The following is a 48,035-nucleotide window of genomic DNA, read 5'->3' as shown; positions in this document are numbered from 1 at the left end:
GCCATCGCCACCGGCCTGGCCGCCTCCCGCCGCGACCTGTCCGTGTGGGTGGTCACCGGTGACGGCGACGCGCTGTCGATCGGCGGCAACCATCTGATCCACGCGCTGCGCCGCAACGTCAACCTGAAGATCCTGCTGTTCAACAACCGGATCTACGGGCTGACCAAGGGGCAGTACTCGCCGACGTCCGAGGTCGGGAAGGTCACCAAGTCGACGCCGATGGGGTCGCTGGACGCCCCGTTCAACCCCGTCAGTCTCGCCCTGGGCGCGGAGGCGTCCTTCGTGGCCCGCACCATCGACTCCGACCGCCGGCACCTCACCGACGTCCTGCGCCGGGCTGCCGCGCACCCGGGCACCGCGCTGGTCGAGATCTACCAGAACTGCAACATCTTCAACGACGGCGCCTTCGACACCCTCAAGGACAAACAGACCGCGGAGGAGGCGGTGATCCGCCTGGAACACGGACAGCCCGTCGTGTTCGGTCCCGGCGGGTCCAGGGGAGTCGTCCGGGACGCCGGGACCGGTGAGTTGGCCGTCGTGGCCGTCACCGAGAGGAACCGGTCGCGGATCGTGGTCCACGACGCGCACTCCGCGTCGCCCGTCACGGCGTTCGCGCTGTCCCGGCTGGCCGGTCCCGACACCCTGCGCCACACGCCCGTCGGTGTCTTCCGTGATGTCGAACGGCCGGTCTACGACGTGCAGTTGTCCGGGCAGCTGGATGCCGCGGTGGAACGGCACGGCGAGGGCGACCTGGCGGCGCTGCTGGCCGGCGGGGACACCTGGACGGTGGGGCGGCGGTGAGGGGTGCCGTTGTGCGTGTGGGACGGGCCGGTGTCCGGCACCCCCCCGGGGGGGTGCCGGACACCGGCCCGTTTCGCGGCCGGCCGCCGGTCTCAGCCGGCGGCCGCGGTCTGCTTGCCGTCCGCGGGGGCGGCGGCGGTCGGTGCGGGGCGGGGCCGCAGCAGCAGGCAGACGAGGGCTCCGGCGATCAGTACGGCGACCGGCAGGATCACGGTGGTGTGCAGGGTCGCGGTGAAGGCGGCCGCGTAGGTCTTGCCGGTGGCGATCTCCGCCGCGAGGCGGCTCTCCAGCAGGGCGCCGACGGCGGCGGCGCCGACCACCGAACCGATCTGCCGGACCGTGTTGTTGATGCCGGAGGCGGCACCGGCGAGGTGGCGCGGCACGAACCGCATCGCCTCGGTGGACATCGGGGCGATGATGCAGCCGACGCCGAGGCCGGTGAGCAGGGTCGCCGGGACGAAGGCGTACCAGGCGCTGGCGGGGGAGGCGATGACGGCGATCGTGATGATGCCGGCGGTGTAGCAGGTGAGTCCGAAGAGCAGGAGGGACTTGCCGCCGATCCGGTCGGCGAGCCGGCCGGCGAAGGGGCCGACGGTCATCGACACGAGGGACGACGGGGCGAGGACCAGACCGGCCTTCATGGCGCTGAGGTGGAGCACGGACTGGAGGTAGAGGTTGAACGGCAGGACCAGGCCGAGCATGGCGACGGAGACCAGGCCGACCAGGGCCGTCATCGCGGTGAAGTTGCGGTCGTGGAACAGGGCGAAGGGGACGAGCGGTTCGCCGGCCTGGCGGCGGCGCTGGTGGAGCAGGAAGCCGGCGGCGAGCGCGGCGCCGGCGGCGAGCAGCGCCCGGATCCCGGCGCCCCAGTGGTAGCTCTCGCCCTCCTGGAGGCCGAAGGCGATGCAGAACAGGGCGCCGGTGGACAGCAGCACGCCGGGCAGGTCGAAGCGGTGGGCGCGGCCGGGCCGGATGTCGGGGACCACCAGGAAGGTCAGGACCAGCGCGGCGACGCCGATCGGCAGGTTGACCAGGAAGATCCAGCGCCAGTCGAGGGCGGAGACCAGGAATCCGCCCAGGGTCGGCCCGGACAGCGTGGCGAGCCCGGCGACCATGCCCCAGATGCCCATGGCGGTGCCGCGGCGTTCGGCGGGGAACACGGCGACGATCAGGGTCATCGTCTGCGGGGTCAGCAGTGCCGCGCCGAGGCCCTGCACGACCCGGGCCGCGATCAGGGCGGTCGGGGTGGGGGCCAGGCCGCAGGCGAGGCTGGCGAGGGTGAAGACCGCGAGGCCCACCGCGAACAGGTTCCGCGGACCGCGCAGGTCGCCGAGCCGGCTGGCGGTGATGATCAGGGCCGAGAGCGTCAGGGCGTATCCGCTGACCGTCCAGAGGGTCTGGCCGAGCGAGGCGCCTAACCCGTCCATCATGTCGGGGATCGCGATGTTCACGATGGTGAGGTCCAGCAGGGTCATGAAGAACCCGAGTGACAGGGTCACCAGGACGGCCCACGGGTTCGCTCGCCACTTGCGCATGGTTCTGTGCTCCTCTTCTTCCCCCGGCGGTCCCCGGGTGCCTGACACGAAGGTAACCCATCTCTTTAGATGTATCAAGTTCGATGCATCTCTCTTGATGTAATCTGGTGCCATGAACGGAGTCGAACTGTTCCTGCTGGGACGCACCCTGATGAAGATCGGTGAAGCCGCGATGCCCGAGCCCGAGGGCGGCAGCACCCGGTACGGCGGCAGCACCCGGGCGGTGCTCATCGTCGCCAGCGACCTGAGCGGCCATCCCGACAGCGCGGTGGGGGAGATCGCCGCCCGCACCGGCCTGCCGCAGAGCCAGGTCTCCACCGCCGTCGCCCGCCTCAAGGAGGCCGGCGCCGTCGTCACCGCCCCCGACCCCGCCGACCGCCGCCGCCTGCTGGTCCGTCAGGCGCCGCACCTCTCCGCCCGGGTGGCCGAGGTCAGGTCGAGCACCATCGAGGACGCCCTCGCCACCGCCCTGGGCACCCCCGCCCCCGGACAGCTCAAGGAGGTGACCGACGCACTCGACGTACTGGCCCGGCACCTCCAACCGCACTCCCCGGCCCGGCTGGGCCCCTGACCCCGACCCGGCCCGGCTGGGCCCCTGACCCTGTCCCGGGCCCTGCCCCAGCCCCCGCGCAAACCCGCCGCAAGGCCCGGCGAGGAGGATCCCGGCACGCCCGACGCCCCAGACGCCAGAACGGAGACCCCGCCTTCATGCGAGCCATCGGCATCCCCCGCTTCGGCACGCCCGACGTGCTCACCGTCGTCGACCGGCCGCTGCCCCGGCCCGGTCCGGGCGAGATCCGGGTCAAGGTGACGGCCGCCGCCGTCAACCCGAGCGACCTCGCCCTGCGCGCCGGCCTGTTCGCCGCCTTCCTCACCGATGTGCCGGCACCGTACACACCCGGCATGGACGCCGCCGGCACCGTCGACGCCGCCGGCCCCGGTTCCCGCTTCACCGCCGGCGAGACGGTGATGGCCTTCGTCGACCCGCTGCGCCCCGAGGGCGGCGCCCAGGCCGAGTACGTGGTCGTGCCCGACGCACACGCCACCGGCCTGCCCGCGGAACTCGGCCCGCAGGCCGCCGCCGCACTGCCCATGAACGGCCTGACCGCCCATCAGGCCCTGAACCTGCTGGGACTGTCCGCGGGCGCCACTGTCGCCGTCACCGGCGCGACCGGCGCACTCGGCGGCTATGTCGTCCAGCTCGCCGTGCACCGCGGCCTGCGGGTCATCGCCGGTGCCGCGCCCGAGGACCACGCGCTGCTGCGCGAACTGGAGGCCATGCCCGTCGGACGGACCGCCGAGAGCTACCTCGAAGCCGTCCCCGAAGGGGTCGACGCCCTGATCGACGCCGCCGCCGTCGGACAGCCCCTGCTCCCCGTCATCCGGCCGGAAGGCGACTACGTCCAGTGCCGCCCCGGCCCGGTCGACCTCGTCCCCGGCACCACCCTGCACCGGCTCAACGTCACCGCCTGCCCGGACAAGGCGGCGGTCCTGGCCGAGCTCGCCGCCCTCGCCGCCAAGGGCGTCCTGACCCCCCGCGTCGCCGACCGGCTCACTCCCGACCGGGCGGCGCAGGCCCACCGCCGCCTCGAGGCCGGCGGCCTGCGCGGCCGCCAGCTCATCGTCTTCTGAGACCGGGTGCGGGAGCCGGGGGAGCGCCGGTGTCCGCTCCGCTCGTGGGCTCACGGGCGCCGTCCGGCTCGGGTGCTCCCGGGGGCTGCTGCGCCTTCAGCCGCCGCGCCGAGGGCAGCGCGGCCATCAGTTCCTCACCGGCCCCGACGACCACCGGATGCCCGACCTCCGCCAGCATGGGAAGGTCGGATATGTGATCCCCGTATGCGTAGCAGTCCGCGGGATCGACACGGGGGTTGTCGCGCAGCAGGGCACGTACCGCCGCGAGTTTGCCCGCCCCGAGCATCGGCTGGCCGACGAGCTCTCCGGTCAGCACGCCGCCGCGCTCCTCGGGGACGGTGCACAGGACCTGAGCGGCGCCCACGTCGTGCGCGATGGGCCCGAGCACCGCCGCGAAGGCCCCGGAGACCAGCACGAGCGCCGCCCCCTGCGCCCGGTGCTCCGCGAGCGCCGCACGCGTCTCGGGAACGTAGAAGCCGCTGTCCGCCGAGCGCTCCCGGTGCCACCGCGTCCCCTCACGGGTGACGTCGGACACCGGTTCCCCGGCCCAGGCCCGGTAGTACGTCCGGCTGGCCGTCTCCCGGCGGACGCCCGCGGCGGCCCGGGCGGCCAGGTCCTCCCGGAGAGCCGCCGCCCTGCGGGCCCCCTCGGGGCCGTAGCGCCGGGTGAGGTAGAAGGAGAGGAAGTCGAACATGCTCTTGCGGCTGATCAGCGTCTCGTCGACGTCGCTGAAGACGTAACGGCGCGGAGAGGTGTCCACTGAGCCCACGGACCGTCCTTCGGCAGCGTCGGATCCCCTGGCGCCGCTCGGCCCGAGCAACGCCTCAAGTAGCTGCCCGCTTCACGGCGCAAGCGCACACGGCCCCCGGGCCGCAGACGGTTTTCGGACGCCGTGACCTGCCGTGACCTGCCGGGGCCGGAGCCGGGGCCGGGGGCTGGATCCGGATCCGGCAGGTCACGGCGTCCGCCGGCCGTACGTCGCTTGGCCCTGCGCGGTCGTGACACCGGGTCAGAGCTGGTTCGGGCGCAGGGTCGTCTCCAGCACCTCGTGGATGCGCTCCGGGAGGTCCTTGCGGTCGTGCAGCACCCACGAGATGTGCTGGACACCGAAGAACGCCGAGGTCAGCACGCGGCCGAGGGCATCCGGAACGCAGTCGGGGCGCAGCTGGCCCGCCTCGTGCGCCTCGGTGAGCACCTCGGTGAGGACGCTGGTGAACTTGACGTAGGGGACGGGCAGCGCGGCCTCGATGAACGCCTGTTCCACCTGCAGCCGGGCACCGGCCTGGATGATCTTGTCGTCCCGGAAGGCGGTGGCCGTTCGCGTCAGGATGCCGCGCACGGCCTCCAGCGGGGACCCGCTGCCCTGGCGTGCGGAGTCGACCAGTTCGGCGAGCCGCTCGTAGAACTCGTCGGCCAGCGCGAGGGCGACGGCCTCCTTGTTGGCGAAGTGGAAGTAGACGGCGCCCTTGGTCATTTCGGCGAGCTCGGCGATGTCGAGGATGGTGACGCCGGGGAAACCCTTGTCGGCGAATGCCTCGGCGGCGGCGTCCAGCAGCAGACGGCGCGTGCGCAGCGCGCGCTCCTGCTTGAATGCCTGGCCCTTGGCGTTGGCGGTGCGGCTGGGCCGCGGACTTGCCGGGACGGAATCGGATGGCACGGACTCTCCTGGTGCTGTTGGGTGCTGCCGGCGTGCTGTGGGGCAGGCGGGGTTCGGGACCCCACTAAACATACCTTTAATCAGGTATGTTTAAAGGCCGCGTCGCCCCCGAGTGCGCCCGCGGCGGACGAGAAGCGCCACGGCCTGCTCGGGTCTGCCCGGTGCCGCCCGGCGGCGCCTCACGAATTTCCCGGCCGTCGCCCCCGCGGACAGGCGCCTGGAGAACCGGACCCGGGCCGCCCTCGGGGGCAGTTCGGCGGGCGGTCTGCATGAGGGGCGGGTTCCCGGCACGCCGATGGCGTGGTCGCGCAGGGCCGCCACCGCCCGTGGTGCGGTCGCGGTGCGGGCGGTGGCGGCGTCCTCGGCGAAGGGTGACGTCCCCGGGGCGGCGGGAGGAGTTCTCCGCCGCCGGCTGACCTGGAAGGCCGTCACGGTTCGCGCGGGTCAGGTCTTGAGGTCGGTCTTGTAGAAGACGGTCGACCGGAACTGGGCGGGGTTCTCGCTGTCGTACTTGCTGGAGAAGCCGAACGCGAGCTGGGGCCCGACCGAAGAACGGTAGACCGCGATTCCCTGCGGCTCGCGGCCGGGCAGCAGGGTGTCACCGGCGTGGGTCTGGAAGACCTCCTTGACCGACGTCCCGACGGCGTTCATGTCGAGCGTGACCAGGTAGGACGGCACGGCCGGGTCCGTGGTCTTCTCCGGATGGCCGCCGTAGAGGAGGTAGGCGTACTGGCCGTAGGCGGTCACGCCCTGGAACGCGTCCTCGGCGGTGAGGCCGATCTCGCTGTTGCTCGGGAGTGCCCGGGCGGCGAGGCGGGTCGGTTTGTCGTCGACGAAGCCGTTGCTGAGGACGCTGGGGAGGTCGAAGAGCGCGAGGCGCCACCGGGTGGCGGATTCCATGTACCGCAGGAGGATCCGGTTGTTGTAGGGATCGATGGCCGGTCTCGGGCAGTCGTAGAAGTCGGAGAGGTGGATCGGGAATTTCCTGACCGCAGAGTTGGAGTAGGTGAGGTCGCCCCCGTCGGCGTATTTGAAACGGGCGATGGTGTGGCTGTTGGGCTTGCTGTCGGGGTCCTCGGGATGCAGATCTCTCCAGTCGCCCGGGACCCACATGTACGGGGATCCGTACGTGTCCGGCTCGATGGCTATGTTCGAGCCGTGGTCGAACCCGTGGATCGCCATGGCGCCCAGGACCTGACCGGTCATGTCGGTCCTGGTGACCCAGAGATCCCCGTTCTCGCTGCCGACCTTCGTCTGCACGTAGTAGATGTGGCCGTAGACGTGGTCGAAGGCGAAGGACTGCATCGCCCAGTAGGGCTGGTGGAGCGGGATGTTCACGAAGAACTTCCCGCCGTTCCCGCCGAGATCGAAGCGCTGCGACGTGCCCACGACAGCGGACGCCGGCTGGGCCGCGAACACGGAAAGGCCGCCGCTGACGGCGGCGGCCGCCATGCCTGTACCCGTTCGGAGAAGAGTGCGACGACTGACGGCGGATGCCCCGCTGTCCTCGGTTCCCTCGCGCAACTGCATCATCCTCTACTGATCGTTCAGCTGATGTGATGGTTCGCGATCACGCTAACCCGCGCAACGAGAAGGTGTCCACGGCGTTAACTCCCGGGCGGACAAGGGAACTTCGGGCATGGAAAAGCCGTCGCCGGGGCCAGTCCCAGAGCTCCGCCGGGGTGCCGGGCCGCCGCCGCGCGGGTGGCCCGCCGGGGTGCCGGCAGGCGCTGGAGGCCGGCCCTCGGGGGGGTGTCCGGACGCGGAACGGCGGTGGGCGTCAGGCGGCGGGGACCGGCTCGGGACCCTGGGCCGCTTCGGTTCCTGACCGCCGTCGGCCGGGGCGCCTGGCCATGACGGCCGGACCGGGCCCGCTGTACTCCTGCGGGGGAGACGGAGTTCGGCGACCGGGTCCAGGCCGGCCTGCTCGGTCAGGCCGGCGAGCCGTTCCGGCCGCCGCTTGTGTGCCGTCCAGCGGACGGGTACGCCCCCGCAGGCCTCGGTGCGCACCGCGTCCTCGTCGCCGACGTGCGCCGCGGTGACGACGTGCCCGCCCGGCTCCAACGCGCGCGCGGACACGGCGAGGACCTGGGGGAGGACGTCCCGGGGGAGGTTGAACAGCGACCACCGCCCGAGCACGCCGCCCAGGGACGCTTCACCGGGGTCGAGCCCGGTGGCGGAGGCGGCCGCGAAACGGCGGCGCGGATGGAGCCGGCGCGCGTTCTCGGCCATGCGGGGGGAGAGATCCGCCCCGGATACGGCGAGTCCGCGTCCGGCGGGGCGGGCGGTCACCGTTCCGGGCCCGCAGCCGACGTCGGGGACGGGCCCGAGCCCGCGCACGGTGCCGGCGGACGCGTCGGTCGACGCCTTGAGCCGTGGACGCCTGCGGATGTCGCCGGTTCCCGTCGTCACGACCGTGCGGGCGTAGTTGTCGGCCACCGGTCGCAGACTCACGTACGACGCCGGGATCGGCCGGACGGTCAATGAGGTGGGCGCGCATCAGCCGACGACAGGACCGCACAAGGGACTTGGGGCCGGGAAAGCGGCTGGCGCCGGGCCGTTTTGCACGGCCCGGCCGGCCCCGTGAGGGCGCTGTGCCTCGTCTTCGTGGTGCCGGGCCGGCCGGCGTCCGGGACCCCGGCCGGCCCGGCTGTGTTCAGTTCGCCACGCGCAGCCGGTGCGCGCCGCGGGTGTCGGCGGGGTGGATGAACCGCATGGAGGCGGCCTTGTTGACGGCGTCCAGGCGGCTGACCGCGTCGAGCTTGGCGAAGATGTTGCTGAGATGCCGTTTGACGGTGCCCTCCGCGATACCGAGCCGGACGGCGATCTGACGGTTGCTCAGGGCCGCCGCCGCGTGGGTGAGGATCTCCACCTCGCGTGCCGACAGCTCCGATGCGCAGGACGCACCGGTGCCGACCGCGTGCAGGGCGCCCCGGTGCAGCGGCAGCGTCACCGTCTGGTGCGAGCGGGTCTCCCGCTGCGCGCGCACGGCGTCGATGAGGGCGCCGTAGCCGATGCTCTTGTGCAGATAGCCGTGGATGCCCAGGTCCAGCAGGGACTGCACCAGGCGCGGTTGGTCCAGCATGGACAGCACGAGCACATGGCAGGCCGGCACGCCGTGCAGGAGGCGGCTGACGAGGGACTCCCGGCTGCCGGCGGGGGCCATGCGGACGTCGAGGACCACGAGGTCGGGACGGGTCCGGGCGACCAGGGGGAGCAGTTCGTCCGCATGGCCCGTCTGGCCCACGATCTCGACGCCGGGCTCTGTGTCCAGCAGCGCGCACAGGGACTCGCGCAGCAGGCTCTGCTCGTCCGCGATCACAACACGTATGGGTGTAGGGGGCATGGCAGGCGGTACTCCTGTTTCCGGGCCGAGTGAGGGGTCGGCGCGCCTGGGTGGACACAGTCGGAACCGAGGTGACGGTCCGTCATCCGGCGTTGAGCAGCTTGAGGGCGATGTCCGTGACTTCCTGTACGTCACAGGGGTGGGGGCGCAGTTCCTCGGGAGCGACCGCGCCGGCGCCGGCGCAGGCGAGCGTCAGCAGACACCCGGCGATGAGATGCGGTGGGTGGTCCGCGGCCACCGCTCCTTCCTGCTGGGCGGCCCGCACGGTCTCGGTGGTGCGCTGGAGCAGGTCGGACAGGACCGTGGGCGGGTGCAGGGCGGGGTGCGACGCCCGCAGCCGCAGCGCCGCGCGCAGCCGGATGTCCGACCGCAGCCGCGTGCCGAGCTCACCGACGAGCCGGCGCAGCGTGTCCACCGGGTCGGGCGCCCCGCTGTCGGGGCGCAGCGCGGACAGCGCCAGGGCGCCGTACGCCTCGAGCGTGGCCGCCACCGCCTGCTTGGACGTGAAGTGCCCGTACACCGCGCCTTTGGTCATGCCGACCCGGTCGGCCACCGCCTGCAGCGTCGCGCCTTCGTGGCCGTGCGTCGCGAACTCCTCGGCAGCGGCGTCCAGGATGCGCTCGCGGGTCCGCTGAGCTCTGTCCTGCATTCCGCCTCCTCAATAAAAACCTTTGCGAACGAATCATATCGGGGGAGGCAGGTCACCGCAACGACGGTGCAGGGCCGGATGTGTCTTTCAGTGCGGCGGTGTGTGACGGAAGTCGTAGCAGCGTCGGCCCGGGCGGTTCTGTGACCTAGGTTCCTGGCGCAGAGGCCCCGCACCGGCCCGCCACCGCCCCGGCGGCCTGACGGCGCGGCGTCACCACCCGTTGCCACAAACAGCTCGGTGAAGTCCGTGGACGTTTTTCCGCATGCCCTTGGCGGGAAGCGAGGAGGAGGCACGACGTGGAGGAAGCACCGGCCGCGAAACTCACCTGCCGGGAGTCGGACGTGGTCCGCCTGCTGGCCTGGGGGCTGAGCAACCGGCTCATCGCCCGGCGGCTCGACATATCCGAGAAGACCGTGAAGAACCATCTCAGCAGCATCTACTTCAAGACCGGTGCCACCGGCCGCACCCAGGCCGCCCTCTACGCCCGGCACGCCGGCCTGACCGGCCCCGGGCAGGCGGCTCCGTCCGCTCCGGCGCCCGCCGGCCCCGCCCTCACCGCACGCGAGCGGGGCGTGCTCCGCCTGCTGGCCTGGGGGCTGAGCAACCGGCTCATCGCCCGGCGGCTCGACATATCCGAGAAGACCGTGAAGAACCATCTCAGCAGCATCTACTTCAAGACCGGCGCCGCCGACCGCACCCAGGCCGCCCTCTACGCCCAGCACGCCGGCCTCCTCGCCTCCTGACCGGCCCGCGGACGAGACCCCCGCGCGAAGGCCTCCTCCCGCACGGGGGAGCCGGAGCACCACCGCGTGGTGGAGGGGATTCCCACACCGCTCCGGCCCGCTCCGGCGCACCCGCCCGCCCGCCGCGCCCCACTCCGCGCTGCCGCCGCCCCGGCCCCGGAGGGCAGCGGCGTCTGCGCGGGGGCGGCCCGCACACGCTGAGCCGGCGATGGGCGATAACGGTCTGGGCCGGGGCCGGGGCCGGGGCCGGGAGCCGGTCAGCCGTAGGTGGTGCACTGGTCGCGCGCGTACCTGGCCGCCGGTCGGGGGGTGTCGCCGCAGGCCCGGAAGTGCCAGCCCCGGCGGAGCGGATGGGCGGGGGTGGTGCGGGAGGGCGTGGTGGCGGTGAACGGACCGCACTGCGTCCAGGTCTCGCCGTCGTCGTCGGTCCAGTCCATCCAGACGCGGTCCCCGAAGCGGGCCCCCGCGATCTCGGCCCATGCCATCCGGCGGCCGTTCACGGTGCCGACCTCCAGACGGACCGTGGGCCTGTGGTCGGCGCCGTGGACCTCGGCCGGCGCGACCTCGACCTGTCCCTCGACGCCGGACGGCGGCCATGCCCAGCTGTTGCAGGTGGCGTCCTGCGATGCGGCCAGGCCTGCGCGCGCCGGCCGGCCGGGGGCGAGTTCGAGGCCCAGCCACACCCCGAGCCCCCCGGACACCAGGGCGGTGACCAGCACCAGCATGCCGACGAACACCGCGGGGTGACGCCGGATCCGTGCGGGCAGGCCGGCCCGCGACCCCTGGTGCCCAGGGTGTGCGCCGGGGACCGGAGGCACTTCTGAGGCCGCCGCCGCGGCCGGGGTGCCCGCGGCGGGCGGCGGGTACTCCAGGACGGGCGTGCACCGGCCGTTGCGATGGTCGTCCCGCTGCAGGTGAGCCCACAGGGGCCGCAGCGCCGCCGGGTCCTCGCGCGCCGCCTCGCCGAGCCGCTGCACCACGCTCCACGGCGGCACCGTGCGGCCGGACAGATAGCGGGACAGCGACGAGTCGCTGGCATGTACCGAGCCCTGCAGCTCCCTGAGACTTCTTCCGGTCCGCTCCCGCATCCCCCGTAATCGCTCCGCCAGGAGATCACCGGCTGCGCAACGCGGCTCCGCGCCCGTGGTGCCGTCCCGTCCCATGCGTCCCATCCCGCTTGCACCCGTCCCGGGCGCTCAGCGTAGGCCCAGCTCGACGCCGGGCGCAGGGGCGGACAGGTCCCGGACTCGTCCCACCGGACAGTGCAGGCCATCCGGCATCGCGATAGTTGCCCTGCCGGCAGACCGCACGCATGGACGGGGGACGGATGCTACGCGTTCACTTCACCGACGCGGACCTCGCGCGCGTCGAGGTCGCCACCGCCCCGGATCCGTTGTGGGAGACCGTTCTCGCCAGCCAGCAGCTGACGGCGGCCGGGCGCGTCCCGCCCGTCTTCCGCGCCTGGCGGCGGCGGACGGGCGCGGTCCTGGCGGACCGGCAGTTGTCCGGAACACTGGGCCTGTTACGGGCGCTGGCGCCGGCCGCCAGCTACTTCCCCGACTTCCTCACCCCCGCCGCGGGCGCCGAGGGACTGCGGTCCGCGCTGGAGGCCGTGCGGGCGACGCCGCCCGGCCGGCTCGGGCAGGAACTGCGGCTGCTGGCCCGGCTGCGCTACCCCCACGGGGCGCCCTCCTGGCTCCGCGACCTGGCCTCGGGCGACCGCGACCGGCTGGCGGAGGTCGTCGAGGCCCTCCGTACCCTGCACCATGCCGTGATCGCCCCCGAGTGGACCGACGTGGCCGCGACCGTGGCGGCCGACCGGGCCGTACGGGTGCGAGCCGTGCGGGACGGCGGCGGACACCGGCTGCTGAGCACCCTGGGGCCGCGGATGCGCTGGCGGCCTCCCGTGCTGTACACCGACTATCCCGTCGACCGCGATCTGCACCTGGACGGCCGCGGCCTGCGCCTGATCCCCTCGTACTTCTGCCGGCGCACCCCCGTGACCCTGGCCGACGCGAGTCTGCGGCCGGTGCTGGTCTGCCCCGCGGAACAGGAGGCCGCCTGGGCCGCCGCGCTGCGGCACGAGCGCCGCCCGGACGCCCTCGCCGCCGTTCTCGGCCGTACCCGCGCCCGCATCCTGGAGGCGCTCGACGAGGCCGCCACCACGGGCGAACTCGCGCGCCGGCTGGGCGTCTCCGCCGCCGGTGCCAGCCAGCACGCCCACGCCCTGGCCGGCGCCGGCCTCGTCCGCAGCCGCCGGACGGGCAGCCACGTCCTGCACACCCTGACCCCTCTGGGCCGGGCCCTGCTGCATGGCGAACTGCCCGTCGACTGAGCCGGTGTACGCCGCTGACCGGCGGATTTCAGGCCACGGTGAAAGCCGTCGACGGCAACACGGCGTTGCCACGACGCTGGGGTGCGTCCCCGCGAGGGACCGACGCGGCACCGATCCCCGCCACCGCCACCGCCACCGCCGTTGCCACGGCCACCGGCACCGGGCACCCACGCCACGTACTCGTCACACGTACTCGTCACACGCGCTTGCCGCACGTGCTCGTCACACGTTTTCGTCGCGCCGCCGCCGCCGCCGCCGCCGTCGCTGCTGCTGCTCGAACGTCTGCAACGTCTTTGAGGAGGCTCCCCGATGCCCGGCACCCCGGTCCTGTTCCTGTCCGCCCGCCCATGCTGAGGCTTCGGACGGTGCCGGCCGTGGTCGCGTTGTGCCTGGCGTCCGCGGCCTGCTCCCATTCCGCGGCGCCGTCCTCCGCCGGACCCGCGCCGCGCGCGCTGACCGCCGTCGAGACGACCCTGCTGTACGACGCCGAACAGCGGCTCGTGCAGCGGTGCATGGCCGCCCAGGGCTTCCGCGTCTGGCCGGTGGCCCGGCACCCGGTACCCGACGACCGCAGCTTCCCGTACGCGGTGGACGACGTGGCCTGGGCCCGGCGGCACGGGTACGGCAGCGACATCCGCGAGGCCGTCGAACGTGTGCGTACGACCGATCCCAACCGCCGCTACCTCGCCGGCCTCAGTGCCCGGCGCAGGGCCGCCGCGCTGACCGCGCTGGACGGGCCCGACCGCGAGGGCCCCAAGGTCACCCTGCCCAGCGGGGCGGTGACCGGCCGCAGCAGCCGGGGCTGCACCTCGGCCGCGGAAAACCGGCTGTACGGCGACCTGGACGACTGGTTCCGCGCCGAGAACGTCACCGACGACCTCACCGCGGTACGCGTTCAACGGGTCCTGTCCGACCCCGCGTACCGCACGGCGGTGCCCCGTTGGGCGGCCTGCATGCACCGCCGCGGCCACCCCTACGCCACCCCGGCCGCCGGCCGTGCCGCCTTCACCGAAGCGGCCGCTGCGGGGACCCGCGAGGAAGAGAAGGCCACCGCGGTCGCCGAGGCCCGCTGCGCCACCGCCACCGGCCTGTCGGCCACCGCCCACCGCCTCGACGGGCACTACGGCGCCGTTCTGCGCAGGCAGTACCACGCCGTGTTCGAGGACCGGCTGCGCATGGAGCACGAGGCACTGCCCCGCGCCCGGTCCCTGCTCCGCACCACCCCGTCACCCACCGAGTGAGGAGAAACGCATGACCAAGAGGAAGATCCGCGCGAGCCTGGCCGCCGCCGCGGTGGCCACGGCCCTGACCGCCGTCGCGGTCCCGTCCACCGCCCACGCGTCCACGGCCGCCCCGCGCACCTCTGCCGCCGCGGACGGCTACCTCTACGCCTGGACGAACCTCAACCGGGGCGGCTCCTACTGCCGCTGGTACGGCGATGACGACGACTGGAGCACCTGCAGCCCCGGCGGCTACATGCAGGACCAGGCCTCCTCGGTGGAGAACCGCGGCTACGCCGGGGCCTACGGCGACGTCAAGCTCTTCAAGAACATCGGCTACGACGCCAGCGCGGGCTACTCCTGCCTCGACAACGGCCAGTACCTCAACAACCTGGCGAACTACTACTGGAGCAACGGCACCGGCATGAACGACTCCATCACCTCCCACTACTGGGTCACCGGCTGTGTCTGACCGGCCCGCTGCCCCAGGACACCGGTGATGCCGTCGGCCGGTTCGCCCCGCCGGGTTCGTGCCCGGCGGGGCGGAGTGCTGCCGGACGGGAGAGGTGCGGGTGCGGACTCGTGGCCTGTTGGCGGTCCAGCCGTCCAGGCGGGCTGGGACGATTGCGGTTGCGGGCCATGACGCGAAGCCGTCACCAGCAGACGTTCTCGCCGCGCGATGCGCCGAAGTTCCTCATGAGACGCGTTGCATGCGAGCGCGAACGCAGCATGCGCTTCCTGTCTCTGGGACACGTCGCGTGCCTGCCGGTCGCGTCGGGGACGCAGATACGCAGATACTCCGGCCATGATGTGCCGGCCAACGTCGTAAGAGCACCCGGCACTGTGCCTGCGAGCGTCGCCCACTCCATCTGTTCCCCTCGTCCGGCCGTACCCCATCAGGGCACCAGGCCTCCTGTCTTCACAGGTTTCCCTGTCTCGGGGCTACCGTCAGAGGACTCATGGCACCACGCGCCGCCCCGCGCCCCGGGTGCCCGTTCGAAGGACGTAGATGACCGAACACGACCGGCCGGCCCGGGCCTTCGCCCGCGCCAAGGACGGCACCGCCCTGGCCTACCAGCACCGCGGACAGGGGCCGCCGCTGGTGCTGCTCGCCGGGCAGGCGAACAGTCACCACTGGTGGGACGGCGTGCGCGAGGACTTCCACACCGTGCGCTCCACCGTCACCCTGGACATGCGCGGCACGGGCGACAGCGACAAGCCCGAAGGGCCTTACTCCATCGGGCAGTTCGCGGACGACGTCGTCGCGGTCCTGGACGCGCTCGCCATCGAGCGCGCCGACGTGTACGGGACCTCGATGGGCGGCCGGGTCGCGCAGTCGCTCGCGATCCGCTACCCGCAGCGGGTCCGCCGGCTGGTCATGGGCTGCACCTCCCCGGGCGGTCCGCACGCCGTGGAACGCGACGCGTCGGTACGGCGGTCCCTCGCGCAGCCGGACCCGGAGGCCGTGCGCCGGGTGCTGGCCGACCTGATGTACTCACCCGCCTGGCGGGCCGCGCACCCCGGCCCCTACCGCACGCTCGGCGACCCGCGGATGCCCGCCCACGCGCGCCGCGGCCATCTTCTCGCCAGCAACGGGCACGACGCCTGGAGCGAACTGCCGCGCGTCACGGCACCCACCCTGGTCCTCCACGGCGGCGATGACCGGCTGACCCCGCCGGACAACCTCCCGCTGCTGGCCTCCCGGATCCCCGGTTCCCGCGCCCACCTCTTCCCGGGCGCCCGGCACGCCTACTTCGAGGAGTGCCGGGACGAGGCGGGCACGCTGGTGCGGAGGTTCCTCACCGAGGAGGGATGACGGCGAGCGGCAGCACCCCTCCGCGCCGGCCGGCGCGTGCACCGCGGCGGGGCGGGCGGTGCCGCTCGTCCCGCACCGCAGCGACGCGGCCGGTGAGGGCGCGCTGCCCGGCGGCTGCCGCGGGATCCCGGCGGTCGTGCGGGAGGGCGGCGGGCCGGTGCGGGCCAGGGCGGCCGGCGAGCGGCCGAACCCTGTGTGACGTGGATCACGGCATCGGGAAAACCTGTCGCCCGGGCCGGGCGTCTAGCAGGTGTGAGATCAGCCAGAGCAGCGCTGCACGAGGTGGACGAGGAACGTCTCGTCCGGCTGGTGGCGAAGGGCGACCGTGCCGCGTTCGAGGAGTTGTACCGGCGTACGTCGCCGTGGATGGCGGTGCGGCTGCGCCGCCGGTGTGCGGACGAGCAGATCGTCGCGGAGGTCATGCAGGAGACCTACCTGGCGGTCTGGCGCGCGGCGGGTGCGTTCGCCGGGACCGCGGCCGGGGGGACGGCCACCGGCTGGCTGTGGACGATCGCGGCGCGCCGCCTCGTCGACGCGTTCCGGCGCAGGGCGCACCACGCGGAGCCGCCGCCGGCCGCAGCCGTGCCCGAAGCGGTCCCCGCCGCCGAGGAGTTGGCGCTCGCGAGAACCGCCGACGGTGATGTCGGGGACGCACTGAGGTGCCTCGCACCGGAGTTGAGACAGGTACTGCAGGCCATGGTGCTCGACGGGCTGTCCGTCCGTGAGACCGCGGTGCTGCTCGGGCTGCCCGAGGGCACGGTCAAGACCCGTGCCCGCCGGGCCCGTACCGAGATGCGGAGGGCGCTGGCATGAGTGTCGAACACGCGTCGAAGCGGATCATCGAGGGGTATGCGCGCGGCGGCGCGGGCCTGTGCGCCGACGAGGTGTGGGCCGTGGAGGCGCATCTGGAGCTGTGCCGGGTGTGCCGTGACCGGTTGTCCGCCGCTGTCCGTGCCGGGGTGCCCGCCGCGGCGTCGCTGGTCGACACCGTGTGGTCCGGCCTGGAACCCCGGCTCGCGGTCACGGCCACGATGCCGCGCCGGCGGCGCCGGCCGGCGCCGCTGTCGAGGTGGATGACGCCGGCGATGGTGCCGTGGCTGGCCATGGTCGTGGTCGTGACGCTGCTGGCCCTGCTGCTCGATCTGTCCGGCACGGGCTCCGGCAAGGTGTCGTGGGTGCTGTTGTTCGCGCCGGTCCTGCCCGTGCTCGGCGTCGCCGCGTCCTGGTCGCGCGGCCTGGACCCCGCGTACGAACTGACGGCCTCGGTGCCCAGGGCCGGGCTCCATCTGGTGCTGCGGCGCACCGCGTCCGTGCTTGCCGTGGTCGTCCCCGTGCTGCTGGTGGGCGGCTGGGCGACGGGGGTGATGGTGGCCCAGTGGCTGTTGCCCTGTCTGGCCTTCACCTCCACGACCCTGGCGCTCGGCGGTGTCGTCGGTGTGACCCGCGCGGCCGTCGTGCTGGCCGCTGTCTGGGCCGCCGTGGTCGTGGCGCCGACCCTGGCCACCAGCCGTACGGCCTTCGCTCTGCAGACGGGCGGTCTGCCCGCGTGGGGGCTTCTCCTCGCGATCGGTACCGGTGTCGTGATCGCCCGCAGAGGCGCCTACACCGTGCTGGGAGCCCATCGATGACCATCGGGAAGAACCTGGGAAAGGAACACCGCATGACGTCCGCCGTGAGCGCGGCCGACATCGCACCGACGGCCTACGCCTGGGAGATCCGGGCGACCGGGCTGAAGGTCAGGGTCGGCAGGAAACGGATGGCCGTAGACGCCCTGGACCTGTCGCTGGGCACCGGCGTCCACGGACTCCTCGGCCCGAACGGGGCGGGCAAGACCACCCTCATCCGGACGCTGGCCACCGTACTGCGCCCCACCGAGGGCAGCCTGGAACTGCTCGGCGAGGCCGTGGGCGGCATGGGCGAGCACCGTGCGCTGCGCCGCCGGATCGGTTACCTGCCGCAGGAGTTCGGCTACTACAAGCGCTTCACGGTGCGCGAGTTCGTCGAGTACATGGCGTGGCTGAAGGAGGTGCCCAAGGCGGACATCCCCGCCGCGGTGCAGCGCGCCGTGGAGCGGGTGGGTCTGGCGGACCGCGCCGACGAGAGGATGAAGGCCCTGTCCGGCGGCATGGTGCGCAGGGCCGGTATCGCCCAGGCCATCGTCAACGATCCGGCGATCCTGCTGCTCGACGAGCCGACGGCCGGCCTGGACCCGGCGCAGCGGCTGCGCTTGCGCGAGCTGCTGCAGGAGCTGGGCACGGACGCCTGCGTGCTGGTCTCGACTCATCTGGTCGAGGACGTCGCCGCCGCCTGCACCGACGTGGTGCTCTTCGCCGAGGGCCGGCTGGTCTTCCAGGGCACCGTGGACGAGCTGGCCTCGGCGGGCGGCCCCGGACACGTGGGGGACAGCCCGCTGGAGCGCGGCTACTCGGCCCTGCTGCAGGACCCCGGGCAGGAAAGGGGCACCTGGTGAACGCCCGCGTCCTGCGTATCGAGTTGAGGCGTTCGGTCGCCCCGTGGGCCGGCGTCGTGGTCCTGGTACCGGCGCTGGCGTTCCTGTACCTGGTGAACGGCGCCTGGTGGAGCGGCACCACGGCGTGGACGGCCCAGTGGACACCACTGGCCCTGTGGACCCGCTCCCTGCTGTTCTACCTGTGGCCGCTCGCCGTGGGGCTCGGGGCGCTGCAGGGACTGCGCGATCACCGCTCGAAGATGTCCGAACTGCTGACGAGCACGCCACGGCCCGCCCGGCACCGCGCGGCCGTCCTGGCGGGCGCGACGGCGATCACGCTGGCCTCGGCCTTCGCGTTCCTCGTCCTCGTGGGCGGGGTCCAGGTCCTCGCCCACACCGGGTACACGCACTTCGGGTGGCTGCCGGTCTCGCTGGTGGGGGCACTCTTCCTCGTCGCGGGGGCCGTGCTGGGCATGGGGGCCGCAAGGACCCTGCCGTCCCCGCTCACCCCGCCCGCGCTGGCCATGGGCGCCTTCGTGTTCACCGCCCTCATGCACATGTCGCTGGGCCGGACGCAGACGGACACGGCGGACGGGTTCCCGAGCACGGAGCCGAACCGGCTCTCGCTGCTGTCACCCACGGTGGACGACGTGCGCGAGGCGTTCGTCACGCTCTCCGCCTCCGTGCACGTCGGGCAGACCGTCTGGCTGCTCGGCATGGCCGCAACCGGCTTCGCGCTGCTCGCCGCCGCGACCCCGCGCGCCCGGCTGGCCGCCCTGACGCCCGTCCTGGCGGGTGCGGCGATCGCCCTGCCCGTCCTCCCCTCCGACGCGCACCGGATGTACGTCGTCGACGAGGCCGCCGCGCAGCCGGTGTGCGACGGCCCGGTGTGCGTGACGAAGACGCAGCAGGCACGGCTCGCGGACCTCGCGGGTCCCGGCAAGGAGGCGCTGCGGCTGCTGCACGGTGCCCTGGGTGCCCAGGCGCCGGTCTCGGTCCGGGAGAACACCGCCGTACTGCCGCAGGGCTCCACGCCGCGGTGGTCCCGCACGACCGTGCTCCTCGACTTCGACGACGACACCGTCGCCGCCGCGAAGGGCAGGGAGCTCACCCGGGCCCTGATCGCCAAGGCCATGGTGCCAGGGTGCACCCCTGTCGGCTGGAGCGGCTTCGGGGACGATGAATACGCGCAGACCGTCGCGGCGGCCTGGGTCCTCGGGGACCTCGAGCCGCTCCCCGGCACGCCGGCACGTATGCGCCGCGAGGTCGAGTCCGAGACCCGCCCGGTGTGGCAGAGACTCAAGGCGCTTCCCCGGTCCGAGCAGCTCTCGCGGATCAACGCGATGCGCGCCGCCGCGCTCTCCTGCGACGGCGACCCGTTCAAGGTGCTGTCGCTGTCCGGCGGTGCGTCAAGGTGAGATGGCTGACGCTGTACGCACGCTCGCGTCAGGTACCCGCGTCGCTCGCCGCGCTGGTGGTCGGCATGGTGACGGTGTGGGCACTGGCCCGGGACGAGGGCGCGGGCCCCGGCGATCCACGGCTGCCCGTGCTCGTCCTCGCCACGGGGGCGATGGCCTTCTCGGCCGGGCTCGGCGGGCAGGACCCCGCGCTGGACCGGACGGCCGCGATCCGCTGGGTGCCCCGCAGAACGGCGCACGTGCTGCTCGCCGCCGCGGCCGTCGCCGCGGCGCTGCTGACAGTGCAGACCATGGGCGCGCCCATGGCCACCACCGCGTTCGTCGTCCGGGACAGCGCGGGCCTGACGGGACTGGCCGCCCTGGGCGCGGCGCTCGCGGGCGGCCCGTACGCGTGGACGCTGCCGTTCGCCTGGCTCTCGTTCTCGTTCCTCGCCCCGCCCCCGACGAGTGCGCCGATGGAGGCGGCGACGTGGATGCTGCTGCCTCCCGGCACGGCAGCGGGCACCTGGACGGCCCTGGTCCTCACCGTCGTCGGCAGCGCGGCCTACGCCGTCGCGGGACCGAGGCGGTAGCCGCAGGGGGAGCGCGGCACGGACGCTCCCGGTGCCCTGCCCGCGGGGGACCGGCCGCCCGCCGGCACCGCCCGCGGTCTCGACGGTGAGGGAGAACTCCGGCCCGCCGCCCCCGAGTCCGGGCACTCCGCCGCGGCCCCGCGGCCCTGGCCGATGCCGCACAGGAACCCGGCGCCTTCGGTGCCTTCGGCCCCGCCGTCACCGGGGAGTGCCGGAGCGCCGGAGTGCCGGAGCGCCGCCTCACGGCTCGGGCACCCGCCTCACGGCTCAGGGAACCGGCTGCCGCGACCGGGCCGCCTCGATGTCCGGGACATGCTCCTCGGCCCAGAGCCGTACGGCGCGCAGCGGGATGAGCAGGGAGCGGCCCAGCGGTGTCAGGGCGTACTCGACGCGGGGCGGGTTCTCGTCGTGGTCGTGGCGGCTGATCAGGCCGTCGGCCTCCAGGGAACGCAGGGTCTCGGTCAGGGCCTTGGGGGTGATGCCCCGGATGTGTCCCTTCAGTTCGGTGAACCGGCGGGGTCCGTCGGCGAGGGCGTTGACGACGAACACGGTCCAGCGGGCGCCGATGCGGTGCAGCACCGTGCGGCTCGGGCAGGTCGCTGCCATCACGTTGTACGCCTTGCTCATTGCGCTGCTCCCAGTTTCGTTGAAGATACCGGTATCAAAACCATACCGTGGTGCTCGGTCCTAGGAAAGGGAGTCGAGACACATGGAACGGGTCTTGGTCATCGGGGGTGCGCGGGCGCTCGGCGCGGCCGTCGCGAGGCGCGCGGCGAAGGACGGCTACGACGTTGTCGTCGGCGCCCGCGACCTGGCCGCGGCCGACGCGCTGGCGGGCGGGATCGGCGCCACGGCGGTGCGGGTCGATCTGCAGGACGAGTCGACGCTCGCGGCCGCGGCGCGGCGGCTGAAGGACGGGATCGACCACATCGTGACGACCGGTTCGGCGCCGCACGACGTCCGCGTCACCGAACTGGACCGCGACAGGCTGCTGGCCGCGTTCACGGCCAAGGTGGTCGGACCGATGCTGGTGGCCAAGCACTTCGCGCCGGTCCTGCGGCCGGCCGGGTCGATGGTGCTGTTCTCCGGTGTGGTCGGCTGGCGCCCCCGGCCGGGATCACTGGTCAAGGGCGTCACGAACGGTGCGGTCGAGTACGCCGTCCGCCACCTGGCGGCGGATCTGGCGCCGGTACGGGTCAACGCCGTCTCGCCCGGCGTCGTGGACTCGGGCGCGTGGGACCGCCTCGGTGACAGGAAGACCGCCCTGCTGAGCAACAGCGCGGACCAGACCTTCGTCGGACGCCACGGCGAGGCCGACGACGTCGTCGACACGGTGATGTGGCTCCTGCGGGCCGGCTTCGTCTCCGGCGAGACGATCCACATCGAGGGCGGCGCCCGCCACAAGTCCGCCTGACCGGCAGCGGGGTCCGTCGAGCCGCGCGAGGCAGCGCCCGCGCACCCGGAAGCCGCCGGAGGCCGCCGGAGGCCGCCGGAAGCCGCCGGAAGAACCCGGAAGAACCCGGAAGCACGCGAAGTACCCGGAAGCGCTCGCCGGCCAGGCGGCGTGAACGGCGTGGACGGCGTGCCCGGCATGAGGACACCCGCGCACACGCCATCACCCAGAAACGGAGGACAGCCAGGTGGACACCAGGATTCAGCCCCCGCAGAGCGCACCGACGCAGGCGGCGGCCGGGAACGGCACCGCAGGAGGGTTGCCGGCCTGGCTGGTGGCCCGCGGCCTCATCCCCGAGACGAGCCCCAAACGCGCCTTCGCCGCCGCGACGTTCATCAACCAGATCGGCAAGGGCCTCTTCATCTCCGGGGCCGCGCTGTTCTTCACCCGCTCCGTGGGCCTCCCGGTCGCCCGGGTCGGATTCGCCCTGGGCACCGCCGCCCTGATCGGACTCGCGGCCGGCGTCCCCGTCGGCCGCCTGGCCGACCGGCGCGGCCCGCGCGAGGTCTTCCGGCTCGCGGTCGTCGTGCAGGCTCTCGCCGTGGCGGGCCTGGTGTTCGTGCGCACCGTTCCCCCGCTGATCGCGTTCCTGTGCGTGGCCGAGCTCGCCGTCTCGGCCGGCACCGCCGCCCGCGGCCCGCTGACCCGCGCCCTGGGCGCCCCGAACCCCACCCGCTACCGCTCCTACCTGCGCGCCCTCAACAACATCGCGCTCGGCTGCGGTGCGCTTGCAGCCGGCGTCGTCGTCCAACTGGACACCAGGACCGCGTACGTGAGCCTCATCCTCGGCACCGCCGTCGCGTTCCTCCTCTCCGCGGCCCTCACCTCCCGCGTTCCGTCCGTGCCAACGGTCAAGGCCCCGGCGGAGGGCGGCCGCTGGCCGGCCCTGAAGGACAGGCCGTACGTGGTCCTCACCGTCCTGGACGGCCTCATGTCCATCCAGACCCAGGTGCTGATCTTCGCCCTGCCGCTGTGGATCATCGGGCACACCCAGGCCCCGCGGTGGTTCGTGGGCGCGAGCGTGGCGGTCAACACCGCCCTCGTGGTCTGCCTGCAGGTGCGGGTCAGCCGCGGCGTCGACAACAACGCGGCGGCCGGCCGCACGGTGCGCCGTGCGGGAGCGGCGTTCCTCCTGGCCACCGCGCTCATCGCGGCGGCGGGCGGTGCGCCCGGATGGGTCGCCATGGCCGTCGTCGTGCTCGGCGTGGTCGCCCACACGGTGGGCGAACTGTGGCACACCGCCGGCTCGTTCGAGCTGTCCTTCGGTCTCGCCCCGGAGCACGCACAGGGCCAGTACTCGGGGCTGTTCGCCATCGGCCAGGGCCTGTCCAACGCGGTCGGGCCGCCGCTGCTCGGCCTGGTCTGCATCGGCTGGGGCGGGCCGGGCTGGCTGGTCATGGGAGCCCTCTTCCTCGCCGTCGGCCAGGCCGTGCCGCTCGTCGTGAACTGGTCCGACCGCCTGCGCGCGCACAGCCCGGGCCGGCCCTGACGTTCACCGCCCCCGGCGCCGCACGCCGTCACCGCACGGGCCGGGACCTAGGTCCTATTCTGACCGGGCCGCTGGCGTGCGAGGCTGGGACAGCGCGAACAACATGTTCGGGAAACCACCCGGGTATTCGCCAGGACGGATTTTGTTCACTGGCCGGCTGATTCTCGCGTACTGCGGCCCGGGCGTCGGATTTTCAGCGATCGGAAGGTGAAGTCTTGGACGCCAGCGGCTTTTCAGGCCAACCGCAGTCGGATTCGAACGAGCTGAGAGTGCACTGGAACTCGCCGCTCAGCGGGCAGCAGAAGGCGTCGGGGAAGTACAGGGTCGGCCAGCTCGATTTCGACGGGATCGTCGAATTCGCGCAGGAGGCGGACGAGCTGGGCGTGGACTCGCTCCTCATGGGGATCGGCGCGCACATGCCCGATCCGCTCCCGATGCTCGGCGCCCTGGTCCGCGAGACCCGGCGCGTCAAGTTCCTCCTCGCCTACCGCCCCGGACTGCTCTCACCGACGCTCTTCGCCCAGGTGGTCAACACGGTCTCCTGGATGTCGGACGGGCGGATATCCCTCAACCTGGTCGCCGGTGCTTCCCCGGTCGAGCAGGCGTATTACGGTGACTTTCTCGCCCACGACGAGCGCTATGCCCGCTCCAACGAGTTCCTGGACATTCTCCACGGACTCTGGCGCGGTGAGACCCCGTTGTCCTACAAGGGCGAGCACTATCGCATCGAGGATGCGGAGATCGGCCTGGGATACAAGGGCGGAGGCCGTCCCGAGATATACATCAGCGGGGCGTCGGAGGTGGCACAGCAGACCGCCGTGGACCACGGCGACTGCTGGCTGCGCTACGGCGACACGCCCGAGGGAATGGCCGCGGCGGCGAAGTCCGTCCTGACCCGGGGCGGCCGGGTGGGAACGCGCATGCATGTGCTGGCGAGGGAGACCCGCGCGCAGGCGCTGGCGGATCTCGCGGCGATGATGGGCGATCCCGACGAGGAACACCGCAAGCGGATCGCGGCGGCCGTGGCCTCCTCCGATTCCGTGGCGGTGAAGACCTCCTTCCAGCTGGCCCAGACCGCGGAGTCCGACTGGCTCTCTCCCATGCTGTTCTCCGGCGCCGTGGCATATCGCGGCGGGCCGGCGCTCTGCGTGGTGGGCAGCTACGAGGAGGTCGCCGCGTATCTCTACGAGTACAAGGCGGCCGGGATCAGCGAGTTCATCTTCTCCGGCTGGCCGACCCGTGACGAGATGCGGATCTTCTACACCCGGGTGCTGCCGCTGCTGCGCCGGCTCGAACGCGCCGGGCAGAAGGCGGCCTGAGCACTGTCCGGCCCGGCCTTCCCGGGGGTGACCGCGCCGGCACCGGCGCCCGCCGCCGCGGGGGCCGGGCCTGCCGTGGACCGCTCGCCCCGACCGCACCGGCGCCGTGGCCGAGGACCGCGGCGTGGTGTCCGCCCTCGGAGACGGACTCGCCGGTACCGGCAAGACCCTGATCGGCACCGGCAGGGGCGGAGACAGCGACGAGGCCGCCAGGCGCAACCCGCGCGCGGCGATCCCGTTCACGCGCGCCGGCTGCGGGCGGCGCGGCGCACGGACCGTCCTCGTCGCCGTCGCGCCGGTCACGCACGGCGAGCGGGACCGGCGGGGCTTTGTCCCCGCACGGATCAGGTTCGCACGCGCATCCGGAGTCTTCCGCTGCGTGGAAGACGAGACGGAGCCGACCGAGGGCCGGCCGCCCATGTGCTCGACGTCGGGGACCTGTTCGCCCTCCCGCTCGGCAAGGCACCCTCAGGGGCGGCCCGCCGCGCGGCGGCAGAAACCGGCGTACCCGTGCGCGCCGTCGCCGAGTCCGTCGCACGCCGCCCGGACATCCCCGCCCGGGGCACCGGCCCGGGCGAAGCCGCCGAGCACCTCCCGGCTCTCCCCTTCGCCGCGACCGGCCTCACGATGTCCTGCGGGGCCACCCGCCGGATGCCGGGCCGGCAGCCGAGCGGTCAGCCGGCGGCCGGTCGGAGACGGATGGCCGGTCACCTGCGGTATCACCGGAGCGTGACCTCGCTCGAACCGTTGGACGGTGCCGGCGAAAGCACCGTCCTCGGTGTCCGCAGCCCCTCGTTCTCGGCGGACGGCTTTTGCGCCGCATCCAAGGGAACGCCGTCGCACACCACCAGCGAGGCCCGGTCGTACAGCTCGCGGACCGCGTCCGTCATCAGTGTGTTGCCGCCCGCTCCCGCCCCCATCGGCCCCTCCTCCGGGGAGTGCAGTCCGAAGGTCTTCGGGTCCGCCTCGCCCGTCCGGATGGCCTGCCCCGCGTTGCCCGCGGCCAGAAAGCGGCCGCGCGGCACGTCCATCGGGTCGAAGTCCGCCTTCCGCGCGTCGGTGACCGCCGGGTTCGCCAGCTGCGGATCGGCGAACAGCCAGCCCCGCTCCGTGTCCCAGTACCGGGTGACCACGTGGCCGGCGTGGAATCCGTCCGAGCCGAGGTGGTCGGCGAAGCCGGACCGCAGGCGCGCCGGTATGCCCGCGTGGCGCAGGAACGAGCAGTGCAGCAGCGCGAAGTCCCTGCAGACCCCGACGAAGCGGTCACCGGCCTCGCGTCGCTGTGCCAGCGGGGCGTCGTTCCGCTCGGTGATGATCTCCAGGATGCCGTCGGTGTAACGCGTCTCGGCGTCGTTGTGCAGGCGGTCCTGCGGGATGACACGGCGCAACGGCCCGCCTTCCAGACGGTGAATCACCTGATCCCGGGCTGTGCGGGCGAGTCGGGCCGGGTCGTCCGGTAAGTCGGCGTAGAGCGGGGCGAGATTTCCGGGGCCGGAGAAAGCGCTCTGCGCGGCATGGAAGGCTGCGGCGTCTGGTGCGAGGCGGGCGGATGGCATGGCCGGACCCCTGGACAGCATCAGCCGCACGTTCGATTACCGGGCCGGTGCGCCTCACCGTGTCAAAATCTGCCCGCAATTGTCCAGACGTCCTGAGCCGACGGCCGAGGCCCCAGGCACGCCGCCCGCGCCAGGGGACCCAACCGGCTTTCCGGCACCGGCCGCAGGCGGAACACGACAGCCGCAGCGAGAACAGGCGAAGCCGTGTCGTCTCACCGGCGAGGATTGCGCTGACTTCACCTGGTGTCTTGCGAGGAGGCCCCGGCGTTCACACCGGGGAGGAATCGCATCCCGTGACAGCGACGCTCCGCGTCGCTGTCACGGGCCCGTGGGCGCGGAGCGTCACCGCGCTCGCCCGGCGGAGCCGCGCGATGGCGAACGTGTGTGCCTGCGTTCGCTGATGGGGGTGGTCGTGGCGGGAGTTGTATGTAGGTGTGCGAATCTCGCTCATATGCTCGTGTGAGGGCAGGGCAGGGCAGGGCAGGGCAGGGCAGGGCAGGGCAGGGCGGGTGATGGGAACGAGAGTGGGGGTGTTGGAGTGACTGAAGTGGCGGGGACTGGCGGCGTGGGTCATGCCCGGTACACTTACCGGTTGCGCGTGTCGTCTGCCGCTCGCAGTGCCCTGTCGGCGGAGTGGGACCGGTGTCGCTGGGTGTGGAACGAGTGTGTCGCCAAGTCCAGGGCCGTGCACCTGCACAACAAGGCAACCGAGGAGAAGCAGACGTGTGGTCCGGCGCAGCTCGATCGGATGCTGACCGGGGCCCGTGCTCGTACGCCGTGGCTGCGTGAGGGTTCGTCGGTTCCCCAGCAGCAGGTCATCCGTGACTTCGGACGCTCCCGTGCCAAGGTGCGCAAGGACGTCCGGGGGCGGCTGCCGATGACGCGCCGGGCCGGTATGCCGCGGCACAAGAAGAAGCGCGAGGCGCGGGCGAGCCTGAACTACACCCGGCGTGGCTTCCGGCTGCATCACGGCAGGCTGCATCTGGCGGGCGGCATCGTCGTGACGGTGGTGTGGTCGAGGGAGTTGCCGGCCGGGCCGTCCTCGGTGCGCGTGTACCAGGACAGCCTCGGGCACTGGTATGCCTCGTTCGTCGTCCCCGCCCAGGAGCAGTTGCTGCCGGAGACCGGCCGGGTGGCCGGCGTGGACTGGGGTGTGAAGGAGACCGCCACCACCACGTCCGATGACCACGACCTCCCCCACGCTGGGCACGGCAGGAAGGCTCAGGCGAAGCTGTGCCGGTACGACCGGATGATGGCCCGCCGCAGACCGGACAAGGGAGAGCCGGGATCGAAGGGCTATGGCGAGGCGAGGCGGCTGCGCGCGAAGGCGTACAAGAAGGTCGCCCGGCAGCGGGAGGACACCGGCCGTAAGTGGGCCAAGAAGGTGGTCCGTGACCACGATGCTGTCGCCGTCGAGGACTTCAAGCCGAGGTTCCTGGCCAGGACCACCATGGCGCGTAAAGCCGCTGACGCCGCCATCGGCGCCACCAAGGCGGCTCTGGTCGAGATGGGTCGCAAGCACGGGCGGGACATCCGCCTTGTCCACCCCGCGTACACCACGATGGACTGCGCGCACTGCGGAGCGAGAGCCAAGCACGCACTGCCGCTGGGTGAGCGCACCTACACCTGCAGCGCATGCCGGACCGTGTCCCCCAGGGACAAGAACTCCGCACGCGTGATGCTCGTCCGGGCTGGTCTCGACCCGGCTGGTGCCGATGGCGCAAGACCTCCTGGAGCGCTGCTCCAGGAGGCGGCCTGAGCCAGAAATCCCCTCCCTTCAGGGAGGGGAGGATTCAATTCGTCTCCTGGAGCGTGGCGTACCCGGTGGCGGCCGCGGCCGTGGTCTTGCCGGCGCCCTCCTGCAGCTGGAAGAGCGAGCCGAAGGGGCGCTCGGCGAGCGGGAGCCGCCAGGCCCCGGCTTCCACCCGTGCGGTGTCCGACACGCTGCCGCGCAGCAGTTTCACCCCGGCCTCGTTGTGGCCGGCGTGCGGGCCGAAGTGGACCGGGTAGGCGTCGGCGGCCCGGTAGGCGGGCAGGAAGGCGCGGCGGTAGCGGTCGGAGCGGTTGGGGGAGGAGTAGTGCAGGAGCAGGCAGTGGATGAAGACCACGCTGCCGGCGGGCGCCTCGATGGGAACGGCGAGCGCGGGGTCGGGGGCGCCGGCGCCGCTGATCTTGCCGCGGAAGTAGCCGTCGACGTAGTGGTCGGCGAGGCCGTGGCGGTGGGAGCCGGGGACGGTCTGCAGGGCGGAGTTCTCGGTGGTGGTGTCGTCGAGGTAGACCAGGGCGGTGACCAGGTCGGTGTTGGTGTGGGGGTAGTAGGCGAAGTCCTGGTGCCAGTCGACGACGCTGCCCACGTGCGGGGCCTTGAGGTGCAGCTTGCTGTAGTGGAAGAGGATGTCGGGGCCGATGAGCGCCTCGACGTGGTCGAGGAGGCGGGGGTGGGCGGCGGCCCGCTCGAACGCGGTGTGCTGTTTGGTGGGTGACCAGATCCGGCGGGCCATGCCCTGGTCGCCCGGCTCCACCTCGGCGACGGAGCCGATGTCGGGGACGTCCAGGATCTGGGTGATGGCGGCGTTCAGTTCGGCCACTTCGCTGGGGTCGAAGAGACGCTCGGCGACCGCGAAGCCGTTCTCGCGGTACTCCTTGACGAACGTGTCGGTGGGCGTGGACATGCGCGGGGTTCCTTTCTGGCGGGGCGGCAGGGCCTCAGGACGGCGGGGCCTCAGGACGGCGGGGGCGGCGAGGGCGGCGGGGGAGCGGGCCGTGCGGGGGTCCGCCGGACGGCGGCAGCCCGCCGGACCCGTCAGGGCCCGAAGGCGCCGCCGGCCGGCCCCGCGGCCGGGCCCCGCACACCGGCCGGCGGCCGGTGCGGGCCCGGGACATGCCGGTCACACGGCGCTCTGCGCGTGCCGGCACGCGCCCGCCGTGCGACCGGCACACGGCGGGCCGGGCGTGCCGGGCGCGCGCGGGTCACACGGCGCTCTGCGCCTGCAGGGCGACGGTGTCCTCGTAGATCTCCCGGAAGAACATCGCGAGGATCTCCTGGACGTCGTCGATGTACTTGAACACCTTCTGGAAGTCCTCCTCGCTGAAGATCAGCTGGTGGAGGATGTCCCACATCTCCTGGGAGTGGTCCTCGGTGGTGTCGACGTGGAGGTGGGCGGCCTGCCCCTTGACGCTCTCCTTGCCGAGCTGCTCCTGGAGGTTGTCCACGATGGCCGGCTGGAGCTTGACCTGCGTGTACTCCACCAGGTAGTTGGAGACGACCGGCGCGAGGGCCGACTCGTGCTCCAGGGCGTAGTAGAAGAAGCCCTCGAACAGGCGGGTGGACAGGTAGGGCTCGGTGGCGAGGATCTCCTCCTCGGTGACCCCGGCGGCCGCGGCGTCACCGATGTACAGCCGGTCGTGGAGCATCTCGTCGGCCTGGTACTGCGCGTAGTCCCGGGCGGCCCGGGGCGAGACCTGGGCGATCTTGGCGATGGCCTTGGACTGGCTGACCCGGGACAGGCGGATCCGCCACACGTGCTCGATGAGGGTACGGCGGTAGTACGCCTGGTGGAGGGAGGGTTCACTCAGGTGGGACGCGAAGGGGACGGTGGCCTTCCACTCGGCCATCTTCTTGTCCAGGTAGCGGTCGAGCTCGGCCTTCTTCAGACGGCTCTGCTCCGCGTCGTAGAACGGCTTGGGGTGGGTGATCCCGGTGTTCCGTACGCGGTTCATCGCGTTCTCCTTCTCGGCAAGAGGTGTGTGCGGGGGTGTTCACGAAAAATTGCGGTCAGCGGTAGCGGACGTGGAAGTGCTCGTCCGCGTGCCGCTCCAGGAAGGCGGTCTCGGCCTCGAGGTCGTCGGCCGACACGTCCCACAGGGCGTCCATCAGGCAGATCGCCCGGTCGGAGGAGGCGAGTTCGGTTCCCTCGCCCACGTGGACGCGCAGGATCCGGGGCGGCCGGGTGGGCGGGTCGAAGCGGATCGAGTCGACGGTGCGCCCCTTCTGGCCGTACTTGCTGAGGAACACCGTCGCCGGGGTGGGCGTGTCGGTGCGCAGCGCCTCCAGCTGGGAGGCGCGGGTGAGCCGCTCGTGGAAGGCGTCCTGGGGGCCGTCGGGCAGGAGCAGGGCCTCGGTCCACAGGTCGAAGAAGGAGAGCCCGGTGACGGTGCGGACGCTGGGGTCGATGAGACTGCCGCCCATCCGCGGGTTGATCTCGATGATCTCCCAGCGCTTCTTCGCCTCCCAGTACTTGGCCTCGATGTGGAAGGCGCCGGCGCTCAGCCCGTGCTCTTCCAGGGCCTTGAGGCAGCGGGTGACGAAGTCGGCTCCCTCAAGGACGAGTTCACGGCCGAGGCTGACGGGCGGGCTGACCGACATCCCCTCCAGGGTGGTGCGTTCCAGGCGCTCCACGCGGGCCTTCTCGTGGACGCACAGGTGGTGGACGTGCCCGTCCAGGACGAACGTCTCGAAGCTGAACTCCGGGCCCTCGACGTACTCCTCGGCGAGGAAGTCGTAGCGGTCCATGAAGATCGCCTTCATGGAGCCGTCGGCGCGCATCTGCGCCTGGATCGCGGGCAGGTCGGCCAGGTCGTCGGTGCTCTCCAGGATGAACGCCGCGAAGGACGCGGCACCGCGCACCGGCTTGACGAACCAGCGGGAGGCGGGGTCGAGTTCGGGGACCGCCCCGGGGGCGAGCCGGTGCACGCGGACTTCGCTGAGCCCCTCGGCGAACAGGTGGCGGCGCAGTGCGTACTTGTCCAGGCACAGGCGCAGCGCGGGCTCCGCGCAGTCGCGCGCGCCGAGCTGCTGGTTGATCTCGGCCATCAGGAGCCGGTAGCCCTCGAAGCTGGCGAGGGCGGCCTCGACGCGGTAGCCGCGGTCGGCGAGTTCACGGACGGCCTTCTCGACGTCACCGAAGTGCAGTTCGCTCTCCTCGGTGACCACGCAGTCCGCCAGGTGGCGCAGGGTCTCCTCGAGGACCTCCGGCGTCCTGGGCCGGGAGGTGACGGCGACCAGGGACAGGCCGAGCCGGGAGGCGGCCGCGGCGGCCTCCTCGGTGTAGGACTTGCCCTGGTGCATGAGGAGCAGGACCGCTCTGTTCATCTGTGCATCTCCTCGCAATGGTCCGGGCCCGGCCCCGGTGTTCAGCTGAGGCGGGCCGGCTGCTGGTGGGCGGTCTCGAGCTGGTGGGCGCGCAGGATGTCCACGAGCCGGGCGGCGCTGCCCTCACGGATCGGGTCGACGACGGGCAGCCCGGTGTCGGCCTCCAGCTTCTCGGCCTCGCGCCGGTAGTCCTCGTCGCTGAAGCCGACGCTGTTGACGCTGATGGCGGCGACCCTGGCGGGCCGCAGGACACCGCTGAGCTCCTCGTTCATGCGGATGATCTCGGCGATCGGGGGGATGGGCGTCTCCCAGACCTTGGTGCGCTCGGCGCCCAGGCGGTGGCAGAACACCAGGGCGTGCGGCAGGGCGCTGTGCAGGATGGTCAGGGCGACACCGCTGCCCTGGATGTGGTTGAGGCCGGCCTGGCCCTCCACGACGACCCACTCGTTGCCGGCGGCGGCCTGGATGACGACCTGCTCCACGGCGCCGCCCATGAAGTCGCCGGGCACCGCGTCGACCGCGACACCGTGGCCGGAGATCAGGATGCCGCTCTGGCCGGTGGCGGCGAACCCGGTGGGGATGCCGCGCCGGTTGGCCTCGTTCCAGATCTCCAGGCCGGTGGTCTTCTTGCCGATGTTGCAGTCGCTGCCGCACGTGTGGACGATCCAGGCGTCCAGATCCAGGACCCGCGCCTTGTTCAGCGGCACCTTCGGGGCGTCCTTGGTCTCCCAGACGGTGATCCCCTTGTCCCGGACCACCCGGGCGATGTCCGCGTCGTCCGTGAGCCGGTAGTGGATCGAGTTGATGATGTGCAGGCCGCTCTGGACGGCCGCCAGCAGATGCGGCTTCCAGCCGGAGGGCAGCTCGGCGGAGTGCAGACCCTTCCCGATGATCATGACCTCGGGCTGCAGGTGCAGCGCCTGCTCGACGCGGCTGACGATCGGGATCGGACCGCCGTAGCCGAGGACGTCCTGCACGGTCTGGCCGGCCTTGCGGCTGTCGATCACGGCGACACAGCGGTCCCCGCGATAACGCAGCAGCGAAGCGCCGATCTTGCTCGTGAAGAGCCCGAAGCACCCCTCGGCGAACAGCACGAACTTCTTGTCGACCAGCTCCGCATGGTTCAACTGAGCCATGTCTTCCTCCACAGACTCGTCGGTTCGGTTGCGGATGGCACACGATGGGGGGCGGGGGAGCGGCAGGCGCTCTAGGCGACCGGCTCCGCCGTCAGGCGGTACTGCGCCCGCGCCTGGCGCACGGCCGCCTCGATCTGCTCCTGGCTGCCGCCCCGGAACAGGAACCGGCCGCCCTGGATCGTGGCGTACGACCCGGGACGCGGCACCAGGACCTCACCCGCCCTGGGCACCAGCTCCCGGTACACGTAGGGAACCTCGCCCAGCAGCGGGGTGGCGCCGGTGACCTTCTGGGGCAGCGGCCTGGGACCCGGGACCATCAGCCAGCCGCCGCTCAGCTCCGGATCGAAGACGGGCAGCTCCACCGGGTGCCCGAGCAGCACGTCGACCCACAGCCGGAACATGTTCACGCCGTGCACGTCGTGGATGACGTACGACACGTCGGCCCCCGGCACCCGGGCACCGACCTCCAGGAACACCAGCTCCTGCCCGGTGTCGAAGAGTTCGAGATGAAAGGCGGAGCTCCGCAGCCCGAGCGCGGTCAGACAGCGCACCGCGAAGTCCTCGCAGCGCTCGCGGACCGCGGGATCGGTCTGGAAGACGGAACCCAGCGGTTCGCCCAGCACCTCGAAGTCCAGGCAGGTGGCGACATAGCGCGAGGTGCACAGGAACAGCGGCTTGCCCGCGGCGTCCAGGACACCGTCGACATGCAGGATCTCCCCCTGCACGAACTCCTCGATCTCCAGGCCGTGCAGGCTCTGTCCGGCACACAGGGCCCGCAGCTCGCCCACCGAGGCGATCTTGTGCACGCCCTGGCTGGCCGCCCCCCGCACCGGCTTGACGATCACCGGGTAGCCGAACTCCTCGGCAGCCGCCACCACCTGCTCCTCGGAGCGGCACGGCGCCCACCGCGGCACCCGCAGGCCGGCCCGCGCCAGCGTCTCCTTCATGACGGTCTTGTCGCGGAACCGGGCGGTCTCCCCGGCACCCGGGCCGGGGATGCCGTAGCGCTCGCGCAGCGTCGCCGCCAGGTCCAGGAGGAACTCGGAGAACCCGATGACGTGCTCGAACGGGCCTTCCTCGGCCACGACGGCGTCCACGACCCGCAGAACGCCGTCCAGGTCGGCGAAGTCCGCCACGACATGGACCCGTTCGGCGCCGGCGGGCACCGAACTGAGGCCGCCCTCGTCACAGACGTACGTGACACGGTCCGTCTCCGGACTGAAGATGATCTCGGGAGCGGCAAGCCGGTTCTCCCAGCGCCGCTCGTCCTCGTACAGGGGCCAGCGGTTCAGGTACAGGATTGCGCCGGACATGGCTGACGTCCTCACGGTTCACCAATGGATGGACAGGCCCGGCCGGACGGCCGGTTCACGGCGACGCCGGCGGGCCTTTTCGGAAACCGAAAGAACGAAACCGGAACTGAAATCCCGGCCACGGTCCCCGACACGTCGAACGCGCTCACTCAGCCTCGCACGGCAGCGGCCCGGCCAGAATAGGACCTAAGTCCCGGCCACCCCGGCCCGGACCCCGCACGCCCCGCGCACCGGCTCTCCCCGCCGTGCGCCACAGCACCCTTCCCGGGGAACGGACCGCCCCCTGCCGGCAATTCCATGGGCAGATGGGCCTATTGCCCGCCCGCCGCACGGAACACAGAATTCATATCGTGCCCCCACCGACCGGAACGGGCCGCCGTGCGCACCGGGAAACCGAACGGGAACCGCCTTCCTGCCGCCCGGCACCGAAACCCCGGGCGGATGGACGGCACGTTCGTCCCCGCCCCGCGGACGCCACTGCGGCCCGCACACAGCGGGGACACGGCCCCTTGTGCATCCGGGCCCCGAAACCGGACCGAATTCTCGCGGGACAGGTGGTGGCAGGCCATGACGGAGGCGACGCAGACGGTACGGCGCGCGAGCTCCGAGGACTTCCGGGCGGCGATGGCCCGGTTCGCGGCCGGGGTCGTGGTGGTGACGACCCTGGGCGGCGACGGAGTGCCGCGCGGCTTCACGGCGAGTTCGTTCTGCTCGGTGTCCGCACACCCGCCGCTGATCCTGGTGTGCCTGGCCAACTCGGCCGACTCCTATACGGCGTTCGCCTCCTGCGACCGCTTCGCGGTGAGCGTGCTGAGCCCCGAACACCAGCCGCTGGCCCAGCGGTTCGCGACCAAGGGCGCCGACAAGTTCGCCTCCGGCGGCCTGTCCCGCACCCTGGGCGGACTGCCGGCCGTGACGGGCGCGCTCGCCGAGCTGGACTGCGAGACGCACGCCCGCCACCCCGCCGGCGACCACACCGTCCTCATCGGCCGGGTGGCGGCCACCCGCCTGGGCGAGAACACCCGCACCCCCATGGTCTATTACGACAGGTCCTTCCGCCTCCTGGCCTGAACACCGAAGCCGCGAACCCCCGGCGGCACAGAGGGGCCCCGGACCGCCCCGGACCGCAATTCCATGGGCAGATCGGCCTATTGCCCGCCCGCCGCACGGGACACACAATTCCTCATGCGCCCCACCCCCGAGGAACGGCGCCGTGCGCCGGCAAACGGCCCGCACACCGCCCCCCGCCCGGCACAAAAAATCCCGGGCAGCGGGCCACACCATCTCGCTCCACGAATATCGCCGGCCCGGACGGCCGAGCGACATCGTATCCACAGGTATCACACGGCGAATGACGGGAAACGGGAGATACGACGATGCTGCTGAAGGTCGCTCCGATCAATTCATTCTCTGGAACGTTCCGCATCCCCTCCTCGAAACCGGAGACACAACGGGCCATTCTGACCGCCACCCTGGCCGAGGGCACATCACGCATATTCAACGACCTGCGCTGCGACGAGACGCAGACCATGAAGAACGCCTGCCGCGCCCTCGGCGCCACGATCACCGAGCACGACGGACACCTGGAGATCCAGGGCATCGCGGGAACCTTCCCCCCCATCGGACGCGTCATCCAGTCCCGCGGCTCGGGCCTGGTCTTCCGCATCGTCACCGCCCTGGCCTCCGTACAGCCCTCACCGGTCGTGGTCACCGGCGACGCCACCCTGCGCAACCGCGTCATGGAACCCCTGCTGCAGGCACTGCGCGAACTCGGCGCGGACATCGAGTCCATCGTCAGCGAGAACAAGGCCCCGGTCGTCAACTGGGGACGCGGCCTCAAGGGCGGCACCTGCCACCTGCCCGGCGACATCAGCTCCCAGTTCATCACCGCCGTCCTGTTCGCCGCACCGCTGGCCCAGGGCCCGGTGGAGATCGAGGTGAGCGGCGAGGTCTACTCCAAGTCCTACATCCGCCAGACCCTCGCCAGCCTGACCGACGCCGGCATCAAGGTCTCCGCCTCCGACGACATGCGCCACTACCAGGTGGAACCCTCCGCCTACCAGGCCCAGGACATCACCATCCACGAGGACTACACCTCCGCCTCCTACCTGCTGGCCGCCGCCGCCCTCTTCCCCGGCCGCACCGTCCTCACCAACGCCTACGGCGACAGCATGCAGGGCGAGTTCGCGATCGTCCCCATCCTCCAGCAGCTCGGCGTCAGCGTCACCTTCGACCGCGACGCCTCCCTGCTGACCGTCGACAACCCGCCCGGCAGCCTGCGCGGCAACTTCGAGGTGGACGTACGCGACTGCCCCAACATCGTGCCCACCCTCGCCGCCCTCGGCGCCTACGTACAGGGCAGCCTGCGGGTGACCGGAGGACGCCTCACCCGCTTCCACAAGGCCTCACGCATCGAGGCCATGGCCGCCGAACTGACCCGCGCCGGCGTGGACATCGACGTCCTGTACGACAACGGCATCTGCGACGGCTTCGAGGTCCGCGGCGCACGCACCTACCCCGGCGGGGTGACCCTGTCCAGCTGGGGCGACCACCGCATCTTCATGTCGCTGTTCCTGGCGGGCCTGCGGATGCGGTCCGCCAACCGGTTCTCCGGCTTCGAGGACGTCCGGCTGTCCTTCCCCACCTTCCTGGAGGACTTCACCACCGCCGGAGTACGCACCGCGGCCGTCCAGGAGGAGAACGAACCCGCCCAGGCCCTCGGCTGACCACGACGAACCCACCGGTGCGCGGGCCGGACCCCGGCCCGCGCACCCGTACGGCACACCCCCGCCCCCGCCCCCTGCACGGACCGTCCGCCCCTCCCGGTCAGGAAGTCCCCGATGCCCCCTGCACCAGCCCCCCGGCTACGCGCCGACATCTCCGGCCTGCCCCGCTACGTCCCCGGCCGCCCCGCCCCCAGCGACCTGGTCGACAAACTCTCCTCGAACGAGAACCCCTACCCCCCGCTCCCGTCGGTCATCGCCGCCCTGCGCGAGGAACTCGGCCGCGTCAACCGCTACCCCGACCCCACCAGCAGCGAACTCGTCACCGAACTGTCCACAGCCCTCACGGTCCCCGCGCACCACCTCGTCCCCGGCACCGGATCCCTCGGCGTCACCCGCGACCTGCTGCGCGCCGCGGCCGGCGAAGGCGACGAAGTACTCTTCGCCTGGCGCTCGTTCGAGGCATACCCGCAGCTCATCTGGGCCACCGGGGCAACCCCCGTACCGATCCCCCTGCACGACGAACGCCACGACCTCAAGGCCATGGCCGACGCCGTCACCGACCGCACCCGCCTGATCCTCATCTGCAACCCCAACAACCCCACCGGCACCGCCGTACACCGCGCCGAACTCGACCGCTTCCTCGACCGGGTACCCGCCCACGTCCTGGTGGTCCTCGACGAGGCCTACCGCGAGTTCGTCGACGACACCGACGTACCCGACGGCATCACCTGCTACCGCGACCGCCCCAACGTCGCCGTCCTGCGCACCTTCTCCAAGGCCTACGGCCTGGCACGGCTGCGCGTCGGCTACGCGGTCGCCCACCCGCCGGTCGCCGCCGCACTGCGCGCCTGCACCGTGCCCTTCGGCGTCAGCGGACCCGCCCAGGCCGCCGCACGCGCCTCCCTGAACGCCCGGCCCGAACTCCTCGAGCGCGTACGCACCCTGGTGACCGAACGCACCCGCCTCACCTGCGCACTGCGGATTGCCGGCTGGACCGTCCCCGACAGCCAGGCCAACTTCGTCTGGCTGCGCCTGGGCACCCGCACACCCGCCTTCGCCGCCGCATGCGAGGCGGCAGGAGTCATGGTGCGCCCCTTCGCCGACGAGGGAGCACGCATCACCGTCGGCACCCCCGAACAGAACGACCGCCTGCTGAAGATCGCGGCCGACTGGCCGACGTGAAGACCCCGCCCCACCCGCATGAAGACAGGGCCACCGGGCAGACCCGGACACGGCCCACTGCTCGCCGTACCACGTCTCGTTGGCGGCCCCGCCGCTCCAGTGCCACGCGAGGACGCCGTGGTGCGCGCTCCCGCCGCTGCAGTCCTGGTGCAGGCACTGCGTGCTCGCGGCGTTCACCCAGTAGTACAGTCCGTCCACCACGCTGGCCGACACGTCACCGTGCCCGACCAGGGTGAACCCCGACGGAGCCGACGAGGCGGCGCTCGCGCCCGGCGTCACGAAGAGCACCGCCGCGGCCGCCATGGCACTCGCCATCGCGAAGACACGTCTGAATACGGGCATGGACATCTGCTTCTCCTTCGATCTCGGTTGAGGAAGACCGGGTGCCGAAGACAGGCACCGGTGGTCAGGCCGGGCAGACGGCGCGCCGGCGCCCGCCGACGTAGGCGGACCGCTCCCGTGCCGTGAAGTCCCGGTGCACGGCGGAGCAGATCCTGGCGGCCGCCTGCCGCGGACCGAGCAGCGTGAGGTGCCACAGCCGCACGGTCCCGTCGTCGCTGCCGGTCGCGAGGGTGCGGCCGTCACGGCCGAAAGCCACCGACCTCAGCGGCTCGGCGGGACCGGTCACCGTGGTCCGCAGCTGCCCCGTGGCCGCGTCCCACAGCCGCACGGCGCGGTCGTCGCCGCCGCTGGCCACGGTGTCGCCGTCAGCGCTGAAGGCCACCGCCCGCACCTGATCGCCGTGGCCGGTCAGCACCGTCCGCTGCCTCCCGGTGCCGGTGTCCCACAGCCGTACGGTGCGGTCCTCGCCGCCGCTGGCGAGGCTCCGCCCGTCAGGGCTGAAGGCGAGGGCGCGGACCGTGCCGGTGTGGCCGGTGAGGGTGGCCCGGACGGCTCCCGTCGCCAGGTCCCCGAGCTCGACCGTCCTGTCGTACGAGCCGGTCGCGAGGGTGCGGCCGTCGGGGCTGACGGCGAGGGACGACACCGGCCGGGTGCGGCGGGTGGCCAGGACACGCGCCGTGCCGGCGCAGGTGTCCCACCGCCGCAGCGTGCCGTCCTTGTAGAAGGCGACCAGACCGCGGCCGCCGGGGACGAAGACGGCCCCCACGACGACGGACCGGTACGCCACAACCAGCCGCGACACCGCCGTGCGCGTGTCCCACAGCCGCGCCGTGCCGTCGTCGCTGCCGGTGGCCAGCATCCGCCCGTCCGGGCCGAACGCTACCGCGTTCACCTCGTCCGTGTGCCCCGTGACGACGACCCGGCTCCCGGCCGCGGCCACACCGGTCAGCCGCAGCGCCCTGTCCGCCCCCACACTGGCCAGCGTGCGGCTGTCCGGGCTGAACGCCACCGACCGCGCCGGGCCGGTGCGGTCGGTGACCAGGACACGGCCCGCACCGCTGCCGCCCCCGTGCGGCAGGGCGATGGACCGGACCGGCCAGGTCCGCACGGCGTACCCGACACTCCCGGCGAGGGTCTGCCCGTCGGGGCTGAAGGGCAGTGACCACACCTGGGCGCCGCTGCCGGGCAGGAGCGTCCTGCGCCTCCCCGTCACCGTGTCCCGCACCTGCAGACCCGGCAGGACCGCCTTCTGCCTGCCGGTCGCCGTGTTCCACAGCCGCAGGGTGCCGTCCTCGCCGCCGCTGGCCGGCAGACGACCGTCAGGGGCGAACGCCACCGACCAGACGGCCCCGGTGCGGCCCTTGAGCGCGGCACGCCACCTGCCCGAGGCCACGTCCCACAGCCCCACCGCCGTGCCCGAGGCCGCCGCGACCCCAGCGCCGCCGGGACTGAACGCCACCGCGGATCTCCGGCACTCCCTGCACACCGGCCACGCAACCACGGGCCGGCCTCACCGCCACAACGAGTTCACCCGGCCCCGAAGTTGATGGGCAGCCCCTTCCCCAGCACCAATCAACGGGAACCGGCCCGGGGAAAGAACGAGCCGGACAGACAGCCGCATCGCCCGCCGCCCGGCACGCCCCACCGCCCGAACGCGACCGCACCGCCGAACGCGACCGTCAGCGGCGGCAGGGACGACATGCTCGTCGGGCGGCCTTCCGAATCCACGGTCTGCGGGACGTGCACCCCCGTGACGCCGACGCAAAGCCATGCGCTTTGACTAAACTTCATGCATAAAATGCATAGATCTTCTAGGGTGGCCCCATGAAGATGACGCTCGGCGAGCGCGTACGGGCAGCCGCAGCCGCGCTCATGCAGATCACGGGGGAGTCCCAGGCGGACCTCGCCGCCGCCCTGGGCGTCAGCCAGACGCAGATCAGCCGCCGCCAGTCCGGCAGCGCGGCATGGAGCCTGAGCGACTGCGAAGCCCTTGCCGCGCACTACGGGATCGACGCCCTGGACCTGTTCGCCGGCCCCACCCGGGCCTGCGACACCCTGCCCCCTCACCGCCGACGCCCCCCGCACCCCGCCCCCCAGGGAACACCACGATGACCGACTTCGACGCGATCGACGCACTCCTGGCCGCCGCCCGCCAACCGGCCGCCCTGCCCCCCGCCGAGCAGCGGCGCGCCCTGCGCCAGGCGCTGAACCTCTCGCGCACCCAGCTGGCCCAGGCACTGGGAGTGAGCCCCTCCACGATCGGCGGCTGGGAACAGGGACGCGACCCCAGCGGCGAAATCCGCGAGAAGTACGCCTACTTCCTCACCGGCGCCCAGAAAAGACTGCACACCCCCACCGAAACACCACCCCACCCCACCACCGACCCCACAGACCGGCACAGCACCACCGCAGCGGACGAAGACGAACCCCTGCCCACCCCCCAGCCCTGCGTCCTGTGCGGAGCACCCGCCACCGACCAGGTCGAGGGCTACCCACAGCACCTCCACCCCGCCGACTGCACCCCCCAGGCCCCGAACCCGCCCGACACCCCCCACCCCGAAGCCCCCGCCCCCGCCACACCACCGCCCCGGCACCCGCAGCCACCCGCCCGCCACCGCACCCCCCAGAACCAGGGCCGCACCCCCGAACTGATCACACAAGCCGTCCACGAAGCCCTCGACACACACGCCGGCGACCTGGGGGCAGCCACCGCCGAACTGCAGCGCCGCGCGATCCCCGACGCCATGGCCCTGCTCGACGCCTGCCGCACCGGCGCCCGCTACGACATCGTCGGCCACCCGCCGCTGCCCGACATCCTCCGCAAGAAGTCCGCCCACGGCGCCGACGAGGTATGGGAGGCCCGCCCCCACTGGGCGCGCCACGACGCACCACCCGGCACAACCGAGATCACCGCCCTCGACATCAACGGCGCCTACCTCTCCGCCCTGAAAACCCACCTCCCGCTCGGCGCCCTCGAACACTCCACCGGAAACGTCCACTCCCGCCGCCGCTCAGGAATCCACCTCATCACCCCACCCGACTGGGACCACCACCCCCACCTCCCCAACCCCCTGGGCAACCGCGAAGAACCGGGCCCCGTCTGGGTCACCGAACCCACCCTCCGCCTCCTCCAGCGCCTCGCCACCGAACCGTACGGCCCCCTGTGCGACCCCCCGGTCATCCACGAATCCTGGACCTCGGGATCGACGGAACAACTCTTCGAAAAATTTCGCCAGACCCTGCGCGACGCCCGCGAAAAAGCCATCACCGAGGAAGACGAAGTCACCCTGGAATACGTGAAATCCATGTATTCTAAGTTCGTGTCCACCATGGGAGAGTCGAACTACAACCGGGAACTCTACCGACCCGACTGGATGCACATCATCCGCTCGCAGGCATTCGTCAACCTCTGGCTCAAAGCCCATAAAGCACACACAGCCGGACTCGCCGTCATGCGCGTCATGGGAACCGACGAACTCCACATCGCCGGCGACTGGCGACAGGCATTCACGGAAGGCCGCGACGTGACACAGGTAAAAGTGAAAGACGTCTACACCCTCCCCGCCGGCAGGCACTAAGAACCCCACATGCCCGACAGAACACACGACTTCGGACACTACGGCGCCAAGGGCGAACGCGGCAGCGAAGCCGCAGCCCGCGTCCTCGACTCCCTCGCCGGCTACATCGCCTCCCCCCTCACCTCCCCCCGCGGCCTGTCCGCCCGCCTGCGCTACCTCACCCGCTCAGCCGCCGGCCACAACGCCATACGCCAAGCCGGCATCACCGTCACCCCCCGCACCCTCAAAGCCTGGCTCACCGGAACCCAACGCCCCAACAAAGCCAACCTGGCAAAAATCGACACCGCCTACCGGACACTGCGCCGCCACAACGTCGCCCGCCACCTCCTCCGCCGCCTCAACGCAAACGGCGGAACCCGAGTGGAGATCCACCCCCTCGACCAGAGCCACGTACCCGCCCCCCACCAACGCGTCCTCGAATACCGCAGACTCAACATCCGCACCTGGGACGCCATCATCGACGCCTGGTCCCAAGGAGACCCCCAGGCACTCGACAGCGCCTGGATCGACCAGATCGTCAACCTCGGCTCCCAATGGGGAAAATACGAGTACGTCACCTCCGTGGGATTCGCCGCCTGACAACCAGGCCGGACACCGCTTCCGGAACCGACGGCCCGGCCAAAGCACGACGAAACGCAGCCCTGAGCCCGGACAGCGACTGACGAGCACCCAAGAGACCGAGAAACTCCTCAGCCGTCCAGCCGATCAACTGCCCCTGCCGCGACAGATAGAGACCGACCCTGCTCACGCAGTACCCATCCTCGTAGTCCAGGAGCAGATACCCGGCCAACTGGTGGAACGCCCCCGCGTCGACGCGGTCGGGACGGATGGTCGCCTTGCAATCGATGAGACAGCCACCGGCGATGTAATCAGCATCCGCACCACCGACATCCCTACTGCCCGAGAAGACAGGAGCACAGATCCGCTCGTCCACCGGCAACCGGGTCACCCACCCGAGAGCGTGATCCGCTCCAGCCAGCTCCACCTGCCGCGCAATGTCGCCCGGCACGTAGGAGGGGACCTCACCGAGCAGGTCGTCGAGACCGGCATCGGCACCAAGCTGCAGGAGCGGATTCCCGGGACGCAGCCCCGCCCGGAAAATCTCCTCGAAATGCGATGCCACGAAGCACAGCCGAGCCAGCCGCTCCTCCTCGCCGCCAGACCGCGTCATGGCGCCACCGGACGCCGCCGGCTGCCCCTTCAACTCGGACAGCAGCGCATGCCCCACCTCCTGCACCGCCTGGCCCGCAGCACGGGTGGACAACCCCGCCACATCAGCGCCCGCGTAGGCGACACCCGCCGCCAGCGCGCTGTCGACGGGCGAACCGAAAGCCACCCGTAACCGCCGATCGATGGCACGGCCCAGACTGCGGTAGTCAAACCGCTGCGCGCCCTGCGGCCTGAGAGTGAGCGGCCGCAGCGGCAACTGCTCACGCAAACTGGCAGACGCGCGCTCCGTGGCAGGCAGATGCGTCCGCACGAAGCGGGACACGGCCGAGTTCGGATTCTTGAGCTCACTGGTCAGACTCATGCCCAGATCATCAGGCAGGGCACTGACAACGGCACGCAAACAATTCACACACCAATCGAAAAATGGAATACACGTACGAACACCGGAGCCGACAAGCCACCACCGGACTCGACCCGCCGACCACCCCCAACCCAAGACAGCCCACCCACACCGACCACCCCCGACAACGCCCCACCCCTCGCGATCTGACGCACAACCCAAGAACCGCAGACAGACTCGCCCTCTACGACGGCCCCGCCCAGCCTGCTCAACCAGATGCAACGCGACCGGCTCGCCGAACTGATCAGGCTGATCAGAGAATCCCCCGACCTGCACGACCTCGGACCCAAACCCGACACAGCCGCACGCCCCGCAGACCAACTCATCGCCGAAGCCGCCGTACGGCTGCTCGCCGCCACCCAGCGGACTCTGGCCAGCAACCCCCAACAGCGACAGGCGCGTGCCCGTCTACGACGACCAGGCAGCCGCATCCTGCGAGTACCAAGACCAGCGACACACGGGTCACCCCTGACCCGGACCAACACCTTCTCGTGCGCCAAAGAACGGAACCGCCCACTGAAGCCTGCCGCAATGCTGCACGCCGTACTCTCGAAGCATGAGCGCCAACCTCGGTGAACAGCTCCGCGACACCCGCAAGCGCCGCGGCCTCAGCCAGCGCGAACTCTCCGAACTCTCCGGCGTCTCCCTCTCACTCATCCGCAAACTGGAACAGGGAGAACGCAACGACACACGCCTGGAAACCGCACGCCAGCTCGCCAGCGCACTGAAGGTACCCACAACACGCCTCATCGCCGAGCACGCCGAAGCTTCGGCCAGCCAGGACACAGTAAACCGCTGGGCACCCGTGCACGCCGCTCTCACAGCCTCTCCCGATCCCGATGCGGTTCTCTCCTCCGAAACACCCACCTACAACGGCGTACGCGACGCACTGCAGGCAGCCACACCCCTGTTCTCCCGAGACCGCTTCGACGAACTCAGGACAGTCCTCCCACCACTCCTGCGCGACACGGAAGCGCTCACCGAAGCCGACCCCCGCGGCCGGCCGCTGCGCGCCCGCCTCCTGGAGCTCACCGGCTGGCTGATGACCCAGACGCGACAGTTCGACGCTGCCGAGATGGCCCTGGAACGCGCCCTCGACGACGCCACCGACCACATCCAGACAGCCGCGACCGTCAACACCCAGTGCTGGCTCCTCCTGCGCCGCGGGAAACTCGCCCAGGCCCGAGAGCTGGCCGTGCACTGGGCTGATGAGATCGAGCCACGCATGTCCCGTGCCACACCATCCGAACTGAGCACCTGGGGCTGGCTCCTGCTCCGCCTGTCGGCAGCAGCGATCCGAGACAACCGCCCCGGCGAGGCCGAAGACGCTCTGCGGCTCGCCAACTCGGCTGCCGTAGCCATGGGACACGAGTGCACCCCCGAGGGCGACTTCCTGCGAACCTTCGGACCAGTCACGGTAGCCCTGAAACGCACAGAGAACGCAATGGTGATCGGCCAGCCGGACAAGGTGCTCACCCTCGCCTCACGCATCCCTGCAGACAGTCTGAAGCCGACGTCGAACAACCGGAACCGCCACCTGCTCGACGTGGCGAACGCCCACACCCAACTCCGGCAGTACGCGGAGGCCATGGACACGTTCCAGAAGATCCGCACGGGCTCCCATCAGTGGCTCCCGAACCAGCAGTACGCCCGAGACGTCCTCGGCCGCATCATGAGCAAGCGCCGGACCCTGACCCCCGAGATGCGAGAGCTTGCCGACCTGGTGCAACTGCCCGTGTGACACTGCGTGGCACTTCTGTCTGACGCTCCGTCAAAGTGCCATCGACGCAGGTCATCTGCGATCCGTAACGTCGAAGCATGGCCAACGAAACGATGCACGAAGGCGCGGACGGGAATCTGGGGGCGCTGAGACTGCTGCCGTGGACGCATGAAGGCAAGGCGTGCTGGCTGTCGCCTGCAAGTGAGGGCGGTGTGCTGTCTTCCATGGCGGACGCTATGGAAGCTGAGCAAGTACGGGACGGGCGCGAAGTGCTCGCTCATGCACGCCGCTTGCTGGACAGACCGGACAAACTTGGCCTCCACGAACTGAGGTTCATTACGGCCCGTCTGTCCGAGGGCCTGTCCGACGCGCTTCGCGTGGCTGAGTCGCGCGGCATCCGTCTCGGGGCTGTCGCCCTGCCCCCGGACGACGACGCGGAGAAGCTGTCCGACGAGGAGTCGAAAGCCCCCGAGTGACTGCTGTGAAACCTGAGAAGCCTCGGGTCGGCAGGCGAGAGGACGACGACTGGCCTTGTGGATGGTGGCCAGTTCTGGCTCACTTTCCGTGGAAGACTCACTGAGTGTGATGTCAGTGGCGTGTGGTGAGATGGCCAGACTATGTGGTCTGTCGTGAACGACTCCGATCGAGTGCAGTGGCACTACACCCCCTTCGAGAGCGTGGGCCCGCTCCGATTCGGTATGAGTCACGAGGAAGCCAGCGTCGCGATGGGGCTGCAGGAGTTCAGTGGGACAGCCTCCTCCATGCACCAGCGACACGGCGCCCTTGTGCTCCAGGCTGTCTTTCGTGAGATGACTGCCCCGGCGTACGTGCGGGCTGTCACCGTCTACTACAGGGAATCCGGCGGGCTCGCCTGCGTAGCCGTCGACGCACTGTGCGGACCGCTGGTATCGCTGGACGGGATGCAGCTGGTTGGGCGGGTGCCTTCCGAGCTGACGGATGAGTTCCACGCCTATCAGGAGAGGCGCGGCATGAGCCCCACGATCTCTGTCGAGGGCGATGCGGCGTCGGACGAGCTCGGGATTATGGTGCGTGCGCAACGAGTCGGCGACATCCTCCTGTCACGACCGGTCTTCGCGCGATTCGACGGCTGGGCTTACACCGTGCATGACTGCATCCCTAGGGATGAGTGGACCGTCCGCTGACAATGCTGTGACTTCAAGCGGCGCACCGACAATATGTAAAGTCAGTGACGCCTTATTTGCCCTGAACACAGGCTTCACGAGTAGAGCAGGACGCGTTTGCGGAGGAGGGCGAAGCCAGCCCGGCCGAACATCTGGCGCTTGAGCATCTTGATCCGGTTGACGTGTCCTTCGACGACGTCGGAGTTCCAGGGCAGTGTGAGGCCGGCGGTGACGGCGTCGAGGTCGCGTTCGAGGTGCTGGGCGAAGTGCCGGAGGCTGGGCAGGTCGGTGGTGGAGGTGGCCCCTTCGATCCAGGTCGGTAAGTGATCGCCCCCCCAAGGAGAGCGACCATGTGGCTACGGCCCTACTCAGCATCTGATCAGGTCGCGTCACGTATCCTCAAAGCGGCTTGGACCATAACGAACAAGCTGAGAGCTCGTAACAGGATCTTGCTGAAGTGCCCTGGTCGGGTGTGACTGGTGTGAGGAAGCCTCCGGTCTCGGAGGAGCCGACCTGATCCGGGCCGCGCGTCGGCCACTTTGTTCGGCCAACCCCCGGGTGCCTCCTGCAAGAGCCACACTGAGCGGATGAGTTCTGGAATAGCATCTGACCTGGTCGTCGGCCTTGTGCCCCTCCTCGGCGTGAGTGTTGGTGCAGCAGCGACATTGCTCGTGCAGCGCAGCGCCGCCCGGGAGTCGCGAGCACGAATCGCCGAGGAGGGGCGCGCCGCCCACCGTGCCGAAGTCAAGGCTGCGATCTCCAGCTATCTGGAGGCAGCACACAAACTGCAAGGTGAGCTGGATGCCCGGGAGCACGGGGAGGCCGCACCAGCTATCAAGGGCCTGGTTGAACGACTTTGGCTGGCCGAGAAGCAGATCGAGATCATTAGTTCAGACGATCTTCAACGACCCCTCATCGCACACAACAGGGCGCTGCATGATGTGTCCCGCGACCCGACGCAGTACCCAGACTGGTGGGTACACCTGGAACCGCTTCAGGCAGACCTGCTCCGTGCGGTAAAGAGGGAGCTGAGCTAAGAGCTCGTGACACGATCATGATCCGGCCTTCTTGAAGCGCCTCCAGCAGATGAGGCTGCAGCCCAACGAGACGAAAGCACTGTGGAGTTCGAGGCGTCGTTCGCGGCTCCCCTCTTTTCGCGCGGACGTGGGAGCCGTCCACGCAGGCGCGGGTCCAGTCAAGTTCGCCGGCCGTGTTCAGCTCGGCGAGCAGGGTGCGGTGCATTTGCGCGAAGACGCCGACCCTCTGCCAGCGGGCCAGGCGCCGCCAGCAGGTCTGTCCGGAGTCGACCCCCAGCTCCTGGGGGAGGAGTTGCCAAGCGATGTCCTGGTGCAGGACGTACAAGATGCCCTGCAGGGCCAGCCGGTCGTCCACCGGTTTTGGCCCCGGTGCCCGCTCGGGCCAGGGGGGGAGCAGCGGTTCGATCCGTGCCCACAAGCCGTCGTCCACGATCCAAGGCCGAGTCGTCACACGACCCGAACGATCGAATCATCACATCGGTAACGCTCGACCAGGGCACCTCAGCAAGATCCTGTTAAGAGCTCTGAGCACTGGTTGTTGTCTGCTGATCCCTTCCCGTCTCGGGCACGCCTGAAGTGGAAGGAGCCAAGGCCGCGCTGTTGCCGCTGGGGACCCTGTTCTCTGCCGTACGCATTCCTGGCCGACTTGCTAGTTACTGCGGTTCTTGTGCTGGTATACGAAGACTCCAGGCGTCGTCCGCCGAAGCTGGCAGGCGCCTCTCCATGAAGTCTTGTCTGTCGGAAGCTCACCGCCAGAGGATGCTCGGATTGTCTGACCGGCCTTCAGTTGTCCTGTTCATTCACTCGTGGATAAACAGGATTTTGCTATGGGGTGAGGCTCTGCAGTATCCCACTGAGCCGGAGTTCAAATTTCAACCTTCAATTCTGATAAGTTATCCAAAAATAATCCCTCAAAGTAATTTGAGAGGAATTAACCCCCTCAAGAAAATCGGGCCTTGAAACCCTAAAAGAAATTATTTAAATGTGCCGGCAGAAAATGAAACTGACGGAGTATCAGTTCGGGATCAGGGTGAGTGCCTTCCTCCTGTAGCTGCGGTTTTCGGAATTCGCGGAGCGAATTCCGTCGGTGTCACGGAGTGACACCGCATCAACTTTCTTGCGAAGCAAGGAAGTTAGGCCGCGTAGCGGCCGGGGGCTTCCGGCCCGTAGGGCCGGCGCGTCGTGCCCGCGGAGCGTGGCCGCGCGC

Annotated in this window: 46 protein-coding genes and 1 pseudogene; 29 read left to right on the top strand and 18 right to left on the bottom strand. The window is 71.2% G+C overall.

Translation table 11 applies throughout. From position 1 onward, the window contains the following. A partial coding sequence (locus IEZ11_RS47735) for a thiamine pyrophosphate-dependent enzyme (protein WP_189269369.1) occupies positions 1-801 on the top strand: 801 nt, incomplete at its 5' end. Positions 802-893: 92 nt separating this feature from the next. Here IEZ11_RS47735 and IEZ11_RS47730 read toward each other — a convergent pair. Continuing rightward, positions 894-2,336 (bottom strand): DHA2 family efflux MFS transporter permease subunit, encoded by a 1,443-nt coding sequence (locus tag IEZ11_RS47730; protein ID WP_189269368.1) that lies wholly within the window; start codon positions 2,334-2,336, stop codon positions 894-896. A 112-nt stretch (positions 2,337-2,448) separates the two neighbouring features. Between IEZ11_RS47730 and IEZ11_RS47725 the strand changes: the two genes are divergently transcribed. Next, entirely contained in the window at positions 2,449-2,907 is a 459-nt protein-coding gene (locus tag IEZ11_RS47725; protein WP_189269367.1) for a MarR family transcriptional regulator, read from the top strand. Between the two features lie 137 nt (positions 2,908-3,044). Continuing rightward, entirely contained in the window at positions 3,045-3,968 is a 924-nt protein-coding gene (locus IEZ11_RS47720; RefSeq protein ID WP_189269366.1) for an NADP-dependent oxidoreductase, read from the top strand. Here the strand turns inward: IEZ11_RS47720 and IEZ11_RS47715 are convergent. The 6 genes from IEZ11_RS47715 to IEZ11_RS47690 form a co-directional block, all read right to left on the bottom strand. Next, entirely contained in the window at positions 3,955-4,737 is a 783-nt protein-coding gene (locus IEZ11_RS47715) for an HAD family hydrolase (RefSeq protein WP_229713874.1), read from the bottom strand. The two genes, IEZ11_RS47720 and IEZ11_RS47715, sit on opposite strands and share 14 nt — an antisense overlap. 240 nt (positions 4,738-4,977) lie before the next feature. Then, complete coding sequence (locus IEZ11_RS47710) at positions 4,978-5,625, bottom strand: ScbR family autoregulator-binding transcription factor (RefSeq protein WP_229713872.1); 648 nt, start codon at positions 5,623-5,625, stop codon at positions 4,978-4,980. Positions 5,626-6,069: 444 nt separating this feature from the next. Further along, a complete protein-coding gene (locus IEZ11_RS47705; protein ID WP_189269364.1) occupies positions 6,070-7,077 on the bottom strand; it encodes a phage baseplate protein in 1,008 nt (335 codons plus the stop codon). Between the two features lie 123 nt (positions 7,078-7,200). Next, positions 7,201-8,064 (bottom strand): class I SAM-dependent methyltransferase, encoded by an 864-nt coding sequence (locus tag IEZ11_RS47700; protein WP_229713871.1) that lies wholly within the window; start codon positions 8,062-8,064, stop codon positions 7,201-7,203. Between the two features lie 217 nt (positions 8,065-8,281). Further along, on the bottom strand, positions 8,282-8,971 hold the full coding sequence (locus IEZ11_RS47695; protein ID WP_189269363.1) for a response regulator transcription factor: 690 nt from the start codon (positions 8,969-8,971) through the stop codon (positions 8,282-8,284). Between the two features lie 82 nt (positions 8,972-9,053). Further along, the gene (locus IEZ11_RS47690; RefSeq protein WP_189269362.1) at positions 9,054-9,620 is read right to left on the bottom strand and encodes a TetR family transcriptional regulator; all 567 of its coding nucleotides are present in this window, start codon (positions 9,618-9,620) and stop codon (positions 9,054-9,056) included. Between the two features lie 296 nt (positions 9,621-9,916). Here IEZ11_RS47690 and IEZ11_RS52310 point away from each other — a divergent pair, with 296 nt between their 5' ends. Then, a complete protein-coding gene (locus IEZ11_RS52310; protein ID WP_308426604.1) occupies positions 9,917-10,363 on the top strand; it encodes a response regulator transcription factor in 447 nt (148 codons plus the stop codon). Positions 10,364-10,620: 257 nt separating this feature from the next. On the opposite strand, the gene IEZ11_RS47680 is transcribed toward IEZ11_RS52310, so the two are convergent. Then, a complete protein-coding gene (locus IEZ11_RS47680; RefSeq protein ID WP_189269361.1) occupies positions 10,621-11,535 on the bottom strand; it encodes a helix-turn-helix domain-containing protein in 915 nt (304 codons plus the stop codon). A 155-nt stretch (positions 11,536-11,690) separates the two neighbouring features. On the opposite strand from IEZ11_RS47680, the gene IEZ11_RS47675 reads away from it, so the two are divergent. From IEZ11_RS47675 to IEZ11_RS47630, 10 genes are all read left to right on the top strand, one after another. After that, positions 11,691-12,698, top strand: a complete 1,008-nt coding sequence (locus tag IEZ11_RS47675; RefSeq protein ID WP_189269360.1) for a winged helix-turn-helix domain-containing protein — start codon at positions 11,691-11,693, stop codon at positions 12,696-12,698. Positions 12,699-13,045: 347 nt separating this feature from the next. Then, positions 13,046-13,939, top strand: a complete 894-nt coding sequence (locus tag IEZ11_RS47670) for a hypothetical protein (RefSeq protein ID WP_229713870.1) — start codon at positions 13,046-13,048, stop codon at positions 13,937-13,939. A gap of 10 nt (positions 13,940-13,949) precedes the next feature. After that, positions 13,950-14,390: a hypothetical protein gene (locus IEZ11_RS47665; RefSeq protein ID WP_189269358.1), complete on the top strand. Its 441-nt coding sequence runs from the start codon at positions 13,950-13,952 to the stop codon at positions 14,388-14,390. A 537-nt stretch (positions 14,391-14,927) separates the two neighbouring features. Next, positions 14,928-15,734 (top strand): alpha/beta fold hydrolase, encoded by an 807-nt coding sequence (locus IEZ11_RS47660; RefSeq protein WP_189269357.1) that lies wholly within the window; start codon positions 14,928-14,930, stop codon positions 15,732-15,734. A 58-nt stretch (positions 15,735-15,792) separates the two neighbouring features. Next, positions 15,793-15,933 carry a hypothetical protein gene (locus IEZ11_RS47655; RefSeq protein WP_189269376.1) on the top strand — a complete coding sequence of 47 codons (141 nt, stop codon included), beginning with the start codon at positions 15,793-15,795 and terminating at the stop codon, positions 15,931-15,933. A 53-nt stretch (positions 15,934-15,986) separates the two neighbouring features. Further along, entirely contained in the window at positions 15,987-16,547 is a 561-nt protein-coding gene (locus IEZ11_RS47650; protein WP_189269356.1) for an RNA polymerase sigma factor, read from the top strand. After that, the gene (locus IEZ11_RS47645; RefSeq protein ID WP_189269355.1) at positions 16,544-17,362 is read left to right on the top strand and encodes a zf-HC2 domain-containing protein; all 819 of its coding nucleotides are present in this window, start codon (positions 16,544-16,546) and stop codon (positions 17,360-17,362) included. The genes IEZ11_RS47650 and IEZ11_RS47645 overlap by 4 nt, the downstream gene beginning before the upstream one ends. A 32-nt stretch (positions 17,363-17,394) precedes the next feature. Continuing rightward, the gene (locus tag IEZ11_RS47640) at positions 17,395-18,204 is read left to right on the top strand and encodes an ABC transporter ATP-binding protein (protein WP_189269354.1); all 810 of its coding nucleotides are present in this window, start codon (positions 17,395-17,397) and stop codon (positions 18,202-18,204) included. Continuing rightward, the gene (locus tag IEZ11_RS47635) at positions 18,201-19,601 is read left to right on the top strand and encodes a hypothetical protein (RefSeq protein ID WP_189269353.1); all 1,401 of its coding nucleotides are present in this window, start codon (positions 18,201-18,203) and stop codon (positions 19,599-19,601) included. The genes IEZ11_RS47640 and IEZ11_RS47635 overlap by 4 nt, the downstream gene beginning before the upstream one ends. Next, positions 19,598-20,173, top strand: a complete 576-nt coding sequence (locus IEZ11_RS47630) for a hypothetical protein (protein ID WP_189269352.1) — start codon at positions 19,598-19,600, stop codon at positions 20,171-20,173. Before IEZ11_RS47635 ends, IEZ11_RS47630 begins: the two co-directional genes overlap by 4 nt. A 267-nt stretch (positions 20,174-20,440) precedes the next feature. Here the strand turns inward: IEZ11_RS47630 and IEZ11_RS47625 are convergent, their stop codons facing one another. Then, on the bottom strand, positions 20,441-20,800 hold the full coding sequence (locus IEZ11_RS47625; RefSeq protein WP_189269351.1) for a winged helix-turn-helix transcriptional regulator: 360 nt from the start codon (positions 20,798-20,800) through the stop codon (positions 20,441-20,443). An 82-nt stretch (positions 20,801-20,882) separates the two neighbouring features. Between IEZ11_RS47625 and IEZ11_RS47620 the strand changes: the two genes are divergently transcribed. The 3 genes from IEZ11_RS47620 (at position 20,883) to IEZ11_RS47610 (ending at position 24,434) form a co-directional block, all read left to right on the top strand. Next, positions 20,883-21,587, top strand: coding sequence for an SDR family oxidoreductase (locus tag IEZ11_RS47620; RefSeq protein WP_189269350.1), 705 nt, complete (start codon positions 20,883-20,885; stop codon positions 21,585-21,587). Between the two features lie 226 nt (positions 21,588-21,813). After that, complete coding sequence (locus IEZ11_RS47615) at positions 21,814-23,115, top strand: MFS transporter (RefSeq protein ID WP_229713869.1); 1,302 nt, start codon at positions 21,814-21,816, stop codon at positions 23,113-23,115. Between the two features lie 269 nt (positions 23,116-23,384). After that, positions 23,385-24,434 (top strand): LLM class flavin-dependent oxidoreductase, encoded by a 1,050-nt coding sequence (locus IEZ11_RS47610; RefSeq protein WP_229713868.1) that lies wholly within the window; start codon positions 23,385-23,387, stop codon positions 24,432-24,434. Positions 24,435-25,153: 719 nt separating this feature from the next. Here IEZ11_RS47610 and IEZ11_RS47605 read toward each other — a convergent pair. Continuing rightward, positions 25,154-25,822, bottom strand: a complete 669-nt coding sequence (locus IEZ11_RS47605; protein WP_308426603.1) for a transglutaminase-like domain-containing protein — start codon at positions 25,820-25,822, stop codon at positions 25,154-25,156. 766 nt (positions 25,823-26,588) lie between these two features. On the opposite strand from IEZ11_RS47605, the gene IEZ11_RS47600 reads away from it, so the two are divergent. Then, entirely contained in the window at positions 26,589-27,749 is a 1,161-nt protein-coding gene (locus tag IEZ11_RS47600) for an RNA-guided endonuclease InsQ/TnpB family protein (protein WP_373295076.1), read from the top strand. Positions 27,750-27,783: 34 nt separating this feature from the next. On the opposite strand, the gene IEZ11_RS47595 is transcribed toward IEZ11_RS47600, so the two are convergent. The 5 genes from IEZ11_RS47595 to IEZ11_RS47575 all read right to left on the bottom strand — a co-directional run bounded on the left by IEZ11_RS47595 (position 27,784) and on the right by IEZ11_RS47575 (position 33,531). Then, a complete protein-coding gene (locus IEZ11_RS47595) occupies positions 27,784-28,662 on the bottom strand; it encodes a phytanoyl-CoA dioxygenase family protein (protein WP_189269347.1) in 879 nt (292 codons plus the stop codon). Positions 28,663-28,960: 298 nt separating this feature from the next. Continuing rightward, positions 28,961-29,710 carry an iron-containing redox enzyme family protein gene (locus IEZ11_RS47590; protein WP_189269346.1) on the bottom strand — a complete coding sequence of 250 codons (750 nt, stop codon included), beginning with the start codon at positions 29,708-29,710 and terminating at the stop codon, positions 28,961-28,963. Between the two features lie 55 nt (positions 29,711-29,765). Then, positions 29,766-31,082, bottom strand: a complete 1,317-nt coding sequence (locus IEZ11_RS47585; RefSeq protein ID WP_189269345.1) for an ATP-grasp domain-containing protein — start codon at positions 31,080-31,082, stop codon at positions 29,766-29,768. A 41-nt stretch (positions 31,083-31,123) separates the two neighbouring features. Then, positions 31,124-32,218 carry a DUF1611 domain-containing protein gene (locus IEZ11_RS47580; RefSeq protein WP_189269344.1) on the bottom strand — a complete coding sequence of 365 codons (1,095 nt, stop codon included), beginning with the start codon at positions 32,216-32,218 and terminating at the stop codon, positions 31,124-31,126. 71 nt (positions 32,219-32,289) lie between these two features. Beyond that, complete coding sequence (locus IEZ11_RS47575; protein ID WP_189269343.1) at positions 32,290-33,531, bottom strand: ATP-grasp domain-containing protein; 1,242 nt, start codon at positions 33,529-33,531, stop codon at positions 32,290-32,292. A gap of 567 nt (positions 33,532-34,098) precedes the next feature. Here IEZ11_RS47575 and IEZ11_RS47570 point away from each other — a divergent pair. The 4 genes from IEZ11_RS47570 (at position 34,099) to IEZ11_RS47555 (ending at position 37,812) form a co-directional block, all read left to right on the top strand. After that, positions 34,099-34,602, top strand: a complete 504-nt coding sequence (locus IEZ11_RS47570) for a flavin reductase family protein (RefSeq protein WP_189269342.1) — start codon at positions 34,099-34,101, stop codon at positions 34,600-34,602. Between the two features lie 305 nt (positions 34,603-34,907). After that, positions 34,908-36,257 carry a 3-phosphoshikimate 1-carboxyvinyltransferase gene (gene aroA, locus IEZ11_RS47565; protein WP_189269341.1) on the top strand — a complete coding sequence of 450 codons (1,350 nt, stop codon included), beginning with the start codon at positions 34,908-34,910 and terminating at the stop codon, positions 36,255-36,257. 114 nt (positions 36,258-36,371) lie between these two features. After that, positions 36,372-37,439 (top strand): histidinol-phosphate transaminase, encoded by a 1,068-nt coding sequence (locus IEZ11_RS47560; RefSeq protein ID WP_189269340.1) that lies wholly within the window; start codon positions 36,372-36,374, stop codon positions 37,437-37,439. A gap of 232 nt (positions 37,440-37,671) precedes the next feature. Then, complete coding sequence (locus IEZ11_RS47555; protein WP_189269339.1) at positions 37,672-37,812, top strand: hypothetical protein; 141 nt, start codon at positions 37,672-37,674, stop codon at positions 37,810-37,812. Between the two features lie 33 nt (positions 37,813-37,845). Here the strand turns inward: IEZ11_RS47555 and IEZ11_RS47550 are convergent, their stop codons facing one another. Continuing rightward, positions 37,846-39,240: a WD40 repeat domain-containing protein gene (locus tag IEZ11_RS47550; RefSeq protein ID WP_229713867.1), complete on the bottom strand. Its 1,395-nt coding sequence runs from the start codon at positions 39,238-39,240 to the stop codon at positions 37,846-37,848. 365 nt (positions 39,241-39,605) lie between these two features. Between IEZ11_RS47550 and IEZ11_RS47545 the strand changes: the two genes are divergently transcribed. The 3 genes from IEZ11_RS47545 to IEZ11_RS47535 are packed head-to-tail and all read left to right on the top strand — an operon-like array spanning position 39,606 to position 41,938. Beyond that, positions 39,606-39,893, top strand: a complete 288-nt coding sequence (locus IEZ11_RS47545; protein WP_189269337.1) for a helix-turn-helix transcriptional regulator — start codon at positions 39,606-39,608, stop codon at positions 39,891-39,893. Next, positions 39,890-41,359 (top strand): helix-turn-helix domain-containing protein, encoded by a 1,470-nt coding sequence (locus IEZ11_RS47540; RefSeq protein WP_189269336.1) that lies wholly within the window; start codon positions 39,890-39,892, stop codon positions 41,357-41,359. The genes IEZ11_RS47545 and IEZ11_RS47540 overlap by 4 nt, the downstream gene beginning before the upstream one ends. A 9-nt stretch (positions 41,360-41,368) precedes the next feature. Further along, complete coding sequence (locus tag IEZ11_RS47535) at positions 41,369-41,938, top strand: transcriptional regulator (RefSeq protein WP_189269335.1); 570 nt, start codon at positions 41,369-41,371, stop codon at positions 41,936-41,938. Here the strand turns inward: IEZ11_RS47535 and IEZ11_RS47530 are convergent. Next, positions 41,913-42,890 carry a hypothetical protein gene (locus IEZ11_RS47530; RefSeq protein WP_189269334.1) on the bottom strand — a complete coding sequence of 326 codons (978 nt, stop codon included), beginning with the start codon at positions 42,888-42,890 and terminating at the stop codon, positions 41,913-41,915. The genes IEZ11_RS47535 and IEZ11_RS47530 overlap by 26 nt on opposite strands. 595 nt (positions 42,891-43,485) lie before the next feature. Here IEZ11_RS47530 and IEZ11_RS47525 point away from each other — a divergent pair. The 4 genes from IEZ11_RS47525 (at position 43,486) to IEZ11_RS51625 (ending at position 46,828) form a co-directional block, all read left to right on the top strand. Next, positions 43,486-44,670, top strand: a complete 1,185-nt coding sequence (locus tag IEZ11_RS47525) for a helix-turn-helix domain-containing protein (RefSeq protein WP_189269333.1) — start codon at positions 43,486-43,488, stop codon at positions 44,668-44,670. A gap of 77 nt (positions 44,671-44,747) precedes the next feature. Then, entirely contained in the window at positions 44,748-45,125 is a 378-nt protein-coding gene (locus tag IEZ11_RS47520; protein ID WP_308426602.1) for a hypothetical protein, read from the top strand. A 153-nt stretch (positions 45,126-45,278) separates the two neighbouring features. After that, positions 45,279-45,812 (top strand): hypothetical protein, encoded by a 534-nt coding sequence (locus IEZ11_RS51630; protein ID WP_229713866.1) that lies wholly within the window; start codon positions 45,279-45,281, stop codon positions 45,810-45,812. Positions 45,813-46,378: 566 nt separating this feature from the next. Then, a complete protein-coding gene (locus IEZ11_RS51625) occupies positions 46,379-46,828 on the top strand; it encodes a hypothetical protein (protein WP_229713865.1) in 450 nt (149 codons plus the stop codon). 211 nt (positions 46,829-47,039) lie between these two features. On the opposite strand, the pseudogene IEZ11_RS52680 reads toward IEZ11_RS51625, so the two are convergent. Further along, positions 47,040-47,258, bottom strand: a pseudogene (locus IEZ11_RS52680) (transposase); the annotation flags it as partial. Positions 47,259-48,035 lie beyond the last annotated feature (777 nt).

This window comes from Streptomyces fuscichromogenes, from assembly GCF_014645815.1.
Taxonomy (GTDB): domain Bacteria; phylum Actinomycetota; class Actinomycetes; order Streptomycetales; family Streptomycetaceae; genus Streptomyces; species Streptomyces fuscichromogenes.
Note: the sequence above shows the minus strand (reverse complement) of the source record. Positions and strands in the feature narration are given on the sequence as shown.

Coding starts and splice junctions, on each gene's coding strand:
- IEZ11_RS47675 (WP_189269360.1), top strand. CDS start 11,691: ATGCTACGCGTTCACTTCACCGACGCGGACCTCGCGCGCGTCGAGGTC.
- IEZ11_RS47545 (WP_189269337.1), top strand. CDS start 39,606: ATGAAGATGACGCTCGGCGAGCGCGTACGGGCAGCCGCAGCCGCGCTC.
- aroA (WP_189269341.1), top strand. CDS start 34,908: ATGCTGCTGAAGGTCGCTCCGATCAATTCATTCTCTGGAACGTTCCGC.
- IEZ11_RS47680 (WP_189269361.1), bottom strand. CDS start 11,535: ATGGGACGCATGGGACGGGACGGCACCACGGGCGCGGAGCCGCGTTGC.
- IEZ11_RS47725 (WP_189269367.1), top strand. CDS start 2,449: ATGAACGGAGTCGAACTGTTCCTGCTGGGACGCACCCTGATGAAGATC.
- IEZ11_RS47705 (WP_189269364.1), bottom strand. CDS start 7,077: ATGGCGGCCGCCGCCGTCAGCGGCGGCCTTTCCGTGTTCGCGGCCCAG.
- IEZ11_RS47730 (WP_189269368.1), bottom strand. CDS start 2,336: ATGCGCAAGTGGCGAGCGAACCCGTGGGCCGTCCTGGTGACCCTGTCA.
- IEZ11_RS47695 (WP_189269363.1), bottom strand. CDS start 8,971: ATGCCCCCTACACCCATACGTGTTGTGATCGCGGACGAGCAGAGCCTG.
- IEZ11_RS47525 (WP_189269333.1), top strand. CDS start 43,486: ATGAGCGCCAACCTCGGTGAACAGCTCCGCGACACCCGCAAGCGCCGC.
- IEZ11_RS47530 (WP_189269334.1), bottom strand. CDS start 42,890: ATGAGTCTGACCAGTGAGCTCAAGAATCCGAACTCGGCCGTGTCCCGC.
- IEZ11_RS47620 (WP_189269350.1), top strand. CDS start 20,883: ATGGAACGGGTCTTGGTCATCGGGGGTGCGCGGGCGCTCGGCGCGGCC.
- IEZ11_RS47720 (WP_189269366.1), top strand. CDS start 3,045: ATGCGAGCCATCGGCATCCCCCGCTTCGGCACGCCCGACGTGCTCACC.
- IEZ11_RS47665 (WP_189269358.1), top strand. CDS start 13,950: ATGACCAAGAGGAAGATCCGCGCGAGCCTGGCCGCCGCCGCGGTGGCC.
- IEZ11_RS47585 (WP_189269345.1), bottom strand. CDS start 31,082: ATGAACAGAGCGGTCCTGCTCCTCATGCACCAGGGCAAGTCCTACACC.
- IEZ11_RS47575 (WP_189269343.1), bottom strand. CDS start 33,531: ATGTCCGGCGCAATCCTGTACCTGAACCGCTGGCCCCTGTACGAGGAC.
- IEZ11_RS47660 (WP_189269357.1), top strand. CDS start 14,928: ATGACCGAACACGACCGGCCGGCCCGGGCCTTCGCCCGCGCCAAGGAC.
- IEZ11_RS47640 (WP_189269354.1), top strand. CDS start 17,395: ATGACGTCCGCCGTGAGCGCGGCCGACATCGCACCGACGGCCTACGCC.
- IEZ11_RS47645 (WP_189269355.1), top strand. CDS start 16,544: ATGAGTGTCGAACACGCGTCGAAGCGGATCATCGAGGGGTATGCGCGC.
- IEZ11_RS47590 (WP_189269346.1), bottom strand. CDS start 29,710: ATGAACCGCGTACGGAACACCGGGATCACCCACCCCAAGCCGTTCTAC.
- IEZ11_RS47570 (WP_189269342.1), top strand. CDS start 34,099: ATGACGGAGGCGACGCAGACGGTACGGCGCGCGAGCTCCGAGGACTTC.
- IEZ11_RS47560 (WP_189269340.1), top strand. CDS start 36,372: ATGCCCCCTGCACCAGCCCCCCGGCTACGCGCCGACATCTCCGGCCTG.
- IEZ11_RS47595 (WP_189269347.1), bottom strand. CDS start 28,662: ATGTCCACGCCCACCGACACGTTCGTCAAGGAGTACCGCGAGAACGGC.
- IEZ11_RS47625 (WP_189269351.1), bottom strand. CDS start 20,800: ATGAGCAAGGCGTACAACGTGATGGCAGCGACCTGCCCGAGCCGCACG.
- IEZ11_RS47540 (WP_189269336.1), top strand. CDS start 39,890: ATGACCGACTTCGACGCGATCGACGCACTCCTGGCCGCCGCCCGCCAA.
- IEZ11_RS47520 (WP_308426602.1), top strand. CDS start 44,748: ATGGCCAACGAAACGATGCACGAAGGCGCGGACGGGAATCTGGGGGCG.
- IEZ11_RS47670 (WP_229713870.1), top strand. CDS start 13,046: ATGCTGAGGCTTCGGACGGTGCCGGCCGTGGTCGCGTTGTGCCTGGCG.
- IEZ11_RS51625 (WP_229713865.1), top strand. CDS start 46,379: ATGAGTTCTGGAATAGCATCTGACCTGGTCGTCGGCCTTGTGCCCCTC.
- IEZ11_RS47580 (WP_189269344.1), bottom strand. CDS start 32,218: ATGGCTCAGTTGAACCATGCGGAGCTGGTCGACAAGAAGTTCGTGCTG.
- IEZ11_RS47535 (WP_189269335.1), top strand. CDS start 41,369: ATGCCCGACAGAACACACGACTTCGGACACTACGGCGCCAAGGGCGAA.
- IEZ11_RS47690 (WP_189269362.1), bottom strand. CDS start 9,620: ATGCAGGACAGAGCTCAGCGGACCCGCGAGCGCATCCTGGACGCCGCT.